This window comes from Cohnella xylanilytica, assembly GCF_014212175.1.
In the GTDB taxonomy this organism is placed as follows: Bacteria; Bacillota; Bacilli; order Paenibacillales; family Paenibacillaceae; genus Cohnella; species Cohnella xylanilytica.
Map to the genome: position 1 here is coordinate 1 of NZ_JACJVR010000031.1, position 57,671 is coordinate 57,671.

The 57,671-nt window shown below is 63.3% G+C and carries 44 protein-coding genes (1 of these 44 running past the window's edge); 30 read left to right on the forward strand and 14 right to left on the reverse strand.

The genetic code is table 11. The features are described from left to right. Positions 1-585: 585 nt before the first annotated feature. The 4 genes from H7B90_RS08670 (at position 586) to H7B90_RS08685 (ending at position 4,389) form a co-directional block, all read left to right on the forward strand. Positions 586-1,758 (forward strand): sn-glycerol-1-phosphate dehydrogenase, encoded by a 1,173-nt coding sequence (locus H7B90_RS08670; RefSeq protein ID WP_185135468.1) that lies wholly within the window; start codon positions 586-588, stop codon positions 1,756-1,758. 350 nt (positions 1,759-2,108) lie between these two features. Beyond that, positions 2,109-2,546, forward strand: a complete 438-nt coding sequence (locus H7B90_RS08675; RefSeq protein ID WP_185135469.1) for a helical membrane plugin domain-containing protein — start codon at positions 2,109-2,111, stop codon at positions 2,544-2,546. 35 nt (positions 2,547-2,581) lie between these two features. After that, entirely contained in the window at positions 2,582-3,763 is a 1,182-nt protein-coding gene (locus H7B90_RS08680) for an NAD(P)/FAD-dependent oxidoreductase (RefSeq protein WP_185135470.1), read from the forward strand. A 305-nt stretch (positions 3,764-4,068) separates the two neighbouring features. Further along, entirely contained in the window at positions 4,069-4,389 is a 321-nt protein-coding gene (locus H7B90_RS08685; RefSeq protein ID WP_185135571.1) for an MGMT family protein, read from the forward strand. A gap of 325 nt (positions 4,390-4,714) precedes the next feature. Here the strand turns inward: H7B90_RS08685 and pepT are convergent, their stop codons facing one another. Continuing rightward, positions 4,715-5,947, reverse strand: a complete 1,233-nt coding sequence (gene pepT, locus H7B90_RS08690) for a peptidase T (protein WP_185135471.1) — start codon at positions 5,945-5,947, stop codon at positions 4,715-4,717. A 19-nt stretch (positions 5,948-5,966) separates the two neighbouring features. Continuing rightward, positions 5,967-6,770 carry a lipoyl protein ligase domain-containing protein gene (locus H7B90_RS08695; protein WP_260410878.1) on the reverse strand — a complete coding sequence of 268 codons (804 nt, stop codon included), beginning with the start codon at positions 6,768-6,770 and terminating at the stop codon, positions 5,967-5,969. 223 nt (positions 6,771-6,993) lie between these two features. Here H7B90_RS08695 and H7B90_RS08700 point away from each other — a divergent pair, with 223 nt between their 5' ends. Genes H7B90_RS08700 through H7B90_RS08710 form a run of 3 tightly spaced genes read left to right on the forward strand, consistent with a single transcriptional unit; the run spans position 6,994 to position 11,906 of the window. Beyond that, positions 6,994-8,622: a GGDEF domain-containing response regulator gene (locus tag H7B90_RS08700; protein WP_185135473.1), complete on the forward strand. Its 1,629-nt coding sequence runs from the start codon at positions 6,994-6,996 to the stop codon at positions 8,620-8,622. Positions 8,623-8,644: 22 nt separating this feature from the next. Next, entirely contained in the window at positions 8,645-9,010 is a 366-nt protein-coding gene (locus tag H7B90_RS08705; RefSeq protein WP_185135474.1) for a response regulator transcription factor, read from the forward strand. After that, positions 9,003-11,906 carry an ATP-binding protein gene (locus H7B90_RS08710; protein ID WP_185135475.1) on the forward strand — a complete coding sequence of 968 codons (2,904 nt, stop codon included), beginning with the start codon at positions 9,003-9,005 and terminating at the stop codon, positions 11,904-11,906. The genes H7B90_RS08705 and H7B90_RS08710 overlap by 8 nt, the downstream gene beginning before the upstream one ends. Here H7B90_RS08710 and H7B90_RS08715 read toward each other — a convergent pair. Both H7B90_RS08715 and H7B90_RS08720 read right to left on the reverse strand, forming a co-directional pair. After that, positions 11,793-13,181: an MATE family efflux transporter gene (locus H7B90_RS08715; protein ID WP_185135476.1), complete on the reverse strand. Its 1,389-nt coding sequence runs from the start codon at positions 13,179-13,181 to the stop codon at positions 11,793-11,795. The two genes, H7B90_RS08710 and H7B90_RS08715, sit on opposite strands and share 114 nt — an antisense overlap. 167 nt (positions 13,182-13,348) lie before the next feature. Beyond that, positions 13,349-13,774, reverse strand: a complete 426-nt coding sequence (locus H7B90_RS08720; RefSeq protein WP_185135477.1) for a DUF1284 domain-containing protein — start codon at positions 13,772-13,774, stop codon at positions 13,349-13,351. A 157-nt stretch (positions 13,775-13,931) separates the two neighbouring features. Between H7B90_RS08720 and H7B90_RS08725 the strand changes: the two genes are divergently transcribed. Continuing rightward, the gene (locus H7B90_RS08725; protein WP_185135478.1) at positions 13,932-14,909 is read left to right on the forward strand and encodes a phosphotransferase; all 978 of its coding nucleotides are present in this window, start codon (positions 13,932-13,934) and stop codon (positions 14,907-14,909) included. Between the two features lie 32 nt (positions 14,910-14,941). Here the strand turns inward: H7B90_RS08725 and H7B90_RS08730 are convergent, their stop codons facing one another. The 3 genes from H7B90_RS08730 to H7B90_RS08740 form a co-directional block, all read right to left on the reverse strand. Next, positions 14,942-15,265: an antibiotic biosynthesis monooxygenase gene (locus H7B90_RS08730; protein ID WP_185135479.1), complete on the reverse strand. Its 324-nt coding sequence runs from the start codon at positions 15,263-15,265 to the stop codon at positions 14,942-14,944. Between the two features lie 266 nt (positions 15,266-15,531). Beyond that, positions 15,532-16,362, reverse strand: coding sequence for a carbohydrate ABC transporter permease (locus H7B90_RS08735; RefSeq protein ID WP_185135480.1), 831 nt, complete (start codon positions 16,360-16,362; stop codon positions 15,532-15,534). Continuing rightward, positions 16,362-17,249 carry a carbohydrate ABC transporter permease gene (locus tag H7B90_RS08740; RefSeq protein ID WP_185135481.1) on the reverse strand — a complete coding sequence of 296 codons (888 nt, stop codon included), beginning with the start codon at positions 17,247-17,249 and terminating at the stop codon, positions 16,362-16,364. The genes H7B90_RS08735 and H7B90_RS08740 overlap by 1 nt, the downstream gene beginning before the upstream one ends. Positions 17,250-17,422: 173 nt before the next feature. Here H7B90_RS08740 and H7B90_RS08745 point away from each other — a divergent pair, with 173 nt between their 5' ends. From H7B90_RS08745 to H7B90_RS08770, 6 genes are all read left to right on the forward strand, one after another. Next, a complete protein-coding gene (locus tag H7B90_RS08745) occupies positions 17,423-19,252 on the forward strand; it encodes a sensor histidine kinase (protein ID WP_185135482.1) in 1,830 nt (609 codons plus the stop codon). Then, positions 19,245-20,888 carry a response regulator gene (locus H7B90_RS08750; RefSeq protein ID WP_185135483.1) on the forward strand — a complete coding sequence of 548 codons (1,644 nt, stop codon included), beginning with the start codon at positions 19,245-19,247 and terminating at the stop codon, positions 20,886-20,888. Before H7B90_RS08745 ends, H7B90_RS08750 begins: the two co-directional genes overlap by 8 nt. Before the next feature lie 130 nt (positions 20,889-21,018). Next, positions 21,019-22,347, forward strand: a complete 1,329-nt coding sequence (locus H7B90_RS08755; protein WP_185135484.1) for an extracellular solute-binding protein — start codon at positions 21,019-21,021, stop codon at positions 22,345-22,347. Positions 22,348-22,683: 336 nt separating this feature from the next. Next, a complete protein-coding gene (locus H7B90_RS08760; RefSeq protein ID WP_185135572.1) occupies positions 22,684-24,777 on the forward strand; it encodes a glycoside hydrolase family 36 protein in 2,094 nt (697 codons plus the stop codon). A gap of 237 nt (positions 24,778-25,014) precedes the next feature. Further along, positions 25,015-27,774 carry an SLC13 family permease gene (locus tag H7B90_RS08765; protein ID WP_185135485.1) on the forward strand — a complete coding sequence of 920 codons (2,760 nt, stop codon included), beginning with the start codon at positions 25,015-25,017 and terminating at the stop codon, positions 27,772-27,774. Positions 27,775-27,817: 43 nt separating this feature from the next. After that, the gene (locus H7B90_RS08770) at positions 27,818-28,396 is read left to right on the forward strand and encodes a Uma2 family endonuclease (RefSeq protein ID WP_185135486.1); all 579 of its coding nucleotides are present in this window, start codon (positions 27,818-27,820) and stop codon (positions 28,394-28,396) included. A 23-nt stretch (positions 28,397-28,419) separates the two neighbouring features. On the opposite strand, the gene H7B90_RS08775 is transcribed toward H7B90_RS08770, so the two are convergent. After that, complete coding sequence (locus H7B90_RS08775; RefSeq protein ID WP_185135487.1) at positions 28,420-29,232, reverse strand: DUF6492 family protein; 813 nt, start codon at positions 29,230-29,232, stop codon at positions 28,420-28,422. A gap of 133 nt (positions 29,233-29,365) precedes the next feature. On the opposite strand from H7B90_RS08775, the gene H7B90_RS08780 reads away from it, so the two are divergent. The 3 genes from H7B90_RS08780 to ald all read left to right on the forward strand — a co-directional run bounded on the left by H7B90_RS08780 (position 29,366) and on the right by ald (position 33,225). Beyond that, on the forward strand, positions 29,366-30,706 hold the full coding sequence (locus tag H7B90_RS08780; RefSeq protein ID WP_185135573.1) for a sodium-dependent transporter: 1,341 nt from the start codon (positions 29,366-29,368) through the stop codon (positions 30,704-30,706). A gap of 85 nt (positions 30,707-30,791) precedes the next feature. Beyond that, complete coding sequence (locus tag H7B90_RS08785) at positions 30,792-31,709, forward strand: nucleoside hydrolase (RefSeq protein ID WP_185135488.1); 918 nt, start codon at positions 30,792-30,794, stop codon at positions 31,707-31,709. A 388-nt stretch (positions 31,710-32,097) separates the two neighbouring features. After that, a complete protein-coding gene (ald, locus tag H7B90_RS08790) occupies positions 32,098-33,225 on the forward strand; it encodes an alanine dehydrogenase (RefSeq protein ID WP_185135574.1) in 1,128 nt (375 codons plus the stop codon). A gap of 692 nt (positions 33,226-33,917) precedes the next feature. On the opposite strand, the gene H7B90_RS08795 is transcribed toward ald, so the two are convergent. Next, a complete protein-coding gene (locus H7B90_RS08795; RefSeq protein WP_260410876.1) occupies positions 33,918-36,197 on the reverse strand; it encodes an ATP-binding protein in 2,280 nt (759 codons plus the stop codon). Positions 36,198-36,506: 309 nt separating this feature from the next. On the opposite strand from H7B90_RS08795, the gene H7B90_RS08800 reads away from it, so the two are divergent. The 8 genes from H7B90_RS08800 (at position 36,507) to H7B90_RS08835 (ending at position 45,607) form a co-directional block, all read left to right on the forward strand. After that, positions 36,507-37,403, forward strand: a complete 897-nt coding sequence (locus tag H7B90_RS08800; protein WP_185135489.1) for a carbohydrate ABC transporter permease — start codon at positions 36,507-36,509, stop codon at positions 37,401-37,403. Continuing rightward, the gene (locus H7B90_RS08805; RefSeq protein ID WP_185135490.1) at positions 37,400-38,278 is read left to right on the forward strand and encodes a carbohydrate ABC transporter permease; all 879 of its coding nucleotides are present in this window, start codon (positions 37,400-37,402) and stop codon (positions 38,276-38,278) included. The genes H7B90_RS08800 and H7B90_RS08805 overlap by 4 nt, the downstream gene beginning before the upstream one ends. Positions 38,279-38,376: 98 nt before the next feature. Continuing rightward, entirely contained in the window at positions 38,377-39,726 is a 1,350-nt protein-coding gene (locus H7B90_RS08810; RefSeq protein ID WP_185135491.1) for an ABC transporter substrate-binding protein, read from the forward strand. Positions 39,727-39,861: 135 nt separating this feature from the next. Next, positions 39,862-40,872, forward strand: coding sequence for a LacI family DNA-binding transcriptional regulator (locus H7B90_RS08815; protein WP_185135492.1), 1,011 nt, complete (start codon positions 39,862-39,864; stop codon positions 40,870-40,872). A gap of 15 nt (positions 40,873-40,887) precedes the next feature. Further along, positions 40,888-41,865, forward strand: a complete 978-nt coding sequence (locus H7B90_RS08820) for an N-acetylglucosamine kinase (RefSeq protein ID WP_185135493.1) — start codon at positions 40,888-40,890, stop codon at positions 41,863-41,865. An 18-nt stretch (positions 41,866-41,883) separates the two neighbouring features. After that, positions 41,884-43,203, forward strand: coding sequence for a 6-phospho-beta-glucosidase (locus tag H7B90_RS08825; RefSeq protein ID WP_185135494.1), 1,320 nt, complete (start codon positions 41,884-41,886; stop codon positions 43,201-43,203). A gap of 268 nt (positions 43,204-43,471) precedes the next feature. Further along, complete coding sequence (locus H7B90_RS08830) at positions 43,472-44,686, forward strand: multidrug effflux MFS transporter (RefSeq protein WP_185135495.1); 1,215 nt, start codon at positions 43,472-43,474, stop codon at positions 44,684-44,686. A gap of 291 nt (positions 44,687-44,977) precedes the next feature. Next, the gene (locus H7B90_RS08835; RefSeq protein WP_185135496.1) at positions 44,978-45,607 is read left to right on the forward strand and encodes an NAD(P)-dependent oxidoreductase; all 630 of its coding nucleotides are present in this window, start codon (positions 44,978-44,980) and stop codon (positions 45,605-45,607) included. Between the two features lie 187 nt (positions 45,608-45,794). Here the strand turns inward: H7B90_RS08835 and H7B90_RS08840 are convergent, their stop codons facing one another. From H7B90_RS08840 to H7B90_RS08850, 3 genes are all read right to left on the reverse strand, one after another. Beyond that, a complete protein-coding gene (locus H7B90_RS08840; protein WP_185135497.1) occupies positions 45,795-46,463 on the reverse strand; it encodes a response regulator transcription factor in 669 nt (222 codons plus the stop codon). Next, the gene (locus tag H7B90_RS33355) at positions 46,460-48,583 is read right to left on the reverse strand and encodes a GAF domain-containing sensor histidine kinase (protein ID WP_185135498.1); all 2,124 of its coding nucleotides are present in this window, start codon (positions 48,581-48,583) and stop codon (positions 46,460-46,462) included. The genes H7B90_RS08840 and H7B90_RS33355 overlap by 4 nt, the downstream gene beginning before the upstream one ends. A gap of 219 nt (positions 48,584-48,802) precedes the next feature. Then, positions 48,803-50,530 carry a permease gene (locus H7B90_RS08850; protein ID WP_185135499.1) on the reverse strand — a complete coding sequence of 576 codons (1,728 nt, stop codon included), beginning with the start codon at positions 50,528-50,530 and terminating at the stop codon, positions 48,803-48,805. Between the two features lie 187 nt (positions 50,531-50,717). Between H7B90_RS08850 and H7B90_RS08855 the strand changes: the two genes are divergently transcribed. Further along, entirely contained in the window at positions 50,718-51,632 is a 915-nt protein-coding gene (locus H7B90_RS08855; RefSeq protein WP_185135500.1) for a helix-turn-helix transcriptional regulator, read from the forward strand. 134 nt (positions 51,633-51,766) lie between these two features. Beyond that, complete coding sequence (locus H7B90_RS08860) at positions 51,767-52,054, forward strand: alpha/beta-type small acid-soluble spore protein (protein WP_185135501.1); 288 nt, start codon at positions 51,767-51,769, stop codon at positions 52,052-52,054. Between the two features lie 101 nt (positions 52,055-52,155). Here the strand turns inward: H7B90_RS08860 and H7B90_RS08865 are convergent, their stop codons facing one another. Further along, the gene (locus H7B90_RS08865) at positions 52,156-52,833 is read right to left on the reverse strand and encodes a phosphatase PAP2 family protein (protein ID WP_185135502.1); all 678 of its coding nucleotides are present in this window, start codon (positions 52,831-52,833) and stop codon (positions 52,156-52,158) included. Between the two features lie 221 nt (positions 52,834-53,054). On the opposite strand from H7B90_RS08865, the gene H7B90_RS08870 reads away from it, so the two are divergent. Further along, positions 53,055-54,275 (forward strand): DUF3900 domain-containing protein, encoded by a 1,221-nt coding sequence (locus H7B90_RS08870; protein ID WP_185135503.1) that lies wholly within the window; start codon positions 53,055-53,057, stop codon positions 54,273-54,275. Between the two features lie 155 nt (positions 54,276-54,430). On the opposite strand, the gene H7B90_RS08875 is transcribed toward H7B90_RS08870, so the two are convergent. Beyond that, entirely contained in the window at positions 54,431-55,693 is a 1,263-nt protein-coding gene (locus tag H7B90_RS08875; RefSeq protein WP_185135504.1) for an MFS transporter, read from the reverse strand. A gap of 117 nt (positions 55,694-55,810) precedes the next feature. On the opposite strand from H7B90_RS08875, the gene H7B90_RS08880 reads away from it, so the two are divergent. Beyond that, a complete protein-coding gene (locus H7B90_RS08880; RefSeq protein ID WP_185135505.1) occupies positions 55,811-56,635 on the forward strand; it encodes a helix-turn-helix domain-containing protein in 825 nt (274 codons plus the stop codon). A gap of 87 nt (positions 56,636-56,722) precedes the next feature. Then, positions 56,723-57,671, forward strand: the 5' portion of a protein-coding gene (locus H7B90_RS08885) for an alpha/beta hydrolase (RefSeq protein WP_185135506.1). The gene runs 1,352 nt beyond the window's last position; the window shows 949 of its 2,301 coding nt (coding positions 1-949); the start codon lies at positions 56,723-56,725; its stop codon lies off the right edge, out of view.

A 57,671-nucleotide genomic window follows, 5' to 3' on the forward strand; every position in this document is an offset into this window, starting at 1 on the left:
AGATTGGTATATCCACACTCGGCTGACAAAGTGGTACGCAAAGAAACGCCAGCGAAGTCACTGGCTTGGTTCCGGGTACGAAGTTAAACGCCTAAGCAAATTGCATGGACTCAAATCGTTATTGTAAGTCGCATGCGCATGAATGACGAACATCGGAAAGCCGTATGAGGGAAAACCTCACGTACGGTTTGATGAGGAGGGGCTGAAGATAGTTCAGCCCTTTACTCTAGAATTCCGCGGCTGCCTTGTTATCCGGGTCCGAGGCGGATCCTTCGGAGGCTCCAATGCCGAGAAATTCGGCATTCAGAGCGATCGCGCTCGCGAGAGGGGCCCCCAATGCCGAGAAATTCGGCATTCAGAGCGATCGCGCTCGCGAGAGGGGCCCCCAATGCCGAGAAATTCGGCATTCAGAGCGATCGCGCTCGCGAGAGGGGCTCCCAATGCCGAGAAATTCGGCATTCAGAGCGGTCGGCCTCGCGAGAGGGGCCGTCTGGCCGGTTGGCGGAAGGTTCCGTCCCGCGCCCGATTTATGATAAATTAGAATCGTTTAGGAAAGTTGCGAAGGAAAGGGAGAGGATGCAAGCGATGTACGAAGCCGCACTCAGAATCCGGAAGGCCGCGGAGGAACGCGGGATCCGAATCGACGTCGAATTTCCGGACCCGATCGTAGTGGAGGCGGGGGCGCTGTCCCGGACGGCTCCTTATATACAGGATAAAGGTTATCGCAAGCCGCTCGTCGTGGCCGACGAGAACACGCTCCGGGTCGCCGGCGGGAAGCTGCTCGAACAGCTGGCGGCTCTCGGGCTCGCGGCCGAGAAGACGATCGTGAAGCCGGACCGGCAAGGCGACGTCATCGCCGACGAGGCCTCGATCGTGCAGGTGCTGCTAGACGTGCAGCGGTACGGAGCCGACGTCATCGTCGCGGCCGGATCGGGCACGCTGCACGACGTCTCGCGGTACGCCGCCTATACGGCGGGCCTCCCGTTCGTGTCCGTGCCGACGGCGCCTTCGGTCGACGGCTTCAACTCCAAAGGGGCGCCGATCGTCATCCGCGGGGAGAAAATCACGGTGCAAGCGATCGGCCCGCTGGCGATCTTCGCCGATCTGGACGTGCTGCGCGAAGCGCCGCCCGCGATGGTCGCCGCCGGCTTCGGCGACATGCTGGGCAAGTACACGTCCCTGTTCGACTGGACGTTCGGCCGCTGGACGGGCGGCGAGCCCTATTCCGAGCTCGTCGCCGAGATCACGGAGCGTGCCCTGCTCGAATGCGTGCGCAACGTCGAGGCGATCGGGAGCCGGACCGAGGAAGGCGTCCGCGTCTTGATCGACGCGCTGATCGAATCCGGGCTCGCGATGCTCGTCTTCGGCCAGTCCCATCCGGCGTCCGGCGCGGAGCACCATCTGTCCCATTATTGGGAGATGGAATTCATGCGGACCGGCCGCCGGGCCCTGCTGCACGGGGCGAAGGTGGGCGTCGCGTGCGCCGAGATCGCAGCCTTGTATCATACGCTCGAGCCCGAGTCGGAGGCGGGCGACGCCGAGACCGCGGCCAAGCTGCGGGAGGCGCTCGGCCGCGTGCCCGGACCGGACGAGATCCGCGCTCTGCTCCGGAAGGCCGGAGGGCCGTCGACGATCGAGGAGCTGGGAGTCGGCCGCGAGCTGTTGGAGCGGAGTCTCGCGGAGGCGCACCGGATTCGCCCGAACCGGTACACCCTGCTGAGGGCTTGCAACGAAGGCCGCGTCGGGCGCCGCTCCTGAAGCAGGTCCGTCCGGATGGCCCGGCTTGTCCGTTCGCGCTTGCCGAACGGGCGGGCCGGGCTTTTTCAAGGTATACCGCGGGTCCAAAATAATTTTATTTTAAGTTTGGCTCCTTTCGGTGTAGAATAGACAGGAATGGTTCAGATTCGACCTGTCGCGGCGTACGGACGATCGGAGAACGGACTCGGCTGCGAACGCATTAACGTCTATTCGCATGAAGACCCGCACGCAAGAACGGCCTTTTATGTGAAAAATGTTACAAAGTATCTTCGCCAGCCGGAACCGGCGCGGAGCCGTACGATGCCAGGAACGGACCGACTAGGACATTACTGCAAAGGAGGACGCTCTGCATGTCTCAAATTTCGCAAGAGGCGCTCGCAACCGACGCCGCAGTGGAACGCAACTCGCAAGACCTGCTCGACCAATTGCTGAAGCCGGAGGTTCAGGAATCCCTTACCGTATTGGTGGATAACCTGCCGAAGCTGGCCGAGATGGTCACCTTCCTGACCAAAGCCTACGACTTCGCGCAGCAAGTGGCGACCGACAAGGTGCTGATCAACGACTTCGCGCACGGTATCGGCGAATTCGTCAAGCCGGTGGCCGACAAGGCGAAGGGAATCGCCGCCGCGGCCATCGAAGCCGGCGACCGCGCCCAAGCCGACACGAGCACGATCGGCCTGTTCGGCATCCTGCGGATGCTGAAGGATCCGCAGGTCCAGAAGACGCTGCGCTTCGCGCAAGCCTTCCTCGGCGCGCTCGCGGACAACAAGCAACAGCAACAAGGCTGATAACTACGCACAACGGATAAGAATGGAGGATGGACATGTCTAAACATATTCTGATTCTGGGCGGCGGTTACGGCGGCTTGTTGGCAGCTCTGTCGGCTCGCAAAAATCTGAGCCTGGACGATGCCCGGATTACGCTCGTGAACCGTTATCCCACGCACCAGATCATCACCGAGCTTCACCGCCTGGCCGGCGACACCATCAAGGAGAAGGCCGTCGCTCTTCCGCTCGAGAAGCTGCTTCGCGGCAAGGACGTCAACGTGATGGTCGACACGGTTACCGAGATTCGCCCGAACGACAAGAAGGTGCTGCTCGAGAGCGGCGCCACCGTCACGTATGACGCGCTCGTCGTCGCCCTCGGCAGCGAGACGGCGTTCTTCGGCATCCCGGGGCTGCAAGAGAACAGCTTCACGCTGAAGTCGGTCGACGACGCGAACCGCATCCGCGCTCACGTCGAAGCCCGCCTGGACGCTTACAAGCAGTCCGGCGACAAGAAGGACGCGACGATCGTCGTCGGCGGCGGCGGCCTGACCGGCATCGAGCTCGTCGGCGAGTTCGCCGACCGACTGCCGGAGATCTGCCGCGGCAAGGGCATCGACTTCGCCGACATCAAGCTGTACGTCGTCGAAGCCGGCCCGGCCATCCTGCCGGTTCTGCCTCCGGACCTGATCGCGCGCGCGGTATCGAGCCTCGAGAAGCGCGGCGTCGAGATCATCACCGGCGTGGCGATCACGGAAGCGACGAAGGACACGGTATCGCTTAAGGACGGCCGCGTTCTGGAGTCCAACACGATCATCTGGACCGGCGGCGTTCAAGGTCATCCGGTCGTCGCGAACAGCGGCATCGAAGTGAACCGCGGCCGCGCCACGGTTACCGAATCGCTGCAATCGACTTCGCACCCGGAAGTGTTCCTGGCCGGCGACTGCGCGGTCGTCTTCCCGAAGGGCGGCGATCGTCCTTACCCGCCGACGGCTCAGAACGCCTGGCAGATGGGCGAGACGGTCGGCCACAACCTGGGCGTCTTCTTCAAGGGCGGCAAGATGGAAGAGTTCAACCCGATCAACTCGGGCACGCTCGGAAGCCTCGGCCGCAAGGATGCCGTCGCCATGGTCGGCGGCAACAACATCAAGCTGAAGGGCCTGCCGGCCACCCTGATGAAGGAAGCGAGCAACGTTCGCTACCTGTCCCACATCAGCGGCCTGTTCGCCTACGCCTATTAATTCGCGGCCCATCGCGATATCCGGCCCAGCGGCCGCGACGAGACCAGCTCCTTCGGGGCTGGTCTTTTTGCGCGCATCGACGAAGCGCTCCCTAAGAGTCGGCGGATAAGGTTGGACGAAGCCGAATAGGATGGAAGCAAGGGACGGGCGGCTTCGACGATAGAGGCCGTCCGTTCCGGCCTTGGTCGGGGCAAGTCCATCGGAAGGGATCTCGGGCGTCGAGGGCGAACTGTAACGGTATTCTCATCGAAATCAACTACAGCCGCCGTAGGCGTACGGAAGACGAGGAGACGGAAGCGAACATGCTGCAGCCATTCACCCAACGAGTGTTGGAGACGATTCAGGGGATCCCGCCGGGCAAGGTGATGACGTACGGCCAGATCGCGGCGGTCGCGGGAAGTCCGAGAGGAGCGAGGCAGGTCGTGCGGATTCTCCATTCGCTGAGCGAGAAGCACGGCCTGCCCTGGCACCGGGTGATCAACGCGCAAGGCGAGATCGCGTTGACGGACGGGGAGGCGAGGTACTCCCAGGCGTTCCTTCTGCGCGAAGAAGGGGTCGAGGTGGACGTACGGGGCCGAATCGATCTGGAGCGCTACCGGCACGAGCCGGAGACGGACAGAAGTTGAATGGTCCCCGAATGAATAGGAGCCGAAGGCGATGCCCTCGGCTTCTATTCTCTTTATCGGTCGGTTTTCAATTGTACCCGCCGAACAAAGGCGGCTCATTCAAACGACAATCGAGCGATTCGAATGAAGAAGCGTGCAAAAGCACCTCAGGGGTTCAGATACATGCCATGCCGGCGGCGGGACGGGCTATCCTAGAACGATTCGACGCCTGAACCCGAGTTCCTACCTAAACGAGATCCAGTCGACTGCCTCCTGCGAGAAAAAGCGAGAAGCTTCTCCGCCGTCCATAGACGGCCGAAGAAGCTTCCATCTCGATAAGCCCGGCTTACCCCCGCGCCTCGAACAGCTTGACGATCTCGACGATCACCTGGACCGCCTTGACCATGTTGTCGAGCGACGCGTATTCGTACCGGCCGTGATAATTCTCGCCGCCGGTGAAGATGTTCGGCGTCGGCAGACCCATGTAGCTCAGCTGCGAGCCGTCGGTGCCGCCGCGGATCGGCTTGATGACCGGCTCGATGCCGAGGTTCTTCATCGCTTGGGAGGCGACGTCGACGACTTCCCGGACCGGCTCGATTTTCTCCCGCATGTTGTAGTATTGGTCCTTGATCTCCAGCGAGAGCCGGTCGGCCCCGTACTTGGCCTTGAGCTCCTCGACGATCCGGGTCATCTCGTCCTTCCGCGCCTGGAACTTGGCCTTGTCGTGGTCGCGGATCAAGTAGCTCAGCTTCGTCTCCTCGACGTCTCCGCGGATCGACGTCAGATGGTAGAAGCCCTCGTAGCCTTCCGTATGCTCGGGCGCTTCGTTCGCGGGCAGGCTCGAGTGCAGCTCCATGGCGATCTTGGAGGAGTGGATCATCTTGCCCTTGGCGCTGCCCGGGTGAACGTTCTTGCCGAGGACCGTAATCTTGGCCGCCGCCGCGTTGAAGCTCTCGTACTCCAGCTCGCCGAGCGGGCCGCCGTCCATCGTATAGGCGTACTTGGCGCCGAAGGCGGCCACGTCGAACCGGTGCGGCCCGCGGCCGATCTCCTCGTCCGGCGTGAAGGCGACGCGCACCAGGCCGCGCTTGATCTCCGGATGCGAGAGCAGGTAGGCCATGGCCGTCATGATCTCGGCGACGCCCGCCTTGTCGTCGGCGCCGAGCAGCGTCGTGCCGTCCGTCGTAATCAGCGTGTGCCCCGTATAGCCGGCGAGCTCGGGGAAATCCCGCGGCGACAGCACGATGTTCCGTTCCGGGTTCAGGACGATGTCCCCGCCGTCGTAGTTGTCGACCACCTGCGGATTGACGCCCGCGCCGGTGAAGTCGGTCGCCGTGTCCACGTGGGCCAGGAAGCCGATCGTAGGCACGTCCTTGTCCGTGTTGGCCGGCAGCGTCGCCATGACGTAGCCGTTGTCGTCCATCGTCACTTCTTCCATGCCGATGCTCCGAAGCTCGTCCGCCAGCATCCGGGCTAGCGTCAGCTGCCCCGGCGTGGAGGGGCACGACTCGCTGTCCGCGTCCGATTGCGTATCCACCTTCACATAGGAAGTAAATCTCTTCAGCAGCTCTTCTCTCACCGCTCAACACTCCTCTTCCTCAAAATAATCCGTACCTGGCGCGCATCGCCCGGGCGGCCTCCCGCACCTCTTCCGGCGAAGGCAGCCGCAGCGCCGCCGCCCCCGCCGCCAAGCCGTCTTCGGTCTGCCGCGCGCGGACGATCTCCTTGATCTCCTCGGCGAATACCTTCGCCGCCCCGAGGCCCAGCCCCGTCAGCTCGGCGAGGCTCGCCGTGCTGTCCTCCGTCACCCGCGGCACCCGCGCGGGATCGTCCGCGCCGCCCGCCGCCCGCTCGTAGAACTCGCGGACGAGGCGCGCCCTGCGCCGTCCCGAGCCTTCGGCGACGACGAAGGCTTGAATGACGAGCGCCTTCGCCTGCCTGCGCTGGGCGATGCCGCAGAACTTGAAGCCGTCGATGCTCAGGTCGTAATCTCCCGGGCAGTAGGCGCCCGGGATCTCTCCCTTGTCCACGCGCCGTCCGGTGCCGGCGAGCGCCTCGCGAACGAGCGCGTACATCCGCTCGAAGTCCCGATGATAGTCGGCTCCCTCCTCGATCGGGAGAATAAGCGACACGTTGACGACGCCGGCATCGAGCGGGACGGCGGCGCCGCCGGAATGGCGGACGACCGCGTCGTAGCCCTCGGACTCGAGCCACCGCTTGGCGTCCGCCGCTCCCGGAAGGCGGCTGTCGCGCAAGCCCATGACGAAGGCGCGTTCGTGCCGCCACAGGTGGCAGATGGCCGGGCCGCCCTCTCCCGTCCGCCGGCACAGCAGCTCGTCCATCGCGAACGGGTACAGGGCGTCGGGCTCCGCGAACTCGTTCATGCGGTCCAATATCAGCATATTTTCAAGCCCCGACAGATTCGCTTCTCCCACGATGTCCGTCTCCTTCCATACGACTATCATACCGCAAACCCGGGCGTCCACAAATAGGGCGCCCCGCAAGGGATTTGGGACCAGGTCCTAGTCATAAAATCCGATTGTGCGGGGTGATATAATTTTCAGTGTATTGGCAGACCGACGGACCTATAACGGCCATGATTCCGCGGGGGGAGCGAAAACCCTGTTGAGCCCATATCAAGAGGCTATGCTTCAGAACATCCATAATCAAATCGAGCTCTGGCTGGAGTCGAACGGCCCGGTTCCGCACGAGGACGTGTACCGGTTCCTCCACTCGGTCAAGGGGACCTCCGGCACGATCGGAATGGCCGGCCTCTCGGAGCTGTCGGGCCGCCTGATGGCGGAGGCCGGAGACGCGGCGAGAGAACCTTGGGAGACGGACGAGCTCCGGGCCTTCCTCTATCCTCTCGTCCGGGAGAGCTGCGAATGCCGGCACAACGGCGACGTCGTGCTCGCGACGGCCTTCGACGACGGTCTCGACATTCTCCCGGACCAGCCCCTCGTCTTGATCCTCGACGACGACGTCACGCTTCTGCGTTATCTCAAGGACGAATTGGAAGCGAACGGCTACTTCGTCGTCGCCACCGTCAGCCCCGACAAGGCGATCCGCTGCTTCCACGACTTGACCCCGGACTGCTTCATCCTCGACCTGGTCATTCCGGACAAGAACGGCTTCGAAGTGATGGAGACGCTGAGCGACCGGGTGCGGACGAAGTTCGTGCCGACGACCGTCATCAGCATCCGCGACGACAAGGAGACCCGGCTCCGCGCGTACCGCATCGGGGCGGACGACTTCATGTCCAAGCCGATCGACATGGAAGAGCTGCTCGTCCGGCTGGAGCGCCAGCTGCGGCGCAAGAAGCAGCTGGATAGGCTGCTGTTCGTCGACGAGCTGACCGGGGCGCTGAACCGGAAGTGCTTCGAGGAGTCGTTCCGGCGAATCTGCCTGGAAGCGCAGCGGGCGAGGAAGAACTTCTCCTTGGCCGTCATCGACCTCGATCACTTCAAGCTGGTGAACGACCGGTACGGCCACCTGGCGGGGGACAAGGTTCTGACGGCCTTCGCCCGCTTCGTCCGGGAGCAGACGAGGTCGACGGACCTGTTCTTCCGGCTGGGCGGCGAAGAGTTCGTGATGATGATGCCCCAGACGGGCCGCGCGGAGGCGGCGAAGCTGCTCGAGCGGATTCGGCTTCGCTTCGCCGAATGCGATCCCGTTCCGGATTATCCGGAGCTTCGGATCACCTTCTCGGCCGGCATCGTCGAGGTGGCCGATCCGGTTCCGGAGTCCCGCCCGTGCTGGGTGGAGGCCGCCGACGCCGCGCTGTACCGGGCCAAGGAGCTGGGGCGCGACCGGATCGTCGTCTCCGAGGATCTGGAGGCGTGCGAACGCGGCGCGAAGCGGAAGCTGAACATCGCGGTCGTCGACGACGACGCGATTATACGGGCGATGCTGATCGAATTCCTCAAAGAGACGATCGGCAAGCGGATGAGCGTGGACGTCCGCGCGTTCAAGGACGGGCAATCGTTCCTGGACGATCCCCGCCATGCGGAGAAGGGGCCGTACCTCGTCGTGCTGGACGGCATGATGCCCGGAGTGGACGGAATGGAAGCGCTTCGGCGGCTGCGGGCGGCGGAGGGATCCGACCGGTATTCCGTCATCATGCTGACGGGGCGGTCGGAAGAATACGACATTCACCGGGCTCTGGAGCTCGGGGCGGACGATTACCTGACGAAGCCGTTCCGGGTCAAGGAGCTGGAGGCCCGAATCCGGCGCCTGACGGGCCGAATGCGGTAACGGAATGGAGAGGTGCAGGACATTGGCGAGAATACTGCTGGCCGAAGACGAGGCGGTTCTTCGCATGCTGGTGTGCGATACGCTCGAAGACGAAGGGTACGAGGTGGACGTCGCGCGCGACGGGGAGGAAGCGATCGAGAAAATGAGAGGGAACCGTTACGATCTCGTTATTCTCGATAACATGATGCCGAGGCTGTCGGGCCTCGACGTGATCGCCCAAGCGAGGCAATGGCCCGGGGGAGGGGACCTTCGGATTCTGATGCTGTCGGCCAAGGATCCGCATACGGACCCGGAGACGATCGCGGCCGCCGGAGCGGACGACTTCATGTCCAAGCCGTTCAGCCCGCTCGCTCTCGCCCGGAAAGTGGGAGACATGCTGAATGGGTAAGAGCAAGCGGGAGAGGGGCTTCCGCCGAAGCATCACCTGGAGATTGACGGGCATGATGCTGCTGTTCGTCTGCCTCTTCTTCATCGGCGTGGGCGTCATGAACGGGGTGGAGCATAACGAGCTGGACCGGTTCCAGAGCCAGGCCGACGGGCTGGCGCGCAAGCAGCGGCTCGTCTCGGAGATTACGCGGCATATGAACGGGATTTTCTACCGCTCGAGAGGCTACTTCGTCAACTTGAACGAGAGCGAGTACAATCAGATTTTCACGGAGAAGGAAGACTTCGAGAACGCCATCGGCGAATTCGGCAAGCTGCGGCTGAAGCCGGACGAGGAGCAGTGGATTCGGACGATCGAGGCGTTCTTCCGGACGTACTTCGGCTCGACGCTGCCCGAAGCGCTGGAGCTCTCCCGGACGAAGGACTACGAAGCGCTGCGCAGGCTGACCGGCCAAGGGCTGGACCAGAGCGCCAACGAGCTGATCCAGGCGGCCTTGAAGGTTCAGCAGAACAACCAGGCCGAGCTGGACCTGGCGCAGGCGCGTCTGGACGAACGGCTGTCCGGCCAGGGCATCCGGTTCCTCGCGTACGCGCTCGGACTGCTGCTCGTCTCGTGCGTCGTGCTCTACAAGACGGCGCGGGACATCAGCGTCCCGATCGCCAGGCTGTCGGCGAGCGCGAACCGGTTCGCGCTCGGCATCCCCGAACCGGTCGAGTACACCGACCGGCACGACGAGATCGGGGGCCTGGCCCGGTCGCTGGAGACGATGATGCATCAGATCCAGTCGAAGGGACAGGAGCTGATCGCTCAGAACGAGGAGCTGCTGGCCCAGCAGGACGAGCTGCAGATGCAGCAGGAGGAGCTCTCCGGCGCGCTCGCCAAGATGGAGTCGAGCGAGCGTTATTTGCGGAAGCGGAACCTGCTTATTCTCGCTCTGGCGGTCGCGATGGACCGGCAGGAGCTGCTTCGCAGCATCATCCGCAGCATGGTCGACCTGCTCCAGGCGGAGAAGGGGATCGTCGTCCTGCTCGACGAGGCGAAGGATCATGCGGCTTACGGGCTCTCCGACGCTTCCGCGCGCAGATTCCTGGACGCCTGCGAGGACGGGCTGCTCGCGCGAGTCCGCGAGAGCAAGAAGCCCTATACGCTGCGCCGTCAGGCGACCGAGGGGGAGCAGGGCTATCATTCCGGGGAGATCCGGGCGAGCGACCTGTACATCCCGGTGCCGGGACCGAACGAGGAGACGGCCGCGCTTCTCGTCCTGTCCCGGACCGGCCGGCCGTTCGACTCCCACGAGGAGGAAGAGGCGGCCGCCTTCGCCATCCAGATCTCGCTGTCTCTCGAGAAGCTGCGCCTGTACGAGACCGCGGAGGACCAGCGCCAGCTGACGCAGAACATGCTGGATACGATCCAAGAGGGCATCCAGCTTCTGGACCGGGAAGGAACGACGATCCAGGTCAATTCCAAGTGGTTCGAGCTGATGGGAATCGAGCCGAGCCCCGAATTCCGGCTGGACCTGGCTTCGTTCCGCGAAGCGCTGAAGCCGCTCCTCAAGGACCCGGGCCCGGTCGTCGAGTTCATCGACAGGCTCGTGCGCGAGCAGAGCGACGAGGAAGCGAGCATCGTCTACGAGATGTCGCATCCCGAGCGCCGCTTCGTTCACCTGTACTCCGAGCCGCTCTATCGGGGCTCGGAGAGGCTGGGCGCCCTGCTCGTGCAGCGCGACATCACGAAGGAGCACGAATCCGACCGGCTGAAGTCGGAGTTCGTGAGCACGGTCAGCCACGAGCTGAGAACCCCGCTCGCCAGCGTGCTCGGCTTCGCCGAGCTGCTGCTGCACAAGTCTCTCGCGCCGGAGAGGCAGAAGAAGTACATCCAGACGATCCATCAGGAGGCGACTCGTCTGACGGCGCTTGTCAACGATTTTCTCGACCTGCAGCGGATAGAGTCGGGGAAGCAGGCGTACGATTTCCGGCCGGTGCCGGTCGCGGAGCTGGCCGCGGGCGTTCTCGAGCTGCATCAGGCGAACGCGCCCAAGCACCGATTCGTCTTCGCGGACCGGTCGGAAGGGGCGAAGGCGAGGGCGGACGCGGACAAAATCCGGCAGGTGCTCATGAACGTCATCGGCAACGCCATCAAGTACTCCCCCGGCGGAGGGACCGTGACGGTGTCCTGCTACCGGGATGGAGACCGTCTGGCGGTCGAAGTCGCCGACGACGGGCTCGGCATTCCGCGGGAAGCGCTGCCGAAGCTGTTCGGCAAGTTCTACCGGGTCGACAACACGGACCGCCGGGAGATCGGGGGCACCGGCCTCGGGCTCGCCATCGTCAAGGAGATCATGCAGATCCACGGCGGCGACGTGCGCGTCGAGTCCGAATACGGGAAGGGAAGCGCGTTCACGCTGCTGCTCCCCATCGACGGAGGAGAGCGTCCCCGGGCGCCTTCCCCGCCGGAGGCCGGACGGAGCCGCGTATTTGTCGTCGAGGACGACGCCAGCCTGTCCGAGCTGCTGACGGACGAGCTCGCCGGCAGCGGCTACGAGGCGGCGTCGTTCGTCCGCGGGGAGGACGCGCTCGCCGCGATGGAACGCGAGGTTCCGGACGCGCTCGTGCTCGATCTGATCCTCGGGAACGGAATGGGCGGCCTGGAGGTCATCGAGCGCATGAGGCGGGACGAGCGGCTGCGGTCCGTCCCGATTCTCGTCTCGAGCGCGTTCGAGGAGAAGGCGCGGGCGATGGAGCTGGGCGCCAAGGGGTATCTCGTGAAGCCCTACCAGCCCAACCGGTTAACCGAAGCTCTGGCCGAGGTTCTGGGTTCCGGCTCCGGAGGCTCCTTCCGTCAAGTTGTTCATCCACCGGCGGGAACGCATTCTCCTCAGGCCGAAGAACATCCGGAATAGCTCCTCGACCGAGAGCAGGAAGTACACCCAATGGACGGGAAGATGCCAGACGAAGGCGGCGACCGCTCCGAGAGGGACGCCGACGGTCCAGACGACGCCGGCTTCCATCCGGAAGACGTACTTGCTGTCCCCGCCGCTGTTCAGGATGCCTCCGGAGACGACCATGTTCGTCACCTTCACGCAGAAGAAGAGGGAGAACACGAGCAGCACCGCGACCGACTGCCGCGCGGCCGTCTCCGAGAGGTCGTAGGCCGCCACGTAGAACGGGGAGAGCAGCGCGATCGCGAGGCCGAGCAGCAGCGCTCCGCCGAAGGCGAGCTTGGAGAACCGGCGGGCGGCGCGCATCGCTTGCTCGGCTTCCCCGGCGCCGAGCAGGTTGCCGATCATCACTCCCGCGGCTCCCGACAGCCCGGTCATAAGTCCGATGCCGAGAAGCTGGATCGGTCCCGAGAGGGTCATCGCGGTCAGCGCCGCGGTTCCCAGCCTTCCGTAGATGACCGCGTAAGCCGTCTCCCCGAGCACCCAGAGAAGCTCCGTCAGCAGCAGGGGATAGGCGACGCGCAGGAACGGAAGCGCCAGCTCCCGGTTGAAGCCGAGCAGCTCCTTCGGCCGGTACGCGCCCGGCAGCTTGCGGAGATAGACGAAGGCGATGAGCGCGCCGGCTTCCAGGTACCGGGCGATGACGGTAGCCAGAGCCGAGCCTTCGACCCCCAGGGCGGGGAAGAGGCCGGGGCCGAAGATGAGCAGGTAGTTCAGCAAGGCGTTGACGAGCACGGCCGCGATGTTGACGAGCATCGGAACGCGGACGATTCCGGCGCTTCGCAGGATAGCCGAATAGAGCAGCGTCAGCATCGTCGGCAGGTAGCTGAGGGCGGCCAGCTTCGCGTAGCTCGCGCCGATGGCCGCGACCGCCGGGTCGTTCGTGAACAGCCGGACGAACGGCCCGGGAGCGAAGAAGACGGCGGCGAAGAACAGGGCCGCGAACGAGAGGCCGAGGGTCAGGCCGAGTCCGAGCAGCCGGCCCATGGAGCGGGTGTCCTTCTTGCCCCAGTATTGGGCCGCGAAGACGGACACGCCGGTTCCGATCGAGACGAGAACGACGGACAGAATGTAATAGAGCCTGCCGCCGATGCCGACGGCCGCGATCGTCTCTTCGCCCAGGCGGCCCACCATGAGCTGGTCGGTCAGCTGCAGCAGCGCCATGAACACGCTCTGCAGCGTGATCGGAACGGCTAATCGAATCGTCTGGCGATAAAACTCCGATTGAATCTTCATGCATATCGTCTCCTTAGGGAAAAATAAAACAACCCCATTCTTGATGAACAAGAATAGGGTTGTTCGCTGTACATGCCGGACGAAAGCATTGCCCTTATGGAGTTGTCGTTCGAACGTTTAACAAGAATATAAGGGCAGGCCTCCCTTGCTGTCAATACGTTCCATGTTCAGGAGGACGGCAGCTCCCTCAGCGTTCGGCTTGCGCGGACGTGGGCGACCCCTTCGCTGCACAAGCCGAGCGGCTGCCACCGGCAATCGCTGCACAGATGCGCGATGTCGCCGGGCGCGACGGAGGTCGCGGCTCGCTCCAGCGCCGCCCGCCAAGCGAGCGTCCGCCCCGGGGCGAATCCGAGCCGGGCGAGGATGGCGGCGTCCTTGGCGTAGACGCCGGCGTTGTCGCAGTGGGAGACTTGATCCTCGGGAAAAGCGCGGCAGATGTCGTCGGGACCTTCGACGATCTCGATCGGCGTGTCGGGACGGGCGCGCAGCGTCTCGTAGACTTCGGTCATGTTGCGGCAGAAGCCTTCGGAGTAGCCTTTGCCGCGATAGCCTAGCAAGCAGAGCAGATGATGTCCGCGCAGCCGTACGGCCATAAGCGATCCAACCTTTCTTGGATGTAGGATGAGAGGGATGGAGAATAACGTTAACCTTATTGTATCATGTTGGTTAACGTTTGTGGCGCTGCATTTACAGGCAGGACAAGCCGAATTATAGTGGATTCATTCGGACAAGGAACGGAGCGGACGGAGAATGACGGCGATCTGGAGCGCGGACGGGCGGTTGGACGAGGGCCGGATTCGGCGCAGGGAGACTCTCTACACAGGGATGAACGGCAGTCTGGTGGAGAGAATCTGGCCGTACGGGACGGAGGAGAGCTTCATCTGGAAGCCTCAGACGAACGAGGGGCAGCAGAGGAGAGAGAAGTGGGTTTACGAGCATGTGCTGCCGGGCTTCCCGCCGGTCTATCCCCGGCTCGTCGCCAGCGTCCCGGCTGTGGACGGCGAAGGGGGAGGCTCCTTGTTCGAGGACCTTGGGGAGTTGGACCATGCGTTCGGGGAGAGCGCGGCGACGGCGCTTGTCCGGCGGATCGCCTGGTGGCACTCGCTCGCGCCGGCCGGAATGCTGGCCGGGGGGCCGGTTCTAGCGCCCAAGCCGCGGATCGGGCGGATGGCAGAGGCGATCCTCCGCGCTTGGGAGACGAGCGGGGGGCGATTGGGCGAATCCTGGGGCGCTGTCGGGGAGCTTGAGCGGTTGGAGCGGCTCGTCTCGCGCGTTGCGGCGCTGGCCCGGGAGAGAGTGTGGGAGGCCTGGGAGGCGGCGGAAGGAGACGTCTTCTCGCACGGGGACCTGCACCTCGGCAACTATGCCTTGGTGCGAGGCGAGCTTCGGGTGCTCGACTGGGAGCACGTTCACCCGAACATCCGGTACTGGGACTTGTACCACGTCATCGACCTGTCCCATCCCTCGTTCCCGAAGCCGGTCGACGCCGCGGTTCGGGAGCGGCTGCTGCGCGCCTACGCCGAAGAAGCCGCCATGCGGGGCGGCTTGTCGGACGAAGAGGCGTTCCGGCGCGGCTACCGGGAGTTCGCGGCGGTGTTCTCGCTATGGATGCTGCTGCTCATCGAAGGCGATCTGCGCCGCGGCTCCGCTCCGTGGCCGGAAGAGAACCTGCGGAGCCAGCTTCGGGAGACGCTGGCCAGCTTCGAGCAGAACGCCGGCGAGTTATGATCGATAGAGGGGGCTCCGCGCTGCGAGCCCGGTTACCCCTGCGCCGTCTTCACGGTCTTCACGTCGTAGAAGTTCGTCGAGCCTCCGATGACGTATTCCGGCTTGCCGTTCTGCCGGCTCTGGCGATGGCCCTCGAGATGCGCGGGGCTCTTCTCCCACGCCTTCCATGCCTCTTCCGACTCCCACCGGATGATAATGGCCACTTCCTCCTCTTCTTTCTTCTTCCGATTCACCATAACGCTTAGGTCGATGAAGCCCGGAATCTCGGTAATCGGTCCGCCGGGTTGGCCGAATCGTTCGACGACTTGATCGGAGAACCCGGGTTTGACGACAATCGTCTTGATCTCGATGATCATATAAGAACCTCCTAAGGATAAATAGCGGTACTCCGTGCAGGGAACCCATCCTCTTTCATTTTAAATGATAATGATTATCATCGTCAAATGAGGAGCGGGCTGCGGCATGGCCGGAGGCTGGCGGCGGGTTGCAGGTTCGTTGCTTCGATTTGCGGGGCGGTCGGAAGCGGGAGAGTCGGGGTCCCGCTCGAGCAGCCTTCGACCAGGCGCAGAACGTTAAAAACCGGAGGCCCGAAGGCCCCCGGTTCCAATGCCGCGCGGAAGGATCAGCCTTTGACGGCGCCCGCGACGACTCCTTTGACGATATACTTCTGCAGGAAGATAAACACGATGATCGACGGCAGCACGGCCATGACCATGGCGGTCATCGCGTATTGCCAATCCGACGTGTACTGGCCGACGAAGGTGTAGGCCGCCAGCGTCAGCGTCTTGGTCGTCGGCGAGCCGTTGACCATGAGCAGCGGGAGCAGGAAGTCGTTCCAGATCCACATGACGTCGATGATGATGATCGTCGTCGTGACCGACTTCAGCAGCGGGAAGATGACGGAGAAGAACAGCCGGAAGCCGGATGCCCCGTCGATCGTCGCGCTCTCGTCGATCTCGCGCGGGATGCCCTTCACGAAGCCGTGGTAGATGAATACCGCGAGCGGCGCGCCGAAGCCCCAGTACAGCAGGCCGAGGCCCCACGTGCTGTCGGACAGGTGCAGGAAGCGGGCCGTCTTCAGCACGGTGAGCATGATCGACTGGAACGGAATGAGCATCGGCATGATGCAGATGAAGTAGATGATCGCGCTGGCCCGCGACCTCGTCCGCGACAGCTTGTACGCCGCGATCGAGGAGACGAGAATGATGCCCGCGAGGCCGAGAATCGTGATGACCGCGTTGTTCAGGAACAGGCGCGGGTAATTGATGAATTTCCACACGTACGAATAGTTGTCGAACGTCCAGCTCTTCGGGAGGGCGATGACGTCGGTCATGACCTCCTGGAAGCTCTTGAAGGAGTTGAAGATCGCCAGGAACAGCGGGTACAGGAACAGGAGCGCCAGCAGAATCAGGACGATCTCGCCGATGACCCGCCCTACGACGTTGTTCTTCATTAGCCCTCAACCTCCCTGCGTTTGAAGATGGTCAATTGGACGATGGTGATGATCAGCACGGCGACGAACAGAACGAGCGCCTTCGCGGTGCCGTACCCGTACAGGTTGTTCTGGAACGTGTCGCGATAGATGTCGTAAGCGACCGAGTACGTCGTGCCGCCGGGACCGCCGCCGGTCAGCGACAGGATGACGTCGAACACCTTGATCGAGTTGGTCAGCGCCATGAACACGGCGATCGTGATCGACGGAGCGAGCAGCGGCAGCGTGACGCTGAAGAACCGCCGGACCGGACCTGCGCCGTCCACGACGGCCGCTTCCTTCAAGTCGTCCGGCACCGACTGCAAGCCGGCGATGTAGATGACGAGATAGAAGCCGATCGACTGCCAGATCGAGACGCCGAGCACCGAGACGAACGCGAGTCCCGGCTCCCCGAGCCAGCTCCAGCCGAAGATGCTCCAGCCGGTGCTGTGGCCGAGAGATTCGAAGCCCTGCATGAAGATGAACTTCCAGATGAAGCCGACGATAACGAGGCTCAAGATGTACGGGATGAAGAACGCGGCCCGAAGGAACGTCTTCGACTTGAGCTTCGAATCGAGCACGAGGGCGAGCAGAATCGCCAGCACGTTGATGAGGACGATATACAGAACGGCGTATTTGACCGTGAACCAGGCCGCATGGCTGAAGTTCGCGTCGCCGGTGAAAATTTGCTTGAAATTATCCAGTCCGATAAACTTGGGATGCTTGGAGATCCCGTTCCACTTCGTGAGCGAATACCGGACGGTCAGGACGAAGGGGATATAGAACGCGACCGCTACGCAAATCAGCACCGGCAAGGTGAACAATCCGAACTCTACCTTGTCGGCCATCCTTCTGCCCAATTTGTTCATAACCACACCTCTTTTTCTGTCTCTTCTCTTCGGCGGGTACGACGTCGCCCGCTGTACAGACCCAATGCCGTTAGGCTATATTGCATTATAAACAGCGATTCGGACTCGAAAAAATGGATTTAAGTAATCAGTTAAGGGTAATAACGTGAACTGTATCCGACCGGAGGGACAACATGAACAACCTGACCGCGCGGTTGGCGAGAGCGGCGAGAAGGCTCGGGGACGCCGTCTCCCGGCGATTGGTAAACAAGCTTATTCTGCTCTTCACGTCGATAATCATTCTGGTGGTGGCGTCGCTCACCGTCATCTCCTACAAGATCATCGAGAAGGAATCGGTCGACCACAGCATCGCCAGCAACACGAACAACCTGATGCTCGTCAACCAGAACTTCGAGAAGTACTTCGCGGAGATCGAGCAGCTCTCGCTTCCGCAGATCCGGTACGACGAGATCATCAGCGCGATCAACCGGGAGTCGGTCGATTACGCTTCCCGCATCTACCTCGAAAATTATTTGCGGACGCTGTACTATTCGCGCAGCGACCTGGAGCGCATCTACCTCTATCTGATCGACGAGAACAAGTACCTGTACATCTCCCGCGAGAACTACAACGTGCCGGTCCGCGCCGGCATCGACAAGACCATTCCGAACCAGGAATGGTACAAGCAAGCGATGGAGAGCGACAAGAACCGCTCGATCCAATCCCTCGTTTTTCCCGCGCAGACGGGTTACGACCTGAATTCCGACGGCAGCTACCTGGCGTACCACCGGGTGCTGCGCTCTCTCGCCGACCGGAAGCCGAGGGCGGTGCTCAGCTTCTACTTCAACGATAAGGCCAAAAACGAGATCATCCGGGACATTCCGTTCAACAAAGGCGAACACCTGATGTTCCTTAGCGCGGACAACGTCCCGTTCCATCTGGACGACAAGGAGTTCTACAGGCAGATCGGGGCCGGAGGGTTCTTCCGGAACCTGGACGGGTCGCGGGACCGCTTCACGTGGAAGTACGGGGACGAGCCGTATCTGGTCGTCTACAACGTCAGCGAGGCGGACGGCTGGAAGCTGGTCAAGCCGATTCCGTACAGCGAGATTTACAAGACGGCCCGGACGACGCGGCGCATCGGCATTCTGATCGGTCTCGGCTTCCTCGCTCTCTCCGTCGTCCTCGTCACTCTCACCTCGAACGCCATCACGAGACCGCTTAAGAAGCTGTCGAAGCAGATGAGCCGGTTCAGCACCGGCACGTTCGACGCGGAAGCCGAGGTGAAGGGGCGGGACGAGATCGCCTACCTGTCCAAGCACTTCAACCTGATGGTGAAGAGGACGAACGAGCTGATCAACGAGCGGTACAAGATGAAGCTGGTCGAGAAGAACGCGATCCTGAAGGCGCTGGAGGCCGAGATCAACCCGCACTTCCTGTACAACGCCCTGCAGGCGATCTCGACGAAGGCGCTCAAGAACGGGCAGGAAGAGATTACCGAGATGGTGGACGCGCTGGCGCTGACGCTAAGATATTGCATAAGCGGCAAAGACATCGTGCATGCTAAGGACGAATTGAAGCACATCGAGCGTTATTTGGTATTGCAAAAAGCGAGATTCGGCAGCCGGCTGCAAGTCGTCTACGAATTCGACGAGTCGCTCATGGACCTGGCCATTCCGAAGCTGTCCATCCAATCGCTCGTGGAGAATTCCATCAAGCATGCCTTGGAAAAGGTATCGAGCTCCATCACGATCGTCATCGGCATTCGTCTCGAACCGGCATATGCGGTCATCTCCGTGAAGGACAACGGCCCGGGCATCCCCCCGGACAAGCTGAAGGCGATCCTCCAATCGTTCCGCGCGGAATGGGAGGACCGGGAGGGAGACAGCATCGGCCTTCGCAACCTCGACTCCCGGCTGAAGCTGATATTCGGGGACGAAGCGGGGCTCGAGATCGACACGGACGAGACGGGGACGGAGATGCGCATGAGGATTCCGCGAGGAGGCAGCCACAACCATGTATAAGGTCCTTATTATCGATGACGAAGAACCGTCGCGCGAGGCCATTCGCATTCTCGGCGATTGGAACGGGCTCGGCGTGGAAGAAGTGATGGAAGCGGGAGACGGCCGTTCCGGGCTCGCCCTGCTCCGGGAGAAGAAGCCCGACCTGGTGCTCGTCGACATGAAGATGCCCGAGATGAACGGCATGGAATTCCTGCAGAACGTGGAGAAGGACTATCCGAACCTGTTCACGATCGTCATCAGCGGCTACAACGACTTCGAGTTCACGAGGCAGGCGATCCGGTCCCGCGTGGTCGATTACCTGCTCAAGCCGGTCAACCGGCAGGATCTGAACCAGGCTCTGCGCAAGGCCGTCGACGTGCTCGAGGCGCGCAAGCGGAGCGAGAGCGAGTTCATCGACCGCAACATTACGCTGAACATGTCGGTTCCGAAGCTGAAGGAGAACATCTACCTCTCCGTTATCGAGCGGAACTTCAAGGTGAAGAACAACGAGGCGTTCCTCCGCCTGATCGGGGCGGACGATCCGGGCAAGCGGTTCGGGGTCGCGACGATGCGCATCCTGAACCTCGAGGAGGTGTCGGAGAAGCGGTTCAACCGCGAGGCCGACCTGCTCCGGTTCGCCGTCTCCAACGTGATCAACGAGTTCGCCGAGGACGGCTTCCAGAGCTTCGGATTCGCCAATCCGAAGCGGGAGCGGGAGATGATCGTCGTCCATACGATGGCGGGCGGCTACCCGGAGGATCTCGAATTCCGCTCCGTCCCCTTCATGAAGAAGGTCGTCTCCGTGCTCGAAGACCTGTTCGGCGTCCGCTCGATCGCGGGGATCGGAACCCCGGTCGCCGACGTGTCGCTCCTCGCCGACTCCTACGAACGGGCGGTCGCGGCGGTCGGCGAGATCGATCTGCTGAAGCTTCCGTCGGGCAGCGTCCGCCGCGGCGGAGCCGCCGCAGCGGCGAGCCCGAAGGAGACTCCTTCGATCGCGAGCCGCATTCCCCTGATCCGGGGAGCCGTCGAGGCGGGCAACTCGAACCAGGTCCGCACCCTCGTGCTCGACTTCGCGCGCAAGCTTCGGAGCCTGGAAGCCTTCAGCCTGAAGGAGGCCGTCCGGATTCTGGACGAGTTCGTCATCCTGCTCGGCGACGCGGCTCTCGACTACGGGGTGCCGGCCCAGAAGCTGCCGAGCGGCGGAGCGGCGGGCCTCAAGGAAGTCGGGATCTCGTCCGACTTCTCCCGGTTCGAGGAGTACGAAGCGCTGCTGTGCCGGATCGCGGATTATTACGCGCACCAGATCCGGAGCGCTTCCTCCTCCGAGAGGGCGTTTGACGTCGGCGAGATCAAGGCGTACATCGACGAGCATTATTTCGAGGACATCAAGATTTCGATGTTCACGGAGAAATATTTTCTCAGCCGGGAGTACCTCATGAAGCTGTTCAAGCAGCAGTACGGCTTCGGCATTCACGAATACGTGCAGAAGATCCGGATGGACAAGGCCAAGGAGCTGCTCGGGGATTCCGACCTGAAGATTCAGGAGATCTCGGAGATGCTCGGCTACAAGGATAAAAATTACTTCAGCAAAGCGTTCCGCAATTATTTCTCGCTGTCGCCTTCGGAATACCGGATGCAGAGGTCGGATGGATAAAAGCGAACCGGACGAGGACTACACTTTTTTACCCTCAAGAGGCCACTTATCTACATTTTTATCGGGGACCGATTTCTTTAGAATAGGCTACGAAGTCCAACAACACACACGTAAGAGTGGGGGCGTATCCATGTTAAAGAGAGTGACGGGTCTATCGGTCAGCTTGGTGCTCATGGCCGGCGCATTGGCCGCATGCGGCAGCAGCAACAATAACAACAATGCGGGCAGCGCTTCGCCTTCGGCTTCTTCCCCGGCCGCGACGGCGGGCGACAGCTCCAAGCCGGTAACGATCAACATGTTCACCGCTTCTCCGGAATATACCGACGCGTTCAACGCTTATATCGCCGAATATAAGAAAGTGAAGCCGAACGTGACGATCAACCTGGAGATCATGCAATCGGACTACAACACGGTTCTCAAATCCCGCATCGCTTCCGGCAACGTTCCGGACGTGTTCCAGACGACGGCCGGCGGCGACATCGACACGTTCGCGGAATACAGCCAGGACCTGACGAACGAGCCGCTGGCGGCCGCGATGACGGACGCCGTTCGCGCCAACATGTCGTCTTCGGACGGCAAGGTGCTCGGCCTTCCGGTCAAAGGCAACCTGTTCACGCTGATCTACAACAAGAAGCTGTTCGCCGACGCGGGCATCACCGAAGTGCCGAAGACGACGGCGCAGCTGGACGACGCGATCGCGAAGCTCGAAGCCAAGGGCATCACGCCGTTCGCCAACGCCTACAAGGAATGGTGGACGTGGAAGCACGTGTTCCAGCACTTCGTCGACGCCGCCGCGACCGACGCGGGCACGGACGCCAAGACGCTCGTCGCCGACTTCATCGCCGGCAAGACGACGTTCAAGGACCATCCGATTCTCGAGAACAACTTCTTCAACTTCATCGACACGACCGTCAAGCACGGCACCGACAAGCCGCTTGAGCGCGACAGCAACGCCGAAGTGAGCGACTTCGCTTCCGGCAAGGCCGCCATCATGACCGGCAAGGGCGCATGGGACGAAGAAGCGATCAAGAAGATCAACCCGGACATCCAGATCGGCATCATGGGCTACCCGGTCAGCGACAAGCCGGAGCAAGCGCAAATCATCACGGGCGCCGACCAGGCGCTCCGCATCAACAAGGATTCGAAGAACGTCGGCGAAGTCGTCGCCTTCTTCAACTGGCTGTACACGTCCGACTACGGCAAGCAATGGTTCTCCAACGTGGCGAAGGTCATTCCTCCGATCAAGGACGCTCCGCTGCCGAACCTCGACATGCCGAAGCAGATGGACGAGATCCTGAAGACCGAGAAGTCCGGCGACCTGTCCGTCAACTACTCGCTCGACACGTTCCATCAGAAGTTCGGCGAGATCATGCAGGCTTACATCGGCGGAAGCAAGAAGAAGGACGCCGCGATCACCGAGATCGAGCAAGCTTGGCAGCAGCTGGGCTCGGCCCAATAAGCGGCGATTAAGCGATACGAACGGCTACTTGACTCAGCGCCCCCTGGCGCTGAGTCAAGTTTTTATGGAGCCGCTGCCGCCTTGGGGCGGGAGGGCATCTCTTCATCCGGGGGCCCGCTCGCCTCGTCGCCGGCCGCGCCGGCTCTCTCTCGCGATTTCCGCTCACAGGCCGGCAGCGGCGAGTCAAGGTCCGGTCGAGTCAAGGTCCGGGCGGGGCAAGGGGCGGATGGCATTCGGGGGCGGCGGTTGCTTTTGGAGCCGGCACGCGTTATTATGCGAAAAATGCGGTTTGTTAGCTAAAACGATGGTTGAGGAGGCTATTATTTCGTGGGACAAATGATTGAGGTGGCGGAGAACGGTCTTTATCTGGTTCTTCACGTAACGGATTCGCGGGATGTCCGGCTGCTCCACTTCGGGCCGCGGCCTTACGAGCCCGGTCTCGTGCCGGAGAAGCGGGAGGAAGGGTTCCGGCTGCTGGAGCTGCAGCTGACGGGGGACGACCGCGCGGAGTATCACGGACGCACGCACCGGGCGACGTTCCCGGGGCTTCGGATGCAGTACAAGGCGTTCGAGGATACGCGCAACGGGATCGGGCGCAAGCTCGAGATCGCTCTGGCCGATCCGGAGACGAAGCTGGAGTCGACGACGCATATCCAATTCTACGACGGAATCTCGGTCGCGCGCTTCTGGACGGTTCTGCGCAACGCAGGGGCCGAGCCGGTCGGCGTCGAGTACGTCTCCACGTTCGCCCTGACGGGGCTGGACAAGGAGGGCGCTCAGGACCGCGACGAGAAAATGAGGGTATCCATCCCTCACTCGGGCTGGCAGAGCGAGATTCAATGGCGGACGTACACGCTGCCGGAGCTGGGCTTGTCGCACGTCACGGACCGCAGCTCCAAGCGGATCTCCTGCAGCAACACCGGCTCCTGGTCGGCGGCGGAGCACATTCCGATGGCCGTGCTGGAGAACAAGGAAGCGGGAACGACGCTCGTCTGGCAGATCGAGCATAACGGCTCCTGGCACTGGGAGATCATCGATCAGTTCGACTATCTGACGCTGCTCGTCAGCGGGCCGACGGAGCACGACAACCACTGGTGGAAGCAGCTTCGGCCGGGCGAGGAGTTCGCGTCCGTTCCCGCCGCGGTGGGAGCGGTCCAAGGCGGGTTCGAGGAAGCGATCGGGCAGCTCACGACGTACCGCCGCGCCATTCGCCGGCCGAACGACGACAACCGGCTGCTTCGGGTGATTTTCAACGATTACATGAATTGCCTGTGGGGCAAGCCGACGACGGAGAAGCTGCTGCCTCTCATCGACGCGGCGGCCGAAGTCGGCAGCGAATACTTCTGCATCGACGCCGGCTGGTACGCTCCCGGGGATTGGTGGGACGGCGTCGGCGAGTGGCTGCCTTCGAAGGAGCGGTTCCCGGAAGGCATCAAGTACGTGCTCGACTACATCCGGAGCAAGGGCATGATTCCGGGCCTCTGGCTGGAGCTCGAGGTCATGGGCATCCGCAGCCCGAAGCTGGCGGAGACGAACGATTCCTGGTTCTTCAAGCGGCATGGCAAGCGGGTGAAGGATCGCAGCCGCTACCAGCTCGACTACCGGAACCCGGAGGTCATCGCGCACGCGAACGAAGTCATTCGGCGGCTGGTCGAGGATTACGGCGTCGGGTACATCAAGATGGACTACAATATCAACGCGGGCGTCGGCACCGAGACGGACGCCGACAGCTTCGGGGACGGGCTGCTGCAGCATAACCGCGCGTACCTCGCCTGGCTCGACTCGATCTTCGCCAAGTATCCGGACCTCGTCATCGAGAACTGCTCGAGCGGCGGCATGCGGATGGACTACGCGATGCTCAGCCGCCACAGCATCCAGTCCACCAGCGACCAGGAGGACTACGTGAAGTACGCGGCGATCGCGGCGAGCTCGCCGTCGGCGCTGACGCCGGAGCAGTCGGCGATCTGGTCGTATCCGCTGCGCGAAGGGGACGACGAGGAGGTCGTCTTCAACATGGTGAACGCGATGCTGCTACGCGTCCACCAGAGCGGCCACGTGGCCGAGCTGAGCCCGCGCCGGCGGGAGCTGGTCAAGGAGGCGCTCGGTTATTACAAGACGATTCGCGGCGACATCCGGGAATCGCTGCCGTTCTGGCCGCTCGGCCTGCCGAAGGCGCAGGACGAGTGGATCAGCTTCGGCCTGCGGCGCGGCGATCGCGCGTACGTGGCCGTATGGCGCATCGGCGGCGACGCGGCGGAGGCCGTGCTGCCGATCGCGGGGCTGGCCGGCGCGGATGCGGACGCGCGCATCGCATATCCGAGCGCGAGCGGCGGCAGCCGCGTCGCGTGGGACGCCGCGGCCGGCGCGCTTCGCGTCGCGCTGCCGCAGGCGAAGACCGCGCGCCTGATCGAGCTGACGATCAAGCGCTGATCGCGCAAAAGCCTCATCCCCAGTATCGTTTGGGGATGAGGCTCTTTTTGTGCGCGCGTTCGCACGTCGTTCCCCCTGGAATTCGCGCCCGGTCCGCCCAAGGGCCCACAAGCCCCTTGGCGAGCTCCCAAACGCCGCGCCCTGCACCGCAATTAACGAAAGCTAGTATTCGTCCGCCTGGATATTCGCTAGACTATATGTCTATATGCCTATGGGCGCGAGAAGGAATAAGATGCGATGAGTTTGCTGGGGATCGAGATGTTCCGAGGATTGTCGAATATGGAGCTGGCGCAGGTGCTGGGCAAGCTGGAGAAGCGCGTCCGGCCCTCAGGGGCGGAGCTGTTCAGGCAGGGCGACCCGGGCGGCAGCCTGTTTATCATCGAGCGAGGCAAGGTGCAGCTGTATTCCGAGATGGCGGACGGGAGCCGGCAGCCGCTCGCGCTGCTGGGAGAAGGGGATACGCTCGGCGAGATGGCGCTGCTGACCGGCGAGCCCCGGTCGGCCACGGCCGTAACGGCGGCGGAATCGATCCTCTACGAGATGGACAACGAGGCGTTCGGCCAGCTCATCGCCGACAAAACGTCCATCTCCGCCTACTTCATCCGCCTCCTCTCCCAGCGGCTCGTGCAGACGAACGACCGGCTGCAATCTTCCAAGGAAGCGCAAACGAAGCGGGTGCTGGAAGAGGCGGACAAGCTTCCTCCGGAGCTGGAGCGGATGATAACGGCGTGCGCGATGCTGCCGTATGCCGATCAAGGGCTGGCTAAGGCGCTGCTTGGCGTCGATCGACCGCTGGCCGAGCTCGTAGCCGCCCATTCGAGCCTGCTCGAATTCATTCGGCCGGACGAGGAGGAGAATGGAGCGGCGCGCGCCCAAGGGAGGTTCCGCCTGCACCCGAGGGTCAAGCCGATTGTGTCGGAGCGATACTTGGGGAGGCACACCGAGCAGGAGACGGCGGGCTGGCTGCGTCAGGCGGCCGAGTATTGGTTAGCCCGCGGGGACTGGGCCTCGGCCGCGGCGATCTACGCCGAACGGGGAGATTGGGAAGCGGCGCTGAACATCGCGGAACGGCAGGGAACGGAAGCGACGGCGACGGGCGAGACGGCGGCAACGGCGGAGACAGAATCGGAGACAGTACCGGACACAATGCCGGAGACGCTTCCGGAGGAGGCGAAGCCGGAATCGGCAAATGTATCGAAGACCGCCGAGACCGCAACGGCTTCCGGCTACGAGCTGCTCGACCGCTGTCCCGCCGAGCTGCTGCTGCCGCGATTCTCCGTTCTGGCGCGCTACGCGAAGTTCTGCGCCGAACGGGGAAGAGAGGCCGGCCTCGCCGCCATCGAAGCGGCGCTCGACCGGCGGGCGAGCTTCGCCTACGCGCCGGAGCAGACGGCCTTGCTCTATGAGACCGCCGCCGAACTATACGAAGCGATCGGCCAGCGCCAGAAGGCGATCGATTGCCTGCGCAAGGCCGAGGCCATCGCCCGCTCCCCGCAGGAAGCGGCGGAGTCCGAAGAGCGGGCGTACCGGCTCGCCAAGCAGAAGCTCGAGCAGGAGAAGTCCAAGGAGCTGGCCTCCCGGGCGGCCTCGCTGCTCAAGGGGAAGCGGTGGAGCGGACTCGCCGCCGCCGTCGTCGTGCTCGCGAGCCTGCTGTTCTTCCACTTCGCCGAGCCGTTCGGAGGCTTGTCCCGCCACGGGATGGACTTCATCGGCATCGGCATCGCCGCCGTCGCCCTATGGATGGTCAACGTCATCCCGGACTATCTCGTCGCCTTGCTCATGGCGATGGCCTGGGTGCTCGGCGGCCTCGTCGCGCCTGAAGTCGCCTTATCCGGCTTCGCTTCGACGACCTGGCTCTACATGCTGTTCATTCTCGCCATCGGAGCCGCCATTACGAAGTCCGGCATTCTATACCGGCTCTCGCTGCATGCGCTGAAGCGGTTCCCGGCCCACTACCGGGGCCAGCTGCGGGGAATCGTCGCCGGCGGCATCGCGCTTAATCCGCTTATCCCGTCGTCGTCGGCCAAAGTATCGCTCGGAGTGCCGATCGCCCGAACGCTGTCGGAGTCGATGGGGTTCCGCGACCGAAGCCACGGTTCCGCCGGTCTCGGCCTTGCGGCGATGGTGTTCTACGGCTTCGCCGCGCCGTTCGTGCTGACCGGCTCGTACACGAACGTCATGGCGTTCGGCCTCGTCTCCGGGGCGAAGCCGCCGAACTGGTTCGAGTGGTTTTATTACGCGCTTCCGGCCTTTGTTATTTTCGCCGTCATCATGCTGGTCCTTATGAGGTTCATGTTCACGAAGACATCGGCGGGCCGTCCGATCTCGCGGCAGGTGCTGGACGACCAGCTCCGCATTCTCGGCAAATGGACGAAGGACGAACGCTGGACGGTCGGCACCGTCATCGTATGTATTGCGCTTCTGATCCTGCAGCCGCTGCACGGCATCGACAACGCTTGGGTCATGCTGCTCGGCTTCGCCGCGCTTCTCTTGACCGGAGCCCTGGACACCCAGACGCTCAAAAACGGGGTGGATTGGACGTTCCTGCTGTTCATCGGAATCGCGTTCAGCTTCGCCGAGGCGGCCAAGGAGCTCGGCATCGTCCAAGCGATGTCCGAGTTCCTCGGCAAGCACATGGCGGGGTTCATCGGCTCGCCCGCCTTGTTCCTCGCGGTCGTTATGCTGCTGTCGTTCGCGGTGACGCTGGTCGTCCGGGACGATCCGGCCGTCATTCTGCTCGTGATCGCCATGCTGCCCTTGTCGGAGCAGGCCGGGATCGACCCGTGGGTGCTCGTGTTCGCCATCCTGCTGGCGACGGACCCCTTCTTTTTCGCCTACCAATCGCCGACCTATCTCACCGCCTACTACAGCGCGGAGGGCAAGGCGTTCAGCCACCGGCAAGGGCAGCGCGTCGCGTTCGCCTACGCCTTGGCCGTCATCGTCGCGGTCGTCGCCAGCGTCCCCTACTGGCAATGGCTCGGGCTGATCCATAAGTAGAAGGAAATGGTATAATGTTGAAAAAGCAAGAGGAGCGACGGCCATGAGTTCGATATCTCGACACAAGAGGAGCGACCAGCCGGAGAAGATCAAGGAACGGCAAGAGGTGTACGATATGCCGGAAAGGTTCGAAATCATCGGCGGGATTCGCTACGATTTCTTGTCTTCCCCCAAGTACGCGCACCAGAAAATATTGACCAACCTTTACTTGTCTTTTCACGACGGATGCGCCAAGGAAGGCGAGACGCTGCTCGCCCCTCTTGACGTCCATTTCGACGAAGAGAACATCGTGCAGCCGGACGTGATCTATATCTCCGCCGAGAATCTCGGCATCATCCGCGACGGATACGTGTTCGGCGTTCCCGATCTGCTCGTGGAGATTCTGTCGGAGAGCACGGGCAAACGGGACAAAACGATCAAGAAAAACCTGTACGAGAGATTCGGCGTCCCCGAGTATTGGCTGGCGGACCCGATCTATCGCACCGTCGACCAATTCGTGCTGGAAGAGGGCGGTTACCGGCTCGCGGCGACGCTGACCGAGGAGGACCGGCTCGTCTCGCGGACGATCCCGTGCCTGTCCGTCGACTTGGGCGGAATCTTCCCCGAAGACTCCCGCCAGTAGGCGCGCGCGGCGGCGGCGAATCCCTATTTTCTCCCGCGGGAGTAGATCTTGCGTTGGTGGAAGGAGAGAGAGCGATACTTCGCGGCCAGCCGCCGCAGCTCGGAGTCGGACAAGGAGCGGTAGGGACGGTGAACGTGCTTGTTCCGCGCCGCCTTCATCCGGACGCTCGACGGGTTGTTCGAATACACGTAGTTGCCGTACGTCTCGAATTCCGAGAAGCCGAACGGCTTCGATCTGTCGATGCTCTTCATAATCGCCTTATACCACTTGATGCCGTGCTTCCTCTCGATCTCCGCCTTGAGCTTGGCCAGCTTCGCCTTGTCGAACAGCATGTAATGGGCGACGAAGGAGGAGCGCGCGGTCGCCTTGCGTCCGAGCAGCCTCCGGTACGTGCGGAAGTATTCGGGCTGGCTCCAGCCGCGGCAGTAGAACGTCGTCTTGGAGCCGCTCAGGAAGCGATGCGGGCGAACGAGCACGGTGTCCGCGTCCATCGTCAGGAAGCGCCTGCGCTTGGCGACCCGGTCGCCGCTGAATTTGAGGAATTGCTGATAGAGCCAGCCGGAACGCTCCCACCTCTTGGAGCCGTATCGGATCTGGCTTTTTCGGAGCTTCAACACCTTCTTCTCGTTGACGAACCTGCAGTTCTTGCGGAGGCACAGCCGGCGGATCTTGGCGCTCTCCGGGGAGATGACGTAGATGCGTCCGATCGGGTCGCGCACCTGCTTCCGGATGCCGTCGATAGCATGGGGGAGGGTGGCCAAGTCCTTCTCGATGGCGGGAATGAGCACGTCGATGGCGGCCGAGGAACGGGGTTCCCGGCTAGGTTCCGATGGCATGTCTGCTTCGTTCCTTTCCTCTGGGCGGTAGCGAGAGCTCGCTCCGTCATCCTATGAGGCTTGGGAATGAATGGTGTGGGGGCCGGGCACTCTATACGGCGACTACCTGTTCGGAACGGAAGGGGCGCGCGGCATGGACAAGCAGGAGGAGAAGGCGGCGGAGAGATTCACGGCGAGCGGCTTCATCCTATCCGCCATCGGCAGCTCGGTGGGGCTCGGCAACATGTGGAAGTTCCCCTATATCACGGGCAAATACGGCGGGGCCGCCTTCTTCCTGCTGTTCATCTGCTGCCTGGTCGTCGTGGGGCTGCCCGTTCTGCTCGCCGAGATGGCGATCGGCCGGGGAGGGCGGGGCAGCGCTTCGAAGGCGTTCTATCAGCTGAGCGGCAGCCGGTTCTGGAGCGCGTTCGGGCTGTTCTCCGTGCTGACGGCCTTCCTTATTATGGCGTATTACGCCGTCGTGGCGGGATGGACTCTGCATTATATGGCGGAGTCGTTTACCGGCTTGCTGTTCCGAGGGAATCCCGACTTCAAGCAGAAGTTCGTCTCGTTCGCTTCCGGGTACTGGCCGCTGCTCTGGCAGGCGGTGATCATGCTGGCGTGCGGCGCGGTGATCGCGAAGGGGGTGGCCGGCGGAATCGAGCGGTTCAACAAGGTGCTCATTCCCGGCTTCCTGATCATCCTCGTCGTGCTGATGATCCGCTCGCTTACGCTGCGAGGGGCGGGGGAGGGAGTAAGCTTCTTCCTTCGGCCGGACTTCTCCAGGCTGAACGCGGAATCGGCGCTCGTCGCTCTCGGGCACGCCTTCTTCTCGCTGTCGCTCGGGATGGGCTGCATGCTGACGTACGGCTCCTATGTGCGAAAAGAACAGTCCCTCGGACGGGCCTCGATGGCCATCGGCGCGGGGGACCTTCTGTACGCTTTTATCGCGGGGCTCGTCATCTTTCCGACGGTGTTCTCCTTCGGGCTCGAGCCGGGGGAAGGCGTGGGGCTGGCGTTCATGGCGCTTCCGGCGGCGTTCTCCCAGATGCCGCTCGGCTTCTTGTTCGGAGGGCTGTTCTTCGCGCTGCTCGCCATCGCGGCATTCACGTCGGCCATCTCCATCCTCGAAGTGCCGGTGGCGTACGCGATGGGACAGTGGGGATGGAGCCGCAGGCGGGCTTCCTGGATCGTGTCCGCGGTCTGCTTCCTCGTCGGCGTTCCGGCGGCGCTGTCGGTGGGAGGACCTCTTGCGTCCTGGTCGATCGGGGGCAAGACGTACTTCGACCTGTTCGACTTCGTCACCTCTTACATCATGATGCCGCTCGGAGGGCTGTTCGTGACCTTGTTCGCCGGGTACGTGTGGAGAGGCGCGGGAAGGGAAGCGGGGCTGACCGGCGGCTGGCTCTTCGTGTGGATCTGGCTGTTGCGGCTCGTCGTGCCGATTCTGATCGTGCTCGTGTTCCTCTATACGACGGGGTTGATTCGGGTCTAGGGAAAAAATAGTCGTCTGCCCTCGGATTATGTTATGTTAGGGAGGAGAGCATCACCTAACGAAGCGAAGTCAGGGAGGTAATCGATTGACTGCCAGACCGATCATCCTGGATGTCGACACCGGAGTCGACGACGCGTTGGCCATCGCCTACGCCGTTCGTTCCCCGGAGCTGGACGTTCTGGGCATCACCACGACCTTCGGCAACATCACCGTCGAAGAAGCGACCCGCAATACGTTAATCGTACTGGAGAAGCTGGGAAGCGAAGCGCCCGTCGTAGCCGGGGCCGCTCAGCCGCTCACCCGGACGAAGTCGGAATATCCGCGGCATATCCACGGCGAGCAGGGGCTCGGCGGCGCCAAGTGGGACGAGCCCAAGCGCCGGGCGCTGCCGGGGGACGCGGCGGACTTCATCATCGAGCAGGTGCGCGCCCGCGAAGGGCGGCTCACTCTCGTGTTCGTCGGCCCGCTGACGAACCTGGCGCTGGCGCTGCGCAAGGACCCGGGCATCGCCGGGCTCGTCGAGCAGGTCGTCATCATGGGCGGCGCCGTTCGGGCGCCCGGCAACGTGTCGCCTTACGCGGAAGCGAATATTTACAGCGACCCGGAGGCGGCGGATCTCGTGTTCCGCTCCGGGCTGCCGATCACGCTCGTCGGGCTCGACGTGACGATGAAGACGCTGCTGCCGTATTCCCGCGTCGAGGCTTGGCGCGAGAAGAGCGGAGAAGTCGGACGATTCTTCGCGGATATGGCGGAGTTCTACATCGATTTCTACGAGCAAGGGTATCCCGGCATCGGTGGGTGCGCCCTGCACGATCCGCTGGCCGTGGGCGTCGTCATCGATCCGAGCTTCGTGAACGTGGAGCGCGTGCGGCTCGTCGTCGACACCGAAGGCGAGACGCTCGCCCGGACGGCGGAGCGGCCGGACGGCGAGCCGAACGCCGGCGTCTGCTTCGGCGTGGACGCGGAGCGGTTCCTGGAACATTTCCTGAGCCGCGTCATATAAGGGAAGAGAGAGGAGCCGTTTCGCGCGGGGGGCGCGGGGCGGCTTCTGCGCATTGGGCGGCTCCGCCAGACGGGAAAAGCGGCTTCAGAGCGCCCAGCAGCTCCCTCCGGCTCGATTAGGTATCTCCGCCGTGCGAACACGTTCGGGGGGCAATCCGGCGGCCTGCGCATTGGCGCTGAAGAATTTGGAGATCATGGAACGGGAAAATCCAGCGGAAAGACCCCGCCGCCTCGGGGAGGGGCTGGAGGCGGAGATGCGGGAGCCGCTCGACCATCCGCCTCGCGGGCGATATTCGGAGCTTCGGTTCCGATGGGGATCGAGTTGGCGGCGGAGCACCTTCAAGGAAGTCATGAGCATAACGTAAAAGCAGGAGGGATGAGCCATGCGCATGCGCGTCGGAGTTCCCAAGGAGATCAAGAACAACGAGAACCGCGTCGGAATGACGCCGGGCTCGGTCGTCTCGTACGTCAAGGCGGGGCACGAGGTGTTCGTCGAGACGGGGGCGGGGCTCGGCATCGGCTTTTCCGACCGCGATTACGAGGATGCCGGCGCCCGGGTCGTGCCGACGGCGGCGGAGGCGTGGGCGGCCGACATGGTCGTGAAGGTGAAGGAACCTTTGGCGGAGGAGTACGGCTTTTTTCGCCCGGGGCTTATTCTGTATACGTATCTGCATCTGGCTCCGGAGTACGAGCTGACGAAGGCGCTCGTCGACAACAAGGTGACGGCCATCGCGTACGAGACGATTCAGCTGGACAACGGCAGCCTGCCGCTGCTGACGCCGATGAGCGAAGTGGCGGGGCGAATGTCGATTCAGATCGGGGCTCATTTTCTGGAGAAGGCGCATGGGGGCAAAGGGGTGCTGCTTAGCGGAGTGCCGGGCGTCGCCCCGGGGAAGGTGACCGTCGTCGGAGGCGGCATCGTCGGCACGAACGCGGCGCGCATGGCGCTGGGATTGGGCGCGGACGTGAGCATCCTCGACATTAGCGCGGACCGGCTGCGGCACTTGGACGACTTGTTCCAAGGGCGCGTGAAGACGCTGATGTCGAACCCCCACAACATCGCGGAAGCGGTGCGGGGGGCCGACCTCGTCGTCGGGGCCGTGCTCATCCCGGGCGCCCGGGCGCCGCGGCTCGTGACGGAGGAGATGGTGCGGAGCATGGCGCCGGGCTCGGTCATCGTCGACGTCGCCATCGACCAGGGCGGGTCGATCGAGACGATCGACCGGATCACGACGCACGACAATCCGACGTACGTGAAGCACGGCGTCGTCCATTACGCCGTCGCCAACATGCCGGGCGCCGTCGCGCGCACGTCGACGATCGCGCTGACGAACGTCACGACGCCGTACGGCCTGCTCATCGCCGGCAAGGGCTACCGGCAAGCCGCGCTGGACAACCCGGCGCTCGCCAAGGGGATCAACGCGGCCGAGGGGCGCGTGACGTTCAAGGCGGTCGCGGAGGCGCACGGCTACGAGTACGCGGACGTGTACGAGGTGCTGAGGAGCTCGGCCGTCTAGGCGCGAGGCGCGGGAGGCGGGGGGCAGGGACTCGGTGAGCGGAGCTCATAAAAGCCAAAAGACCAAGGGCCATGGCGTCTCTTGGTCTTCTCATGTTGGGGCCGCAACAGCCGGCAGGGCGGTGGCGGCCGAGTCGGGACTGTAACCTCCAAAATGGCGGTTGCAGCGGACGAACCCGGCCCAGGAGCCGCTGTAACCTCCAAAATGGAGGTTGCAGCGAGCGGAATGGGCTTCGCGCGTTCTGTAACCTCCAAAATGGAGGTTACAACAAGCGCCATCAGCTTCGCTGGAGCTGGAACCGCCAAAATGGCGGTTCCAGCTGTCCGGTGCGCTCGCGGCGGCGATGGGGGAACGGAAGGAGCGCAAGTGAGAACGGGCTAGAGACAATGGGCGAGAAGCGGGAATTTCGGTGCCGTAACGGAAGAAACGTCAGTTGGAGAGCGCGGAAGACGCGAGTCCGGCGCTGCAACGGAAGAAACGTTAGTTAGAGTGAGTGAAAAGCGGGATTTCGGTGCCGTAACGGAAGAAACGTCAGTTGGAGAGCGCGGAAGACGCGAGTCTGGTTCTGCAACGGAAGAAACGTTAGTTAGAGTTTCGGGAAAGTCGAGCAAGAGAGCCGGGGATGGCGGCGGCGAGGGCGGCCGAGCGGGGCTGCGCGCTCCCGCCCGGCCGCCCTCCACTCTCGCCGCCCCTTATTCCTCGCTGCCGCTCGGAAGCCGGAGCTCGACGGTCGTGCCCTCGCCGAGCTTGCTCTCGAACCGCATCGTGCCCTTGTGGTTCGAGATGATCTGCTGGCTGACCATAAGTCCCAGCCCGTTGCCGCTCTCCTTCGTCGAGAAGAACGGCTCGCCGAGGCGGGCCAGATGCTCCTCCGGAATGCCTTCGCCCTGGTCCGTCACCCGGACGACGACGCCTCCGTCCCGCGGCGCGCGATACGCTTCGACGAACAGGACGCCGCCGTCCGGCATCGCCTCCATGCCGTTCTTCAGCACGTTCAGGAACACCTGCTTGAGCTGGTTGACCTCGCAGCGGATGTCCGGAAGCTCTTCCGAGAAGCGGGTCTCGATCCGCACGTTGTTCATCCTCGCCTGCGAATCGAGCAGCAGGACGATGTCGCGAATGATGTCCGCGATCGGGGCGAGGCGGAACCGGTCCGCCTGCGGCTTGGCGAAGATGAGCAGCTCGCTGACGATATAGTTGATGCGGTCCAGCTCCGACAGCATGATCTGCAGATAGGCGGGCGGAATGGAGCCTTGCTGCTGCTGGAGCTGGACGAAGCCCCGCAGCGTCGTGAGCGGGTTGCGGATCTCGTGGGCGACTCCCGCGGCGAGCTGGCCGACGACCGACAGCTTCTCCGAGCGGCGGAGCATCTCTTCCGTCTGCTTCCGCGCCGTGATGTTCCGCGAGATCGTGGCGACCGCGACGATCCTCTCCGCTTCGTCCCGGATGGAGGAGACCGTCAGGCTGACGTCGAACGGCTTCCCGTCCTTCGCGTAGCGGACGGTCTCCAGGTCGGCGACCGCCCCGCCCGCGAGGACGGTGTCCCAGACGTCGCCGAATTCCTTCTCCAGCTCCTCGGGGACGTTGCGCAGCGCCTTCCCGAGAATCTCCTCCTCGCTCCAGCCGTACATCGTCTCGAAGGCGCGGTTGACCTGCGTGACGCGACCTTCGAGATCCGATACGTGGATAGCGTCCGACGTGTGGTTGACGAACGACTCGAGATACTGCTTCGTGCTGCGCAGCTCCTCGGCGGACTCCTTCAGCCGGGACGTGTAATGCTGCAAGCTGTCCCCCATCGCGTTGATCCGGGAGGAGAGAAGGCCGAGCTCGTCCTTGGAGCGGATCTCCAGCTTGCTGCCGAACCGTCCGACCGCGATCTCGTTCACCGTCGCCAGAATCCGGTTGACCGGCCGCAGCATGAAGCCGGCGAGCAGGTAGCTCGCGACCAGCGCGGCGGCGAGCAGCGTGGACGAGATGATCACCTGCAGCACGAGCTGGCGGTTCACCTGGCTGCGAAGCGACTCCCCGTTGAAGCTGAAGCCGATCACGTACGAGAGGTCGGGCCCCGAGACCGGGATGAAGCTCTTGAGAACGCGCGTCCCTCCGATCTTCTTCTGGACGGCGATCGTCTCGCCGGACTCGGCCGCCTGCAGGATGTAGGAGCCGTCGCTCGGGTCGCTGTACCGGTACGAGCCGAACACGACGTCTCGCACGTCCAGATTGTAGACTGGCTTGCCCTTCTTATATTTAATAATCTTCTCCTTGCCGAAATACCGGGGATCGAACCCCGTGATGTCGAGCACGTCCTTGTTGTCCCGCATGATCTTGGCGATGACGGCTTCGGTCCCGGCCGTCTTCTCGTAGTCGAGGAACTGCTGGGCGTCGATGAAAGGGTTGATGATGTAATCGGTCGTCCCGTCGTAGTAGTACCCCCACTTGTTGATGTGCTCGGGGTTGCTCGTCGCGAAGTTGATCGGGCCCGACCAGAAGTGATCCAGCTTCTGGCCCTGCGGAATCGTCACCTTCCGGTCGTCGAACAGCTGATTGAACGCCGTGAACCAATAATCCCACGTCCGGGAGCTCTGCCCGAGCTCTTCCGGATCGGAAGACTTGGCCGCGACGATGTCGCCGTCGGTCTTGCGGACCCAGAGGGTAATGTGGCCGACGCCCAGTTCCTTGCTCAGCCTGGCCAGCTCCTCGTTCGTCACCCGGTCGATCCGGGGGCTTAGCCGCTCCTTGGCCGCGATGGCCGCGTTCCGCAGCATGACGCCCGAAGATTCCTCCATGTATCTGCGGGATTGCTGGGTCGCCTCGACGGTCGCTCCGACCTGCTTGGCGATCACGTTCATCTGCTGCTTCGCCCGGTTCGAGAGGTCGGAACTGGTCGAAGCGTAATAGATCGATATGTTGAGTACCAATATCGCCGCCACGAGAGCGAAGATAAAGATCGAGAGCTTCGCTTTGATCGTCAAGAGGCCAGCCTCCGGTCCATGATGTCTGTTTTTTCATTAGACAACGACGTCCCACTTCTGTCAATTGGAGTCATTGTTTGCGTTATTCTCACAAAAGTTAAAGTGCTTTAACTTTTCTATTGAAATGAACCGGAAACTTCGTTTAGAATCATAACCAGCAATAAGAATCAAAAGGGGATCCCTAAGAATCAAAAGTTAAAGCGATTTAACTTTCGGGGAGGTGGCTGGCAAGAGTTGCTTCGCAATTTTTTGAGTTCGTTCCTTGTTTGACCATGCTGCAGGCATCTAATCGTCAAGGAGGCTCCGCGGATGAAGCAATCCCGCCGCAGGATCCGGGAGGGACGGTACTTCTACCTGTTCATCTCCCCCTGGCTCGTCGGATTTATCGCGCTGGCTCTGTTCCCGGTGCTCGCTTCGTTCTATTACAGCTTCACGGAGTACGACATTATTCACGCGCCGCAATGGATCGGGCTGGGCAACTACAGGGAGCTGTTCCGGGACGAGCAATTCTGGAACTCGATCCGGGTGACGGTCAAGTACACGGTCGTCAGCGTCCCCCTCACGCTCGTCCTGTCGCTGCTGCTCGCGATCCTGATCAACCAGAAGTGGCCTCTCCGCGGCTTTTTCCGGACGGCCGTCTATTTTCCCAGCATGATCTCGGGCGTCTCGATGTCGCTTCTCTGGTTCTGGGTGTTCAATCCGCAGGCGGGGCTGTTCAACTACGTCCTGTCCTGGTTCGGCATCGAGCCGATCCATTGGCTGCTTGACGCCAAGTACGCGATATGGGCGCTCGTCATCATGTCGTTCTGGGGCGTCGGGACGGGCATGCTCATCTTCCTGGCCGGCCTGCAGGGAGTTCCCTCGCATCTGCTCGAGGCGGCGAAGCTGGACGGAGCCGGACCGCTGAGGTCGTTCCGGAACGTGACCTTGCCGATGATCTCTCCGGTATTCCTGTTCCAGTTGATCGTCGGGATGATCGACTCCTTCCAGGTGTTCACGCAGGCTTACACGATCACGCAGGGCGGCCCCAGCTACTCGACGTGGTTCTACGTCTACAACATCTATGTGAACGCCTTCAAGAACTTCCGCTACGGCTACGCGTCGGCGCTGGCCTGGCTGCTGCTCGTCGCGGTGATGGTCGTCACGTTCGCCATTATGAAGGCGTCGAACCGTTACGTGTATTACGAAGGGGGGCCGAGCCGATGAGCGAGCTAACGACAAGCGCCGCCGCTTGCAAGCCCCGGCGAAGAGGGCCTAAGCTCTCCTCCGTCCTGGGCGTCGCCGCCCTGCTGATCGTAACGGTTATCATGCTCTCGCCTCTCTGGTTCATGGTCGCGACCGCGCTGAAGACGACCAAGGAGATGCTGCGGTTCCCGCCGACGGTCATCCCGGAGCAGTTCGCGTGGGGGAACTTCAAGGAGCTGTTCGTCAATTCGGAGATCAAGTTCGGCCGGCAATATATGAACAGCGTTATCGTCGCCGTTTTCTCGGTCTTCGGCACGGTGCTCTCGTCGTCGCTCGTCGCCTTCGGCTTCTCCCGGTACCGGGCGAAGGGCAGCCAGGTTCTGTTCATGCTCGTGCTGAGCACGATGATGCTGCCGTATCCGGCGATCATGATTCCGCAGTTCCTGCTGTTCACGAAGCTCGGGCTGCACGATTCGCTGCTTCCGCTGATTCTCCCGAACTTCGTCGGGTCGGCTTATATGATTTTCCTGCTGCGGCAGTTCTTCTCGACGCTTCCGGCCGAGCTGTACGACGCCGGACGGATCGACGGCTCGGGCGAGTTCCGGCTCTATTGGAGCCTGACGCTGCCGCTCGCGGGTCCGGTGCTGGCGACGGTGGCGATCTTCACCTTCATCTGGAGCTGGAACGATCTGCTCGCCCCGGTGCTGTACCTGGATTCGCAGGAGAACTTCACGCTGCCGATCGGCATGGCCGCGATGATGTCGTCCAAGTTCCGGCTGGCGCCGTGGAATCTTCTGATGGCGGCTTCGATTCTCGCTTCGATCCCGATCATTCTGATGTTCGTCGTCGCGCAGCGGCGCTTCGTCGAAGGGATCGTGCTGACCGGCATGAAGTGAGGGGGGCGAGACCCCGCGGGTTCGGCTTTACGCTTTTCCACGGCAACAAGATCCTGCTGACCTGGATAAATCCTTGAACGAAGAAGAGGAGGAGTGTCATGCGCGGCAAAGGCAAGTGGGCGACGGTTCCGCTCGGCGCGGCCGTATTGACGGCGATGACGGCGACGGGGTGCTCCGGAGGGGGCGGCGGAAGCGGGGGAGAGAAGGTCACGATCACGCACTACACGATCGATTCGCCGGACCGGACGTTTGTCGAGAAGCTGATCCCGGACTTCGAGAAGGCGCATCCGAACATCAAGGTCAAGGTGACGAAGGCGCCGTACGAGCAGTTCGATTCGAAGCTGCAGTCCGCGATCGCGGCGAAGAACGCGCCGGACGTCACGTCCCATTGGGGCTACGGCGGCTTCATGGAGTACTACAACAAGGGCATGCTCATGGATTTGACCCCGTATCTGGAAGAGGGCGGCTTCAAGGCGTCGGATTACAACATCCCGGACAGCGTCATGGACATCTACAAGGTCGACGGCAAGACGTACGGCATTCCGCTGAACAGCTACGTCACCGTCATGCTCTACAACAAGGACCTGTTCGACAAGGCCAAGCTGGAATACCCGCCCACCGATTACGAGGACAAGAGCTGGACCTTCGACAAAATGGTGGATTACGCCAAGAAGATGACGGTCGATTCCACCAATCTGGCGGAGGCGCAGTACGGCGTCGACTTCGGCTGGGGCGAGCGGGACCAGCGGCCGCAATACTTCGGCGCGAACGTCTACTCGGAGGACACGTGGACGAACGGCGGCAAGCCGACGGAGATCAACCTGAGCAAGCCGGAAACGATCGACGCGTACAAGAAGATTTACGGCCTGATCTGGGATCAGAAGGTGTCGCCGACCGCGGCGTTCTCCAAGTCGGTGTCCGGCCAATTCGGGGACCCGTTCCTCTCCGGCAAGATCGGGATGTCCGTCGTCGGCTCCTGGAGCCTCGCGTCCGCGAAGGACTTCAGCTTCAACGTAGGCGTCGCCGCCGTGCCGCAAGGGCCGAACGAGAAGGTGCGCAGCGTGCTGTACGTCGACCCGCTGTTCGTCTTGAAGGATTCGAAGCATCCGAAGGAAGCGCTCGAGTGGATCAAGTACTTGATCACCACGGAGGTGCAGGAGAAGTCGATCGAGCTGTCGGGAGGCAATCCTCCGGTCAACCAGAAGGCGGCCGAGAAGTACTACTCCAACTTCGAAGGCATCGATCCGGAGCAGATCAAGCAAGTGTACGAAGGGGCCTTCAAATACGGCTTCGAATCGTACAACCACCTGATCTCGAACTATTCGCAGATCAACGAGCTGTTCATCAACGAGCTGGCTCCCGTGGAGAACGGCGACAAGAAGGCCGAAGAGGTTCTTCCGGTCATCGAGGAGAAGCTGAAGAAGCTGCTCCAGCGCGTCAACGAATAAAGGCGGTCACGGGAGGGGAGAGCCGCCGATCGGCTCGAGCCCCTCCTTGATGTCCTCTTGTTTTGCTCCTTTTGCGACCGGGCGGCGTATGGTACTTTTAAGGTAAAACCTGTTCGATTCGGGAGCTGTTCACTAATGAAAGTTAGCATATTCGACGTGGCGAAGAAGGCGGGGCTGTCCGTCGTGACGGTGTCGCGGGTGCTGAACAACGCTTCCTCGGTTCGCGAGAAGAACCGGGAGAAGGTGCTTCAGGCGATGAAGGAGCTGGATTACCAGCCGAACGCCGCCGCGCGGAGCCTGGCCAAGGGGCGCACCGGCATCATCGGGCTGACGCTGACGACGCTGAACGACTCGCTGTTCGACGCCGTCGTCAAGGAGGTCGGGGACCGTCTCGCGGAGCGGGGCTACTTCCTGGCGCTGTCGATCGCGGACTACGGGGAGACGTTCCACCGAACGTTGTTCCAGGAGGACCGGGTGGACGGCGTCATCCTGCTGTCGCCCATTCAGGAAGAAGAATACGTGATGGAGCTCAAAAAGAAGAAGATCCCGTTCGTCATGCTCGACAACCAACTTCGCGCTTCCCAAGCCCCGTCCGTCATCGTGGACAACTACAAGGGAGGCTACGAGGCGGCGAAGCATCTGATCGGGCTCGGACATAAGAAGATTGCGCACATCGCCGGGCCGGACTGGTTCCTCAGCAGCAAGGAGCGCGAGCGCGGGTTCCGCGACGCGCTAGCGGAAGCCGGCTTGGAGCCGTTCCGGATCGAGCCGGGAGAGTTCCAGATCTCCTGCGGCTACCGGATCGCGAAGAGCTGGATCGAAGCGGGCGAGCTGCCGACCGCGGTATTCGCGGCGGACGATTACATCGCCCTGGGCTTCGTCGACGCGCTTAAGAACGAAGGAATCCGCGTGCCGTCGGACGTCTCCGTCGTCGGCTTCGACGACCAGATCATCGCGTCGGAATTCCGCCCCGGGCTGACGACGATGCGCCAGCCGGCCGAGCAGATCGGCAGGCACGGCGTCGACCTGCTGTTGAAGTGGATCGAAGGAACGTCCCGAAGGAACGTCACCGTGCAGCTCGACCCGGAGCTGATCGTCCGGGAATCGACGGCACCGCCCAAGCGAACAGCCGATAGAGAACTGTGAGGTAGGAATAACGAGATGAGATATTATCTGGGAGTGGACGGCGGAGGCAGCAAGACGTACGCGCTGATCGCCGACGAGCAAGGCAACGTCGTGGGCAAAGGCGCCAGCGGCAGCGGCAACCATCAGACGGGGGCCGAGCACGCGAGGCGCCATATCGGGGAAGCGGTGGACCATGCGCTCGCGCAGGCGGGGCTCGGGCCGGACGACATCGAGCGGGCTTGCTTCGGACTCGCCGGAGCGGACCGCGAGGCCGACTTCCGCATTCTGCGGCCGATGATCGGGGAACTCGGTCTGCCGCGGCACGACATCGTCTGCGATACGATGATCGGGCTGCGGGCCGGCACGACCCGGCCTTACGGCGTCGTGCTCATCTGCGGGAGCGGTTCGAACAGCGCCGGCCGCGGCCTGGACGGAACGACGTTCCAATGCGGCGGCTTCACCTATCAATACGGAGACTTCGGAGGCGGCGGCTCGCTGTCCGTCGAGGCGTTCCGCGCGGTCATCCGCGCCTGGGACGGCCGGGAAGAGCCGACGCTGCTGACGGAGCTCGTGCTCGCGCATCTCGGGTACGGCACGGTGCAGGAGATGTACGACGATTATCTCGACCATTGGAAGACGCCCCCGATCGATACGGCCAAGCTTCTGTTCGAAGCCGCCAAGCTCGGGGACCCGACCGCGATCGGCATTCTGCGTTATCAAGGGACCGAGCTGGGCAAGCAGGCCCGAGCCGTTATCCGCAAGCTGGACCTGGGCGGCGAAGAGTTCGACGTCGTGCTGGCGGGAAGCGTGCTGATGCGGGGCGAGGGCGATTACGTCATCGACCCGATCCGGGAGATCGTCGCCGGCGCGGCGCCGCGGGCTTCCATCGTCAGGCTGGGCGTCGAGCCGGTCGTCGGAGCGGTCTGGTCGGCCTGCGAAGCGTCGGGCCGGGATTTGCCGGAGGCGCTGTACGAGCGTCTTCGGGGCATTCGCGATTTTCACCTCATTCCATAAGACAGGATGTGTTCACCCATGACCCAACCCCAAGGCCTCAGCAAAGGACTCAAAATCGCCGTCATCGGCGGAGGCTCATCCTATACGCCCGAGATCGTCGAGGGCTTCATCCGCAAATACGAATCGCTGCCGATCCGGGAGCTGTGGCTCGTCGACATCGAAGAGGGCAAGCATAAGCTCGACATCGTCGGGGCGCTCGCGCAACGCATGGTGGACCGCTCGGGGCTGCCGATCGAGGTGCATCTGACGACGGACCGCCGCCGGGCGATCGAAGGGGCGGACTTCGTCTCGACCCAGATGCGGGTCGGCCTGCTCGAGGCGCGCAAGTGGGACGAGCACATCCCGAACCAGCACGGCGTCATCGGCCAGGAGACGACGGGCCCCGGGGGCATGATGAAGGCGCTCCGAACGATTCCGGTGCTGCTCGATATTTGCAGGGACATCGAGGAGCTGAGCCCGAAGGCGTGGCTGCTCAACTTCACGAACCCGGCCGGCATGGTGACGGAGGCGATCCTGCGCCATTCGAAGGTGCGGAGCATCGGTCTCTGCAACGCGCCGATCGGGCTGCAGAAGTGGCTGACCGGCAAGTACGGCGTTCCGCCTGAGCGGCTGTACACCGAGTTCGTCGGGCTCAACCATCTTCACTGGGTGACGCGCATCGAAGCGGACGGAGAGGATAAGCTGCCGGAGCTTCTGGATCGCCGCGAGGAATATTCGGGCAAGAACGTGCCGGCTACCGAGTGGGATGCGGACTTCCTCCGTTCGCTCGGCGGACTGCCTTCCTATTATTTGAAGTATTTCTACATGACGGACGCCATGCTGGCCGAACAGCTCGAATCGCTGAAGACGAACGGGACGAGGGCCGAAGTGGTCAAGAAGGTCGAGGACGAACTGTTCGAGCTGTACAAGGACCCGAACCTTCAGGAGAAGCCGAAGCAGCTGGAGAAGCGCGGCGGGGCGTATTATTCCGAGGCGGCCGTCAACCTGATGGACTCGCTTCACAACGACAAGCGGGACATCCAGACGCTGAACGTCGCGAACGGGAACACGCTGGACTTCCTGCCGCCGGACGCCAGCATCGAGGTCAACTGCGTCGTCACCGGCCAAGGGCCGCTGCCGCTGCCGGTCACGAAGGTGCCGGAGCAGGCGAAGGGACTTATCCATGCGGTCAAAACGTACGAGAGACTGACGATCGCCGCCGCGATCTCGGGCGATCGGGACCTGGCGCTGCAGGCGATGGCGCATCACCCGCTCGTACCTTCTGTCAGCGTGGCCAAGACGCTGCTCGGTGAGATGCTGGAGAAGAACAGGCGGTATTTGCCGGCGTTCTTCAAGTAAGAGGCTTGGCGGGCGTGGAAGCAGGCCGGAGAGGGTCGGACGGGTAGGGTTGGGCGGAGAGTTGGATGGGGTGCCCGCGACGGCCGGATACGGGGCCGGAACGAGCACCGGATAAAGGATGGGAAGAAGAGGCCGGGCAGGCGCATTCGCGCTTGTCCGGCTTCGTGCCGCCGTAGGGGATATAGGGTATCGATTGACGCGCCGGCGCTAATGTTCCTATAATTCTTGCAGACGTCATCTCTTACTTGTTGAAGAAAGGCTGAACATCATGGATCAGAACATCGCGGCACCCGCCGCAAGAAGCGGAAGACGCCTCGGGGCGGCGGCCATTCTCGGCGTCCTGTCGGCGTTCGGCCCTTTCTCGCTCGATATGTATTTGCCCGCTCTGACGCGCGTGGCAGAGGATCTGCACGCGAGCACTTCGCTCACGCAGCTGAGCTTGACGGCCTGCCTCGTCGGCCTGGCGCTCGGCCAGCTTCTGGTCGGGCCGCTCAGCGACGTCCGGGGACGCCGGATGCCGCTCGTGGCGGGGCTTATTCTCTATACCGTCGTCTCGCTTCTCTGCCTGCTCAGCCCGTCCATCTGGTCGTTCGTCGGGCTTCGCTTCCTGCAAGGACTGGCCGGCTCGGCGGGCATCGTGCTCTCCCGGGCGGTGGCCCGGGATATGTACTCGGGAACCGAGCTGACGAAGTTCTTCTCGCTGCTCATGCTGGTTAACGGGGCGGCTCCGATCGCGGCGCCGGTGCTCGGCGGGCAACTGCTGCGCGTGACCGATTGGCGCGGCGTGTTCCTCGTGCTGAGCTTGATCGGCCTTGTCTCGCTGCTCGGCGTCCTGTTCGGCCTGCCGGAGACGCTGCCTCCCGCCAAGCGGACCAAGGGAGGGCTCGGAGCGTCGCTCCGCGCGATGGTCCGGATCGCCGGGGACCGCGAGTTCATGGGCTACGCGCTCTCCTCGGGCTTCGTCAGCGCCGCCATGTTCGCCTACATCTCGGGCTCGCCGTTCGTGCTGCAGGACTTGTTCGGCGTCTCGTCCCAGACGTTCAGCTTCATCTTCGCGGCGAACGGACTCGGCATCATTCTCGCCAGCCAGCTCGCGGGCCGGCTGGCCGGGCGCGTCGGCGAGCGCCGGCTGCTCGTCGCCGGGCTGCTCGCCGCCGCGGCGGGAGGCGTGTCGCTGCTCACGGTCATCGCGGCCGGGGCGGGGCTCGCGGCGATTCTGCCGCTGCTGTTCGTCGTCGTCTCGTGCGTCGGCCTGGTCGGCACGGCCTCGTTCCCGCTCGCCATGCGCAACCAAGGGCAGGCGGCCGGCAGCGCATCGGCGCTGCTCGGCGTCATGTCCTATATTTTCGGCGGCCTCGTCATGCCGCTGGTCGGCATCGGAGGCAGCGGGACCGCGCTGCCGATGGGCATCATTATGGCGGCGGCCGACGTCGCGGCGCTGCTGCTGTTCTTCGCGCTCGTGGGCCGGCAGAGCCGCCGTTAGCCGTTAGAGGGCCGCGCGAGGCGGGGCGCCCGAGGGCGGTGCGGGGCGCCCGGCTGGCGAGCGGATGGGCCATGGGCTCGAGCCCGTCGGGCGGCCCCAAGGCGCGCAAAGGGCCTTGGGAGCCCCGAGCTCGCGCCGCCTGGAGCCCCGTGTTCTCGCCGCCGTCCGGTCATGCGGCATAAAAAGGGCGTTGGAAGTCCAAACTCCACAGTGGTTGACAAACGCCCAACATGTAACTAATATAGTTACAGGTAGTCATTACGATTTGATCCATTCGGGAGGCTAACAAGGATGAAAATAGCGGTAATCGGCGCCAACGGCAAAGCGGGCAGCAACATCGTGAAGGAGGCGGCGAGCCGGGGGCATGAGGTGACGGCCGTCGTCCGGGACGCCTCCAAGGCTCCTTCGGAAGCGAAGGGCGTGCTCGCCAAAGACGCGTTCGAGCTGACGCGCGAGGATCTGACCGCGTTCGACGTCGTCGTCAACGCGATCGGATTCTTCGAGAATCCGGAGAACAACGTCACCTTCGGCAAGCGGCTGATCGAAGCGCTGCAGGGCTCCGACACCCGTCTTATCGTCGTCGGCGGGGCAGGCAGCCTCTATGTCGACCCCGACAAGACAGTGCAGCTGTTCACGACGCCGGAGTTCCCGGAGGCTTACCGCCCGCTCGCCACGAGCCAGGGCAAGAACCTGGAGGACCTGCAAGCGACGACCGGCCTGAAGTGGACGTTCGTCAGCCCGTCGGCCCTGTTCGCCCTGGGACGGAGAACCGGCTCTTACACGAAGGGCAAGGACTATCTGCTCGTCAACTCGCAAGGCGAGAGCTACGTCAGCTACGAGGATTACGCCATCGCGATCGTCGACGAGATCGAGAAGGCGGAGCATATCCGCGAACGCTTCACGGTCGTATCCGAGAAGTAATTCTCGCCTGCAAGATCGAATCTTCGCTCGCAAGAGCGATTGTTCAACCCCATTAAGGATTCGCGCCGTAAAAGAAGGCCGCGCCCCCAATCCGCGAGATCGCGGATCGGACGGCGCGGCCTTGTCTTTCGTTAACGGAGCCCGCGGCCCATTATGTCGCCGATAAATCGGCGTTGCCGAATCGAAGCTAGGAGCCTCCTCGCTTCTCCTCCTGCGGGGATTGCGATTCCCGCGCAAGCCGCATCGCTTCCTGGCGGTCCCGGACTTGAAGCTTGTTCAGGATGTTCGTGACGTAGTTCGCCACCGTCTTGCCGCTGATGCCGAGCTTGCGGGCGATCTCGTCGTTGCCGGCGCCGTCCGTCATCAAGTACAGCACCTCGCGTTCCCGCGCCCCGAGCTCGGGGAACGTCTCCTCCTTCGCCGCCGGACGCGCGGCGGCGAAGTATTCGATCATCCGCGAAGCGATGCCCGGGCTGAAGATCGCCTCTCCGTTGCCGACGGCCCGGATCGCCCGCAGCAGCTCATCCCTCTCCGCGTCCTTCAGCACGTACCCGGAAGCGCCGCCGCGGATGGCGGTGAAGACCGAGGCGTCGTCCTGGAACATCGTCAGGACGAGAATGCGGATCGACGGATCGGCCGCCGCGATCCGCCGGGTCGCCTCGATGCCGGTGACGCCCGGCATCCGGATATCCATCAGCATGACGTCGGGCTTCTCCGCCGCGGCCAAGGCGACCGCCTCGTCGCCGCTCGACGCCTCGCCGATCACCTCGAGGTCCGGCGTCGCCTCGAGCAGCGTCCGGACTCCGTGCCGGAACAAGGGATGGTCGTCCGCGATCGCGATCCGAAGCTTGCTCATGCGCTCTCGCCCCCTTGCTCCGCGACCGGCAGATACGCCCACAGCCGCGACCCGGCCGGCGTCCTTCTCTCGAGCCGGCAACTTCCGCCCAGCTCCTCGGCTCTCTCCCGCATCGATTGCAACCCGATTCCGCCGGGGCCGCCGATCGGATCGCGGGCAGCCCCGCCGCCGGAGCCCTTGCCGTCGTCGGTCACCTCCAGCTCCAGCCCGTCGCCGGAAGCGGGGCACATGATGCGCACGCGGCATTCCGTCGCCCGCGCATGCTTCACGACGTTAACGATCGCTTCCGTCACGATGCGGAACGCGGCGACTTCGACCGCCGCCGGCAGCGGAGGCAGCGTCTCCGGCGCGTCGAGATGGAAGACGAGCGAGCCGCCGCCGCCCGAAGCCGAATCCGGACGCAGGGGCCGGTTCAGGTCGTTCATCCGCTCCCGGATCGCCCCGACGAGGCCCAGCTCGTCCAGCGCCGGCGGGCGCAAGTCGTGCACGAGCCGGCGAATGTCCGTGACGGTCATCCGGATGACCGTCTGCAGCTCGGCGAGAATCGCCTTCGTCTTGGCCGGGTCCGACTCGAGCAGCGTCTCGCCGGCGGACGCCGTGAACGCGAGGGCGGCCAGCCTCGGCGCGAGATCGTCGTGCAGGTTGCGCCGCAGCCGGCGCCGCTCCTCTTCCCGCGCGAGAACGAGCCGTTCCCGCGAATCGCGGAGCTCCTCGTTGCTCTGCCGCAGGTCGAGCGTCGCTTGGGCGCTCTGCACGACGGCCCCCGCGTGGCGGGCCAGCACGTCGAGGAACCGGCGGTCCGACGGGGTGAACGCCTCCCCGGGCGACCTCGCGGCGACGAGCAGCTCGCCGACGGCTTCGCCCCGATGGACGAGAGGGAACGTCCACGTCTCCTCCGAACGTCCGCCGATCTCCGCCGCCATAAAGGAGGCGCCGTTCCGATGCAGCCGAAGCCCCGCGTACGGAACGCGCAGCGCGTCCTTCAACGTGCGGACGACGACATCCAGAGCGTCGGCGGGGGAGAGAGGGTTCTCCAGGCTTCGGCCGAGCCGGGTCAGGACGGACAAGGGGTCGTCGTTCTCCCCGTACATCAGCCGGTTCACCTTCCGCTGAAGCCCATTTTTCAGAGGCGCGAACAGCACGGCGACGACGCCGGCGGCGACGATGGAGCCGAACCACGTCGAGGAAGTCCGGAGAATCATGCCCAGATACCAGACGATCAGCACGTAAGCGGCGACCACGAACAAGCTGAGAGCGCCGTAGACGACGGTCCGGTTGACGATCGGATCGATGTCCCACAGGCGGCGCTTGAGCAGCGCGAACGCGAGCGCGACGGGCATCAGCATCATGCTGAGCTCCAGCACGCCGTCGGCCGCGAAGAGAAGAAGCGGACTGCGCTGCAGGACGGAATTCGCGAACAGGAACAGGAGCGTGATGCTGAACAGGCCGGCCATGGCCGAGGCCATGCCGAACACCGCCCACTTGGTCTGCTGCTTCTCGACGGGGTTCATGATTTTGCGGTAACGATAGATTTGAACGAACAGGAGGGACGCCATCCAGAAGATGGACCACCCTTGATAGAGAGGTACGGGAATCCATTCGGGGAACGCGGTTCGGACGACGCCGGGAACGAGAATGGCGAGCCATAGGTAGAGGGTCCAGCGAGGGGCGAACCGGCCGCTCGGGAAGATGAAGAACAACGTATAGAGAGCGCAGAAGCCCAGCCCTTCGAGAAGTTGGAGCGGAACGGCCAACTCCGGGCGCGCGACGCTTAAACCTTGTCCGAGCGAGCCGAACGAGAGCCCGACGTTCACGAGCGCGACGGCGGCCACTTGGCCGGTCAAACCCGATGCCTTCTTGCTGAGGATAAGGACGCCGGCTCCGATATAGACGAGGCCGAACAGAGTATAGACAGCCGTATAAGCCGCGGCGAACCAGGCGGAGGTCCATCCGCGGGCGGCGAGCCATTCGGCGGTCGGAGGCGTGTCGTAAAAAGCGGGACAGGCTTGCCCGATGCAGTGGTCGCGCAATTGAACGTAGAAGGTCGGAACCGCGTACGCGAACAGGATGATTCCGACGAGGCAGACGAGGGCTGCCGCGATTCGGGTCGCTCTGGCCACTTCCCGACGCACCTCCCGGCTAGAATAGAATAATCTTCATGCCGAGTATAGCAAGGGGGCGAGAAGGCCGTAAACCCCGCGAAGCGCTTCGTTCGCAACTTCCCGGCCGGATTCCCGGCGGTCGGGACGCGCCGGGACGACGCGGGCCGAAGAAGCGAACCCCGGCCGGCGTCCTCGAGGGATCGCCGCCGGGGTTCGAACCGAATTCGGAAGCCGTTATTAACGGACCGCGTACGCCGCGAAGCGAGACGGAGACAGCCGGACCTCGTAGACGGCGGAGCCGTCCGCGGCCGTCCCGACCCGGACCGCGCCGGACGGGGCGCCGCCATCCGGCGCGCGGAGCTCCCGGCCTTCCGGCACGGAGATTCTCCAGCGCTGCGGGATCGGGGCGAAGTTCTCCAGAACGAACGCTCCGTTGTCGGAAGGGAACAGCCCCGCCTGGCCGGGACCTTCGATCGCGAACGGAAGCGCGGCGGGAGACAGCGTCTTGCGGATGCGCGTGACGACGTTCTCGGGCAGCTTCCACAGGTCGGCGTAATCGTCGGGAATGACGAGCGTATGAATTTTTCCTTTGCCATAATTGTCGTACATCAGTACCGGAATATTGTTGTGCCCGCGCAGCGCGACGACCGTCTGCCACGTGCCGTTCGTGCTGTAGTCGAGAACCGGGAACGAGACCGGCTCGGCGGAGAACGAAAATTCGTTAAACGTACAGCTGTTCGTGTCGATCGCGAACTGCCCGACTTCCAGCTTCTTGCCGGTCGGACGAAGCGTGGTGAATTCCTCGGCTCCGCGTCCGGCCATCTCCTCGACGAACCCGCTCGTCATGACGATCCGGCCGCCGGACCGCAGGTACTCTTTCATTTTCCCGATGACGGCTTCGTCCCGGGCCGCGTTCTTCGTGATAAGAAGAGGGGCGGAGGTATCCGTCGGAAAATGCGGCGTCAGCTCGAAGGAGATGCCGAGCATGCCCAAATAATCGTACAGATGGTCTTCTCCCCGGGCGTGGTGCGGCTCGTACACCCAGGCGCCGACCGGCCGGCCGAGCGCCGCCGCGACTTCGTCCAGCTTGCCGAGCTGGAAGCCGAGCGCCGGAACGTGCGCGCTGTCCTTGAGCAGCGAGTAGCAGAACAGCGTAAGCTCCTTGGCCCGGCCGAACACGCTGAGATTCGCCTGCTCCAGGTAATAATCGAGATAGGTGCAGTCGAGGTTGTCGAACCAGGCGCCGCCGTTGCGCCCGGGAGCCAAGTTGTCCATCCAGCGGAGCAGCGAGTAGGAGGCGTAACGCGGAATGTGCTGCTGGCTGATCGCGGGGTCGCGGGTCTCGGTTCCCGTATACAGAGAGTCGAAGATCCCGGGCTGCTTCTCGGTGTTGTAGCCGGACGCCTGGTACGCTTCGTTCCAGTTCGGATACTTGATGACCATGCGCGAGTTCGGGTTGACCGCCCGGGCCGGCTTCATAATGAGGTTCTCCGACACCTCGGCCATCAGCTCGAGACGGAACTCCTCCCAGCTCCGGTCGCCCTTGCGGGCCAGACAGTCGTCGCACCCGCAGTTCGTGAAGAAGAAGTCGTCGAAGATCACCTCGTCGAACACGGAAGCCGCGGTCTCGACCGCCTCCCGGAACTTGGCGCGCGACGCCTCGTCCGTGTAGCAGATGCCGCCGAACAGCCTCTCGTAGCCGGGACGGTACGAGTCGCCGAGCGTCGGCGTGATGCCTCCCGCGGTCTCGATGCCCCTCTCCTCGAAGAACGCCTTCAGCGCAAGCAGCCTCTCCCGGCTCAGGCAGACGTCGCCGCGGTGGTTCTCGATGTACACTTTGGACAGCTTCAGATGCTTGCGGAAAAAAGCCAGTTCCTCCTCCAGCCGGTCGAAGCTTTCGTTCAGGCAGCCCGCCGTGCAATATACGGCCAGCTTGAACGAGTCGTACGAGGTCGAAGCCGTCATGGGAATCTCTCCTTCGGTTATGGGATTGAATGTCGCGAATGAAACCTTCGTTCGAATGGGCGAGCGAATGGAAGTTAAGCGCTTGGCTGCGGTTACACAGTTCCGATTATAGGTGTTATACTGGCGGTAAAGTTACATCCGTTGAACCATTGCTATCAGGATCGCAACTTGATGGGAGGTCGTTCGCATGTCCGTTCTTCGCTTCGAGGCGCTTCCGCTTCCGTACTTCATCAACAGCGGCTTCAGCCTCGCCGGGCCGGGGCGCAAGCATCCGGAGAGATGGGCGGTCGGGGAATTCGACCTGATCGTCGTGAAGCAAGGGTGCTTGTACATCGGCGAGGAGGAACGGCGCTACGAGGTATCGGAAGGTCACGCGCTCGTCCTGCGGCCGGACCTGCATCATTATCCGACGGAGGGCTGCCGGGAGACGACCGCTTCGTATTGGCTGCATTTCCAGGCGGGAGGCGCTTGGCGGGCGGGAGATCCGGAAGAAGAGGAAGAGAACGGGACGATGGAGGAAGAGCGGCTTGAGTCCGGAGGCGGGGAAAAGGAAGACGAGGCGGCCGCAGGCTGGTTCCGCAAGCCGACGTTCGGCATCGAGCTGCCGCAGTTCGCGAGGCTGCTTCATCCCGCCAAGATGTACGAGGCGCTCCAGCGGCTGATCGACCTCGACCGCAACTCCCATATGGATTCGGTGCGGTGGGAGCAGCAGGCCCTGTTCCAGCAGGCGTTAATGCTGCTGGCGGAATCCATGCGGGCGGAGCGGTCCCGCCCCGGGGAAGAGATCGCCGACCGGGCCGCGTCGTACTTGCGCTCGAGGTACCGGGAGCCGATCTCTTCCAAGGATCTGGCGGAGGCGCTGAACTTCCACCCCGTCTATATCGCCCGGCGCATGCGGAAGCAGTTTGGCTGCTCGCCGATGGAGTACCTGATCCGCTGCCGGCTGGAGCAGGCGAAGCGGCTGCTGCTTCAGACCGACCTGTCGGTCGCGCAGATCGCCCTCGAGACCGGCTTCCGCCAGGCCGCCTACTTCACGGCCTGCTTCGGGAAGCGCGAGCGGATGACGCCCCGGGAGTTCCGGCTTCGGTTCCTGAAGGGGTGAAGGCTTCGCGCGGGGCCGAATCTTCGAACGCGACTTGGCGCGAATAACCGGGGGAGCTCCGGGGAACGATCTGGAGAAGCGAGACCATTCATGCGAATCTCCGGATAGTCGGGGCGAGAAAGGGCGGATAGGCAATGGCGAGAAGAGGGCGGAGACGGCTGGTCGTGCCGGGCGCGGAGGCGGGGCTGAACGCGTTCAAGGCGGAAGTGATGCGGCGCGAAGGCTACCAGGTCGATCCGAACCGGCCGGACGACGTGAAGTACGAGGTCGCCGAATCGCTGGGCGTGCCGCTGCAGCCGGAAGGCAACGGCCAGCTGTCGACGGAGTCGGTCGGCCACGTCGGGGGCAAGATCGGCGGCGCGATGGTGCGGGAGATGATCAAGCTCGCGCAGCAGAAGCTCGCCGAACGTTCGGAGCCGTAGAGCTTCCGGGCGCGTAGGATACGATCGGACAAGCGAAGCCCCGCGCGGCGGGGCTTCGCTTGTCTGCGTTCAGGGCCGCGCGGTTGGCTTCTCCTTCCCCGTCAGAGGGAGTCGGGCATTGGGCGAAAGGCCGGATCGCCCGGAGAGGCTGCGTTGCGCTTGGCCCGCAGGGCGGCGAGGCGGTCCGCGGCGAAGTAGACGCCTTCGACGACGGCGATCGCGCCGACCGCGTCGAGCAGGACGTGCTGCTTGACGAAAAGCGTGGACAAGATGATCAGTACCGACATTCCCGTCACGGCTAGGCGGATCGGACGGCCGGCTCCGGGAGTCTCGCGGAACGCCCTAAGCAGGCAATAGGACGTCAGGACGTGCGTGCTCGGGAAGCAATTGACGGGCTCGTCGCCGTTATAGACGAGCAGCACGAGATGGTCGAGCCAGGAGACGTCGGCGACCTCGGGGCGGGCGACGGTCGTCTGATAGCCCAGATAGACCGCATAGCAGACGAGCAGCCCGGCGTTGAAGCGAAGCAGCGTTCTAAGATAGATAGCGCGGTTTTTGAACGCGAGATAGACGAAGCCGGCGAGCAAGAAGGCGAACCAGCCTAGATAGGGGAGCACGAATATTTTCACGAACGGGATTTGTCGGTCCAGATCGGTCTCCAGGCTATAGGCGGGCAGGTCCAGCCGGTTCACGTACACGTAGATCAGGCTGAGCAGCGGGACCGACAGCAGCAGGCTGAGGGCGGCCCAAGGGGATCTCTGGAAGACGGTCGTTCTCATCGTATCGCCTCTTCGTTCGTTGGTAGCTCCATCCTATCAGCCGGCGGTTCTCGGCGACATCGTCCGGAGTTGGGTTTCGGAGGCGACCCGGGCCGGGCCCGCGCCGGACCCGGGGCGGGGAGAGAGTCGTTGTACGCGGCGCGAAGGCGATGGTATGATGAACAATACGAGATTCGAAAACAGCAGCGGCATTCATCGATCAGATTCCAGAAGGAGCGGCCATGCGATTCACCATCCAATTCCTATCTTTTTTCGTCATCAATAACGATAGCCAGGAGCAGGATCCGGTCAAGCGGTACAAACACTATCAGACGCTGGATCACTTCGGCTACGAGGACAGCGAGATCAAGTCGTTCCTCGACAGCGAATTCACCCGGATCGGCAAGCGGAAGGCCGAAGTCCATTCGGAGTCGGACAGCGCTCCGACGAAGATCGGCCGGTTCATGCTCGAGCCCGGGCACGAGCTGGACAGCAACCCGAACTATAACCTGTTCCAGAAGCTGCGGCTCGCAACCGACAAGGAGAAGTTCCACGCGGGATGCGACGACATGCTGCGGCTCTACATGAACACGAGCGCGGTGCGGGGAGGAGCGTTCATCGTCGCGCTGGCCAAGCTGAACGAGCTGTTCGACGATCCGTTCGTGTTCGTGCTCAAGTGCGACTTCGAATCGAAGATCGCCCGCGTGTCCGACGAGCGCAGCCTGATCTCGAAGGTCGAGATGGCGATCAGCGCGCGCAACATCAAGTCGATCCAGTACCCGCACATGCCCGAGGAAGGCATTCTGGAGCCGTACGAGCTCAAGATCCACCAGGCGTCGCACGCGCGCTACTTCGAGGACTTCCTCAAGTTCGTCTCCTACGAGAAGTCGAAGCCGGAGATCGTGACCGATCAGGTTCTGGGGCTCGTCCAGCAGTATTTGGACACGAAGTGGACGGGCGGCGGCGCGGCGGCTGCTGCTGCCGTGCCGGCTCCGGCGTACGAAGCGGAGGAAGCGCTGCCCGCTGCGGAGCCCTATCCGTACGACGAGCCGGCCGCCCCGAGGCCGGCCGCTTCGCCGGGCTGGAGCCCGGAGAGGCAGCGGGAGGAGTCGCAGATCGAGGTGTGGGCGGCGTCCGAGAAGCGGCAGCTGCAGGAGAAGTGGACGCACCAGGACGTCGTGGAGGCGACCGCGCATCTGGCGGAGTTCCAGCCGGATCTGGACCTGAAGTTCAAGCTGGACGACGTCGCCGTCAAGGGCAAGATGACCGATTACGGGGAACGCATCCACTTCGCCCGGATGAACGGCCGTTACGTCGTCCTGATCGAAGGCGACTCGTTCCAGTTCGAGAAGGGCATCTCGCCGGTCGAGCTCGTCTACCCGGACGAGATCGACGAGGTGCTGCGGCGCATGAGCGAGAAGCAGGCGGCCCGCAGGCAGTCGCAGGACGATTACCCGTATTGATCGGCGGCAGGAAAAGCAAAGCCAGTTCCCTCGCGCTAGAAGCGGCGAGCGGAACTGGCTTTATTCGTTGCGGCGGCAGGGCGGGGACCCGGCCGGGGGCGCTCTCAGCTAGCGGCATCCCCGACGATGTCCAGCCCAGCCGGACCGTCGCTCCGTCAAGCCGCCGCGCGGGCGCCTCGCATGAGGGTCGAGTCCTTCGGCAGGAACAGCGCGAAGACTCCGAGCAAGGGCAGCAGCGCGCACACTTGGATCATGGAAGCGACGCCGACCGTGTCCATCAGCTTGCCCAGCACGACCGAGCCGAGGCCGCCGAGCCCGAACGAGAGGCCGAAGAACAGGCCCGCGACCGTCCCGACGTGGCCGGGAAGCAGCTCCTGCGCGTACACGATAATGACGGAGAAGCCCGACATGAGGATGAAGCCGATGGCGAGGCAGATCGGCACCGCCCATCCCGGACCGGCGAACGGCAGCAGCAGCGAGAACGGAGCCGTCCCGAAGATCGAGAACCAGATGATCTTCTTGCGCCCGAACCGGTCTGCCAGCGGTCCGCCCGCGAAGGTGCCGGCCATCCCGGCGAACTGAAGCGCGAACAGGCAGATCTGGGCTCTCTCCAGCGACAGGCCGTAGCGTTCCATATAGTAGAACGAATAGTAACCCGTCATCCCGGCCAAGTAGACGAACTTGGAGAACAGCATGAGGATAAGGATGCCGAGAGCGAAGGCGACGAAGCCCTTGCCGAACGGCCGCTCCTGGGCCGCCGACGCCAACGCCGAATCCGAAGCCGCCGCGGGAGCGGCCTTGCGAACCCGCGGGCGTTCCGCCGTCTGCTTGGCATACCATCGGCTGATATACGTCTGCACGACGATGCCGATGACGGCCAGAATCGTGAACCAGAGGAAGCTCTTCTGCCCGAGCGGAGTCACGACGAAGGCCACCAGCAGAGGCGCGATCGCTTGGCCGGTGTTGCCGCCGACCTGGAACACGGATTGGGCGAAGCCTTTGCTCTTGCCTGCGGCCAGGTGGGCGACCCGCGACGATTCGGGGTGAAGCACCGAGGAGCCGACGCCGATCAGGACGGCCGACAGCAGCAGCCACGCGAGCGAGGGGGCCAGCGCCAGGCCGATCATCCCGAGCAGCGTGAACGCCATCCCCATCGGCAGCAGAATCGGCAGGGGGCGGCGGTCGGTGTACGCGCCGATGAACGGCTGCAGGATGGAGGCGGTCACGTTCAGCGCGAACGCCACCCAGCCGATCTCGGCGAAGCTGAGGTTCATGGACTCGCGGAAAAGCGGAAATACGGCCGGAACGACGGACTGCATGGCGTCGTTCAGCAGGTGCGCCGCGCTGACGCCGAGAAGCATGGCGTAGGCGGGATTCGCCGCCGCGGAAGTCGGCGTAACGGCGGAGGTTTGCGGCATAAGGGTCACCCTTTTCTTATTTTTCTCTATCCTAAGGAATGTCGGGGTTCCCCGTCGCCGGGATAATTGCGATGGTGTCTAGCAACTTTTGATATAATGGGGCACAGGTGATGAACGATGCAGCTGACCGTCAAGACGCCCCGCATCATGGCGTGGAGAATCGAGGAAGAGTTCGCCAATACGCCGCACTTGCACGAGGATCAATTCCAGATCACGATTCCGCTGTACGGCAAGTGCTTTTTTACCCAGGAAAACCGCACGTACGACTTGTCCTCGGGGGAATGCCTCGTCCAATATCCGCAGGACCGGCACTCCTTCTACCTGGGAGCCGATTCCGGCGTCATGATTCTGCAGGTCGACCGCGCGGGCATGGACATGCTGAGCGCCCGAGGGCCGGCGGAGCCCGCGTTCCGCCAGCAGATCGACCCCGCCCTGGCGCTGGAAGGGTTCCGAAGCTGGTACGGCAGCCTGCTCGCCGGCGAGAGGATCGATCGGCTCGCGACGGAAGAGATCGAGTCGAAGATCCTTTTTTTCCTATACCGCCATCTGGAAGGGAGCCACTCCTCTCCCGGCGCGCAAGCGCCGATCTGGGCGGAGGTCGCTTCCGCGGACCGTCCGCTCGCCCGCGTGCTCTCCTATATCCGGGAGCATTACGCAGAGCCTCTCGGCGTCGACGAGCTGGCGGCGATCGCGATGCAGAGCCGGTTCCACTTCATTCGCTCCTTCAAGGCCCATACGGGAACGTCCCCGTATCAATACGTGCTTCGGATTCGCGTCGAGGCGGCCAAGGGCCTGCTGCTCCATACCCGGATGACGGTGACGGACGTCGCCCTCCAGGCGGGCTTCGCGAGCGTCAGCCAATTCCACCGGGCGTTCGCCAAGACGGCCGGCATGACGCCGGAGCAGTTCCGGGCTGCCGCGGGCAAGGAGAGCGGAAGGTAAGCGAACCGGATATTGGCGGTGGCGCGCGTCCGCGGAGGGGTCTATCATACCTAGTAATAGAGATTCTAAGTTTCGAGGCGCAGAAGAATGAATATCGTACCGATTCCTAGACGAGAATGGAGACGCTTCGGCCGGCCCGCCCGGGTTCCCGTCCGATACCGGGCGGACGAAGGGCTGTGGAGAGCGGCGGCCGCGGGCATGGCGGCGGCCTGCACGGCCGGGGCGGGCGTCGGCATCCTCGGCGCCCCGACCGGCTTCGGGGCGGCGTTCGACGTCTCCGCCGCCGTCCTGCTCAATGCCGCCGGCATGTTCCTCTCCTGCCGGCTGCTGATGTGGCTGTTCCGGCTGCTGGACGCGCCGGTCCGTCCGGTCTTCACCGGCGTCGCGGCTTACTCCGCGGTGCTGCTCACTTTGATCTTGTTCTTCGGAGAGATGGACTTTCTGTTCGCGGCCCTCTTCTCCCTGCTCTACCTAGGCATCGGTGCGGCCGCGGGTTTGCTCATCGGGATCTGGGCGGGTAAAAGATTCGGCCGGCGGCCGAAGATAGGGGCGGCCTTGGGCGCCTTAGGTGTCGCGGGGGCGCTCTTCTTCGCGTTCGGCGGCGATTGGGGAGCGGCGATTCCGGCCTGGGGCGACGCCGGTTCGGACGCCGACGAGGCCGCCGCGGACGGCGGCTCCTATCCGCCGCCCGCGGAGACGCTGAACGCGCCCGATCCGTCCGCGCCGGGGCCGTATGCTTACCGGACGTTCACGTACGGAAGCGGGGACGACCGTCACCGGGACGAATTCGGGGAAGACGCGAGTCTGCTCTCTTCCCCCGTCGACGGGTCGGCTTATATCGACGGAGACGATTGGCCCTGGCTGCGGGATAAGTTCTGGGGCTTCGACGAGAAGGAGCTCCCGGTGAACGGCCGCGTCTGGATGCCCGAAGGCGACGGGCCGTTCCCTCTCGCGCTCATGGTGCACGGCAACCACCTGATGGAGGACTTCTCGGACGAAGGCTACGACTACCTGGGAGAATTGCTGGCCAGCCGGG

Coding starts and splice junctions, on each gene's coding strand:
- H7B90_RS08670 (WP_185135468.1), top strand. CDS start 586: ATGTACGAAGCCGCACTCAGAATCCGGAAGGCCGCGGAGGAACGCGGG.
- H7B90_RS08675 (WP_185135469.1), top strand. CDS start 2,109: ATGTCTCAAATTTCGCAAGAGGCGCTCGCAACCGACGCCGCAGTGGAA.
- H7B90_RS08680 (WP_185135470.1), top strand. CDS start 2,582: ATGTCTAAACATATTCTGATTCTGGGCGGCGGTTACGGCGGCTTGTTG.
- H7B90_RS08695 (WP_260410878.1), bottom strand. CDS start 6,770: ATGCTGATATTGGACCGCATGAACGAGTTCGCGGAGCCCGACGCCCTG.
- H7B90_RS08710 (WP_185135475.1), top strand. CDS start 9,003: ATGGGTAAGAGCAAGCGGGAGAGGGGCTTCCGCCGAAGCATCACCTGG.
- H7B90_RS08715 (WP_185135476.1), bottom strand. CDS start 13,181: ATGAAGATTCAATCGGAGTTTTATCGCCAGACGATTCGATTAGCCGTT.
- H7B90_RS08720 (WP_185135477.1), bottom strand. CDS start 13,774: ATGGCCGTACGGCTGCGCGGACATCATCTGCTCTGCTTGCTAGGCTAT.
- H7B90_RS08725 (WP_185135478.1), top strand. CDS start 13,932: ATGACGGCGATCTGGAGCGCGGACGGGCGGTTGGACGAGGGCCGGATT.
- H7B90_RS08730 (WP_185135479.1), bottom strand. CDS start 15,265: ATGATCATCGAGATCAAGACGATTGTCGTCAAACCCGGGTTCTCCGAT.
- H7B90_RS08735 (WP_185135480.1), bottom strand. CDS start 16,362: ATGAAGAACAACGTCGTAGGGCGGGTCATCGGCGAGATCGTCCTGATT.
- H7B90_RS08740 (WP_185135481.1), bottom strand. CDS start 17,249: ATGAACAAATTGGGCAGAAGGATGGCCGACAAGGTAGAGTTCGGATTG.
- H7B90_RS08745 (WP_185135482.1), top strand. CDS start 17,423: ATGAACAACCTGACCGCGCGGTTGGCGAGAGCGGCGAGAAGGCTCGGG.
- H7B90_RS08750 (WP_185135483.1), top strand. CDS start 19,245: ATGTATAAGGTCCTTATTATCGATGACGAAGAACCGTCGCGCGAGGCC.
- H7B90_RS08755 (WP_185135484.1), top strand. CDS start 21,019: ATGTTAAAGAGAGTGACGGGTCTATCGGTCAGCTTGGTGCTCATGGCC.
- H7B90_RS08760 (WP_185135572.1), top strand. CDS start 22,684: ATGATTGAGGTGGCGGAGAACGGTCTTTATCTGGTTCTTCACGTAACG.
- H7B90_RS08765 (WP_185135485.1), top strand. CDS start 25,015: ATGAGTTTGCTGGGGATCGAGATGTTCCGAGGATTGTCGAATATGGAG.
- H7B90_RS08770 (WP_185135486.1), top strand. CDS start 27,818: ATGAGTTCGATATCTCGACACAAGAGGAGCGACCAGCCGGAGAAGATC.
- H7B90_RS08775 (WP_185135487.1), bottom strand. CDS start 29,232: ATGCCATCGGAACCTAGCCGGGAACCCCGTTCCTCGGCCGCCATCGAC.
- H7B90_RS08780 (WP_185135573.1), top strand. CDS start 29,366: ATGGACAAGCAGGAGGAGAAGGCGGCGGAGAGATTCACGGCGAGCGGC.
- ald (WP_185135574.1), top strand. CDS start 32,098: ATGCGCGTCGGAGTTCCCAAGGAGATCAAGAACAACGAGAACCGCGTC.
- H7B90_RS08800 (WP_185135489.1), top strand. CDS start 36,507: ATGAAGCAATCCCGCCGCAGGATCCGGGAGGGACGGTACTTCTACCTG.
- H7B90_RS08805 (WP_185135490.1), top strand. CDS start 37,400: ATGAGCGAGCTAACGACAAGCGCCGCCGCTTGCAAGCCCCGGCGAAGA.
- H7B90_RS08810 (WP_185135491.1), top strand. CDS start 38,377: ATGCGCGGCAAAGGCAAGTGGGCGACGGTTCCGCTCGGCGCGGCCGTA.
- H7B90_RS08815 (WP_185135492.1), top strand. CDS start 39,862: ATGAAAGTTAGCATATTCGACGTGGCGAAGAAGGCGGGGCTGTCCGTC.
- H7B90_RS08820 (WP_185135493.1), top strand. CDS start 40,888: ATGAGATATTATCTGGGAGTGGACGGCGGAGGCAGCAAGACGTACGCG.
- H7B90_RS08825 (WP_185135494.1), top strand. CDS start 41,884: ATGACCCAACCCCAAGGCCTCAGCAAAGGACTCAAAATCGCCGTCATC.
- H7B90_RS08830 (WP_185135495.1), top strand. CDS start 43,472: ATGGATCAGAACATCGCGGCACCCGCCGCAAGAAGCGGAAGACGCCTC.
- H7B90_RS08835 (WP_185135496.1), top strand. CDS start 44,978: ATGAAAATAGCGGTAATCGGCGCCAACGGCAAAGCGGGCAGCAACATC.
- H7B90_RS08840 (WP_185135497.1), bottom strand. CDS start 46,463: ATGAGCAAGCTTCGGATCGCGATCGCGGACGACCATCCCTTGTTCCGG.
- H7B90_RS08850 (WP_185135499.1), bottom strand. CDS start 50,530: ATGACGGCTTCGACCTCGTACGACTCGTTCAAGCTGGCCGTATATTGC.
- H7B90_RS08855 (WP_185135500.1), top strand. CDS start 50,718: ATGTCCGTTCTTCGCTTCGAGGCGCTTCCGCTTCCGTACTTCATCAAC.
- H7B90_RS08860 (WP_185135501.1), top strand. CDS start 51,767: ATGGCGAGAAGAGGGCGGAGACGGCTGGTCGTGCCGGGCGCGGAGGCG.
- H7B90_RS08865 (WP_185135502.1), bottom strand. CDS start 52,833: ATGAGAACGACCGTCTTCCAGAGATCCCCTTGGGCCGCCCTCAGCCTG.
- H7B90_RS08870 (WP_185135503.1), top strand. CDS start 53,055: ATGCGATTCACCATCCAATTCCTATCTTTTTTCGTCATCAATAACGAT.
- H7B90_RS08875 (WP_185135504.1), bottom strand. CDS start 55,693: ATGCCGCAAACCTCCGCCGTTACGCCGACTTCCGCGGCGGCGAATCCC.
- H7B90_RS08880 (WP_185135505.1), top strand. CDS start 55,811: ATGCAGCTGACCGTCAAGACGCCCCGCATCATGGCGTGGAGAATCGAG.